57 protein-coding genes and 1 pseudogene (2 of these 58 only partly in view) are annotated in these 57020 nt (G+C 66.1%); 19 read left to right on the top strand and 39 right to left on the bottom strand.

Going from position 1 to position 57020, the window contains the following annotated elements:
• The 9 genes from mce1N to WIMU1_RS25775 all read right to left on the bottom strand — a co-directional run.
• A protein-coding gene (gene mce1N / locus WIMU1_RS11795) for a transport-regulating membrane protein Mce1N (RefSeq protein WP_062797293.1) crosses the window boundary here: on the bottom strand, positions 1–477 show its 5' portion. Its footprint begins 120 nt before the window's first position; only the first 477 of its 597 coding nucleotides appear in the window; its start codon is at positions 475–477; its stop codon lies off the left edge, out of view.
• 12 nt (positions 478–489) lie between these two features.
• Positions 490–876: a hypothetical protein gene (locus WIMU1_RS11790; protein WP_062797291.1), complete on the bottom strand. Its 387-nt coding sequence runs from the start codon at positions 874–876 to the stop codon at positions 490–492.
• Positions 873–1634 (bottom strand): hypothetical protein, encoded by a 762-nt coding sequence (locus tag WIMU1_RS11785; protein ID WP_120802638.1) that lies wholly within the window; start codon positions 1632–1634, stop codon positions 873–875. Before WIMU1_RS11785 ends, WIMU1_RS11790 begins: the two co-directional genes overlap by 4 nt.
• A 133-nt stretch (positions 1635–1767) precedes the next feature.
• Positions 1768–2748, bottom strand: a complete 981-nt coding sequence (gene hemB, locus WIMU1_RS11780) for a porphobilinogen synthase (RefSeq protein ID WP_062797287.1) — start codon at positions 2746–2748, stop codon at positions 1768–1770.
• Between the two features lie 10 nt (positions 2749–2758).
• Complete coding sequence (locus WIMU1_RS11775) at positions 2759–4462, bottom strand: bifunctional uroporphyrinogen-III C-methyltransferase/uroporphyrinogen-III synthase (protein ID WP_062797644.1); 1704 nt, start codon at positions 4460–4462, stop codon at positions 2759–2761.
• Between the two features lie 45 nt (positions 4463–4507).
• Positions 4508–5443, bottom strand: coding sequence for a hydroxymethylbilane synthase (gene hemC / locus WIMU1_RS11770; protein ID WP_023961348.1), 936 nt, complete (start codon positions 5441–5443; stop codon positions 4508–4510).
• 3 nt (positions 5444–5446) lie between these two features.
• Positions 5447–6805, bottom strand: coding sequence for a glutamyl-tRNA reductase (locus WIMU1_RS11765; RefSeq protein ID WP_062797286.1), 1359 nt, complete (start codon positions 6803–6805; stop codon positions 5447–5449).
• A complete protein-coding gene (locus tag WIMU1_RS11760; RefSeq protein WP_245968922.1) occupies positions 6802–7632 on the bottom strand; it encodes a redox-sensing transcriptional repressor Rex in 831 nt (276 codons plus the stop codon). Before WIMU1_RS11760 ends, WIMU1_RS11765 begins: the two co-directional genes overlap by 4 nt.
• 98 nt (positions 7633–7730) lie before the next feature.
• Entirely contained in the window at positions 7731–7988 is a 258-nt protein-coding gene (locus WIMU1_RS25775) for a glutaredoxin family protein (protein WP_084248173.1), read from the bottom strand.
• 168 nt (positions 7989–8156) lie between these two features.
• Between WIMU1_RS25775 and WIMU1_RS11755 the strand changes: the two genes are divergently transcribed.
• Positions 8157–9281, top strand: coding sequence for an HAD family hydrolase (locus WIMU1_RS11755; RefSeq protein WP_120802932.1), 1125 nt, complete (start codon positions 8157–8159; stop codon positions 9279–9281).
• A 98-nt stretch (positions 9282–9379) separates the two neighbouring features.
• Here WIMU1_RS11755 and WIMU1_RS11750 read toward each other — a convergent pair whose 3' ends face one another.
• The 9 genes from WIMU1_RS11750 to WIMU1_RS11710 form a co-directional block, all read right to left on the bottom strand.
• The gene (locus WIMU1_RS11750) at positions 9380–10525 is read right to left on the bottom strand and encodes a lysophospholipid acyltransferase family protein (RefSeq protein ID WP_062797641.1); all 1146 of its coding nucleotides are present in this window, start codon (positions 10523–10525) and stop codon (positions 9380–9382) included.
• A 127-nt stretch (positions 10526–10652) separates the two neighbouring features.
• Positions 10653–11714: an NAD-dependent epimerase/dehydratase family protein gene (locus WIMU1_RS11745; protein WP_023961333.1), complete on the bottom strand. Its 1062-nt coding sequence runs from the start codon at positions 11712–11714 to the stop codon at positions 10653–10655.
• Positions 11715–11857: 143 nt separating this feature from the next.
• Positions 11858–11959 (bottom strand): 30S ribosomal protein bS22, encoded by a 102-nt coding sequence (locus WIMU1_RS25770; RefSeq protein WP_003402602.1) that lies wholly within the window; start codon positions 11957–11959, stop codon positions 11858–11860.
• A gap of 225 nt (positions 11960–12184) precedes the next feature.
• Positions 12185–12400 (bottom strand): helix-turn-helix domain-containing protein, encoded by a 216-nt coding sequence (locus tag WIMU1_RS11735; protein WP_023961329.1) that lies wholly within the window; start codon positions 12398–12400, stop codon positions 12185–12187.
• A 177-nt stretch (positions 12401–12577) separates the two neighbouring features.
• Positions 12578–13414: a pyrroline-5-carboxylate reductase gene (proC, locus tag WIMU1_RS11730; protein WP_023961327.1), complete on the bottom strand. Its 837-nt coding sequence runs from the start codon at positions 13412–13414 to the stop codon at positions 12578–12580.
• Positions 13415–13551: 137 nt separating this feature from the next.
• Positions 13552–14400: a thioesterase family protein gene (locus tag WIMU1_RS11725; RefSeq protein ID WP_174548718.1), complete on the bottom strand. Its 849-nt coding sequence runs from the start codon at positions 14398–14400 to the stop codon at positions 13552–13554.
• A gap of 82 nt (positions 14401–14482) precedes the next feature.
• Positions 14483–15331, bottom strand: coding sequence for a sugar phosphate isomerase/epimerase family protein (locus WIMU1_RS11720; RefSeq protein ID WP_031333064.1), 849 nt, complete (start codon positions 15329–15331; stop codon positions 14483–14485).
• A 50-nt stretch (positions 15332–15381) separates the two neighbouring features.
• Positions 15382–16965, bottom strand: a complete 1584-nt coding sequence (locus WIMU1_RS11715; protein ID WP_062797280.1) for an Rv0497 family membrane protein — start codon at positions 16963–16965, stop codon at positions 15382–15384.
• Between the two features lie 17 nt (positions 16966–16982).
• Positions 16983–17939, bottom strand: a complete 957-nt coding sequence (locus WIMU1_RS11710; protein ID WP_023961317.1) for a Ppx/GppA family phosphatase — start codon at positions 17937–17939, stop codon at positions 16983–16985.
• A 52-nt stretch (positions 17940–17991) separates the two neighbouring features.
• Between WIMU1_RS11710 and WIMU1_RS11705 the strand changes: the two genes are divergently transcribed.
• On the top strand, positions 17992–18858 hold the full coding sequence (locus WIMU1_RS11705; protein ID WP_062797278.1) for a DUF3109 family protein: 867 nt from the start codon (positions 17992–17994) through the stop codon (positions 18856–18858).
• 4 nt (positions 18859–18862) lie between these two features.
• Here WIMU1_RS11705 and WIMU1_RS11700 read toward each other — a convergent pair whose 3' ends face one another.
• From WIMU1_RS11700 to WIMU1_RS11685, 4 genes are all read right to left on the bottom strand, one after another.
• The gene (locus tag WIMU1_RS11700; protein WP_023961315.1) at positions 18863–19552 is read right to left on the bottom strand and encodes a winged helix-turn-helix domain-containing protein; all 690 of its coding nucleotides are present in this window, start codon (positions 19550–19552) and stop codon (positions 18863–18865) included.
• Positions 19549–20868, bottom strand: a complete 1320-nt coding sequence (locus WIMU1_RS11695; protein WP_062797277.1) for a sensor histidine kinase — start codon at positions 20866–20868, stop codon at positions 19549–19551. Before WIMU1_RS11695 ends, WIMU1_RS11700 begins: the two co-directional genes overlap by 4 nt.
• Positions 20869–21046: 178 nt before the next feature.
• Positions 21047–21340, bottom strand: a complete 294-nt coding sequence (locus WIMU1_RS11690) for a GNAT family N-acetyltransferase (RefSeq protein WP_023961312.1) — start codon at positions 21338–21340, stop codon at positions 21047–21049.
• 149 nt (positions 21341–21489) lie between these two features.
• A complete protein-coding gene (locus WIMU1_RS11685) occupies positions 21490–22236 on the bottom strand; it encodes a phosphoglyceromutase (RefSeq protein ID WP_062797275.1) in 747 nt (248 codons plus the stop codon).
• Between the two features lie 109 nt (positions 22237–22345).
• Between WIMU1_RS11685 and WIMU1_RS11680 the strand changes: the two genes are divergently transcribed.
• Both WIMU1_RS11680 and WIMU1_RS11675 read left to right on the top strand, forming a co-directional pair.
• Complete coding sequence (locus WIMU1_RS11680) at positions 22346–23089, top strand: tyrosine-protein phosphatase (protein ID WP_062797273.1); 744 nt, start codon at positions 22346–22348, stop codon at positions 23087–23089.
• A gap of 90 nt (positions 23090–23179) precedes the next feature.
• Positions 23180–24652, top strand: coding sequence for an MFS transporter (locus tag WIMU1_RS11675; protein ID WP_062797272.1), 1473 nt, complete (start codon positions 23180–23182; stop codon positions 24650–24652).
• A gap of 107 nt (positions 24653–24759) precedes the next feature.
• Here the strand turns inward: WIMU1_RS11675 and WIMU1_RS11670 are convergent, their stop codons facing one another.
• The 4 genes and pseudogenes from WIMU1_RS11670 to WIMU1_RS11655 all read right to left on the bottom strand — a co-directional run bounded on the left by WIMU1_RS11670 (position 24760) and on the right by WIMU1_RS11655 (position 29518).
• A complete protein-coding gene (locus WIMU1_RS11670; protein ID WP_062797270.1) occupies positions 24760–26364 on the bottom strand; it encodes an AMP-binding protein in 1605 nt (534 codons plus the stop codon).
• 237 nt (positions 26365–26601) lie between these two features.
• Positions 26602–27204, bottom strand: a pseudogene (locus WIMU1_RS11665) (type III secretion system chaperone family protein); the annotation flags it as partial.
• Positions 27201–28631: a D-inositol-3-phosphate glycosyltransferase gene (mshA, locus tag WIMU1_RS11660; RefSeq protein ID WP_062797268.1), complete on the bottom strand. Its 1431-nt coding sequence runs from the start codon at positions 28629–28631 to the stop codon at positions 27201–27203. The gene mshA and the pseudogene WIMU1_RS11665, both read right to left, overlap by 4 nt.
• Positions 28628–29518: an alpha/beta fold hydrolase gene (locus tag WIMU1_RS11655; protein WP_062797266.1), complete on the bottom strand. Its 891-nt coding sequence runs from the start codon at positions 29516–29518 to the stop codon at positions 28628–28630. The genes mshA and WIMU1_RS11655 overlap by 4 nt, the downstream gene beginning before the upstream one ends.
• A 119-nt stretch (positions 29519–29637) precedes the next feature.
• Here WIMU1_RS11655 and WIMU1_RS11650 point away from each other — a divergent pair, with 119 nt between their 5' ends.
• The 8 genes from WIMU1_RS11650 to WIMU1_RS11615 all read left to right on the top strand — a co-directional run bounded on the left by WIMU1_RS11650 (position 29638) and on the right by WIMU1_RS11615 (position 40528).
• Complete coding sequence (locus tag WIMU1_RS11650) at positions 29638–30612, top strand: pirin family protein (RefSeq protein ID WP_062797264.1); 975 nt, start codon at positions 29638–29640, stop codon at positions 30610–30612.
• Positions 30613–30658: 46 nt separating this feature from the next.
• The gene (locus WIMU1_RS11645) at positions 30659–31897 is read left to right on the top strand and encodes a cytochrome P450 (protein ID WP_062797262.1); all 1239 of its coding nucleotides are present in this window, start codon (positions 30659–30661) and stop codon (positions 31895–31897) included.
• Positions 31894–32511: a TetR/AcrR family transcriptional regulator gene (locus WIMU1_RS11640; protein WP_062797260.1), complete on the top strand. Its 618-nt coding sequence runs from the start codon at positions 31894–31896 to the stop codon at positions 32509–32511. Before WIMU1_RS11645 ends, WIMU1_RS11640 begins: the two co-directional genes overlap by 4 nt.
• 66 nt (positions 32512–32577) lie before the next feature.
• Positions 32578–33594, top strand: coding sequence for a metal ABC transporter solute-binding protein, Zn/Mn family (locus WIMU1_RS11635; RefSeq protein WP_062797639.1), 1017 nt, complete (start codon positions 32578–32580; stop codon positions 33592–33594).
• Positions 33595–33641: 47 nt separating this feature from the next.
• Positions 33642–34517 (top strand): metal ABC transporter ATP-binding protein, encoded by an 876-nt coding sequence (locus WIMU1_RS11630; protein ID WP_062797637.1) that lies wholly within the window; start codon positions 33642–33644, stop codon positions 34515–34517.
• Entirely contained in the window at positions 34514–35413 is a 900-nt protein-coding gene (locus tag WIMU1_RS11625; protein ID WP_023961285.1) for a metal ABC transporter permease, read from the top strand. The genes WIMU1_RS11630 and WIMU1_RS11625 overlap by 4 nt, the downstream gene beginning before the upstream one ends.
• Before the next feature lie 116 nt (positions 35414–35529).
• Positions 35530–38991 carry an ATP-binding protein gene (locus WIMU1_RS11620; protein WP_062797254.1) on the top strand — a complete coding sequence of 1154 codons (3462 nt, stop codon included), beginning with the start codon at positions 35530–35532 and terminating at the stop codon, positions 38989–38991.
• Between the two features lie 139 nt (positions 38992–39130).
• A complete protein-coding gene (locus WIMU1_RS11615) occupies positions 39131–40528 on the top strand; it encodes an FAD-binding oxidoreductase (protein WP_062797252.1) in 1398 nt (465 codons plus the stop codon).
• On the opposite strand, the gene WIMU1_RS11610 is transcribed toward WIMU1_RS11615, so the two are convergent.
• Genes WIMU1_RS11610 through WIMU1_RS11600 form a run of 3 tightly spaced genes read right to left on the bottom strand, consistent with a single transcriptional unit; the run spans position 40517 to position 43075 of the window.
• Positions 40517–40999, bottom strand: coding sequence for a DUF2599 domain-containing protein (locus tag WIMU1_RS11610; RefSeq protein WP_245968920.1), 483 nt, complete (start codon positions 40997–40999; stop codon positions 40517–40519). The genes WIMU1_RS11615 and WIMU1_RS11610 overlap by 12 nt on opposite strands.
• A 14-nt stretch (positions 41000–41013) precedes the next feature.
• On the bottom strand, positions 41014–41472 hold the full coding sequence (locus tag WIMU1_RS11605) for a MaoC family dehydratase (RefSeq protein WP_030172773.1): 459 nt from the start codon (positions 41470–41472) through the stop codon (positions 41014–41016).
• Positions 41473–41512: 40 nt separating this feature from the next.
• Positions 41513–43075 (bottom strand): carboxylesterase/lipase family protein, encoded by a 1563-nt coding sequence (locus WIMU1_RS11600; RefSeq protein ID WP_062797250.1) that lies wholly within the window; start codon positions 43073–43075, stop codon positions 41513–41515.
• A gap of 93 nt (positions 43076–43168) precedes the next feature.
• On the opposite strand from WIMU1_RS11600, the gene WIMU1_RS11595 reads away from it, so the two are divergent.
• On the top strand, positions 43169–43939 hold the full coding sequence (locus tag WIMU1_RS11595) for an alpha/beta fold hydrolase (protein ID WP_062797248.1): 771 nt from the start codon (positions 43169–43171) through the stop codon (positions 43937–43939).
• A gap of 95 nt (positions 43940–44034) precedes the next feature.
• A complete protein-coding gene (locus WIMU1_RS11590) occupies positions 44035–44886 on the top strand; it encodes a hypothetical protein (RefSeq protein WP_062797246.1) in 852 nt (283 codons plus the stop codon).
• A gap of 99 nt (positions 44887–44985) precedes the next feature.
• Here the strand turns inward: WIMU1_RS11590 and rlmB are convergent, their stop codons facing one another.
• The 5 genes from rlmB to WIMU1_RS11565 form a co-directional block, all read right to left on the bottom strand.
• A complete protein-coding gene (rlmB, locus tag WIMU1_RS11585; RefSeq protein ID WP_062797244.1) occupies positions 44986–45945 on the bottom strand; it encodes a 23S rRNA (guanosine(2251)-2'-O)-methyltransferase RlmB in 960 nt (319 codons plus the stop codon).
• Between the two features lie 97 nt (positions 45946–46042).
• Complete coding sequence (gene cysS / locus WIMU1_RS11580; protein WP_062797633.1) at positions 46043–47431, bottom strand: cysteine--tRNA ligase; 1389 nt, start codon at positions 47429–47431, stop codon at positions 46043–46045.
• Positions 47432–47442: 11 nt separating this feature from the next.
• Positions 47443–47907, bottom strand: a complete 465-nt coding sequence (gene ispF, locus WIMU1_RS11575; RefSeq protein ID WP_062797242.1) for a 2-C-methyl-D-erythritol 2,4-cyclodiphosphate synthase — start codon at positions 47905–47907, stop codon at positions 47443–47445.
• Complete coding sequence (gene ispD / locus WIMU1_RS11570) at positions 47904–48572, bottom strand: 2-C-methyl-D-erythritol 4-phosphate cytidylyltransferase (RefSeq protein ID WP_062797241.1); 669 nt, start codon at positions 48570–48572, stop codon at positions 47904–47906. Before ispD ends, ispF begins: the two co-directional genes overlap by 4 nt.
• Positions 48573–48590: 18 nt before the next feature.
• Positions 48591–49079 carry a CarD family transcriptional regulator gene (locus WIMU1_RS11565; RefSeq protein WP_030172741.1) on the bottom strand — a complete coding sequence of 163 codons (489 nt, stop codon included), beginning with the start codon at positions 49077–49079 and terminating at the stop codon, positions 48591–48593.
• Between the two features lie 358 nt (positions 49080–49437).
• Here WIMU1_RS11565 and WIMU1_RS11560 point away from each other — a divergent pair, with 358 nt between their 5' ends.
• Together WIMU1_RS11560 and radA are read left to right on the top strand one after the other, a co-directional pair.
• Positions 49438–50067 carry a copper chaperone PCu(A)C domain-containing protein gene (locus tag WIMU1_RS11560; protein ID WP_133248678.1) on the top strand — a complete coding sequence of 210 codons (630 nt, stop codon included), beginning with the start codon at positions 49438–49440 and terminating at the stop codon, positions 50065–50067.
• Positions 50068–50113: 46 nt separating this feature from the next.
• Complete coding sequence (gene radA / locus WIMU1_RS11555; protein WP_030172737.1) at positions 50114–51511, top strand: DNA repair protein RadA; 1398 nt, start codon at positions 50114–50116, stop codon at positions 51509–51511.
• Here the strand turns inward: radA and WIMU1_RS11550 are convergent.
• On the bottom strand, positions 51508–52077 hold the full coding sequence (locus tag WIMU1_RS11550; protein ID WP_062797238.1) for a PaaI family thioesterase: 570 nt from the start codon (positions 52075–52077) through the stop codon (positions 51508–51510). The two genes, radA and WIMU1_RS11550, sit on opposite strands and share 4 nt — an antisense overlap.
• 47 nt (positions 52078–52124) lie before the next feature.
• On the opposite strand from WIMU1_RS11550, the gene disA reads away from it, so the two are divergent.
• Positions 52125–53207, top strand: a complete 1083-nt coding sequence (gene disA / locus WIMU1_RS11545) for a DNA integrity scanning diadenylate cyclase DisA (protein WP_023961255.1) — start codon at positions 52125–52127, stop codon at positions 53205–53207.
• A 181-nt stretch (positions 53208–53388) separates the two neighbouring features.
• On the opposite strand, the gene WIMU1_RS11540 is transcribed toward disA, so the two are convergent.
• Both WIMU1_RS11540 and WIMU1_RS11535 read right to left on the bottom strand, forming a co-directional pair.
• Positions 53389–54174, bottom strand: a complete 786-nt coding sequence (locus WIMU1_RS11540; protein WP_062797237.1) for a hypothetical protein — start codon at positions 54172–54174, stop codon at positions 53389–53391.
• A gap of 93 nt (positions 54175–54267) precedes the next feature.
• Positions 54268–54912: a carbonic anhydrase gene (locus tag WIMU1_RS11535; RefSeq protein ID WP_062797235.1), complete on the bottom strand. Its 645-nt coding sequence runs from the start codon at positions 54910–54912 to the stop codon at positions 54268–54270.
• On the opposite strand from WIMU1_RS11535, the gene WIMU1_RS11530 reads away from it, so the two are divergent.
• A complete protein-coding gene (locus tag WIMU1_RS11530) occupies positions 54911–55804 on the top strand; it encodes an HhH-GPD family protein (RefSeq protein WP_062797233.1) in 894 nt (297 codons plus the stop codon). The two genes, WIMU1_RS11535 and WIMU1_RS11530, sit on opposite strands and share 2 nt — an antisense overlap.
• Before the next feature lie 12 nt (positions 55805–55816).
• Here WIMU1_RS11530 and WIMU1_RS11525 read toward each other — a convergent pair whose 3' ends face one another.
• Positions 55817–56551 (bottom strand): alpha/beta fold hydrolase, encoded by a 735-nt coding sequence (locus WIMU1_RS11525; RefSeq protein WP_084248212.1) that lies wholly within the window; start codon positions 56549–56551, stop codon positions 55817–55819.
• Between the two features lie 161 nt (positions 56552–56712).
• Between WIMU1_RS11525 and mhuD the strand changes: the two genes are divergently transcribed.
• The gene (gene mhuD, locus WIMU1_RS11520) at positions 56713–57018 is read left to right on the top strand and encodes a mycobilin-forming heme oxygenase MhuD (protein ID WP_062797229.1); all 306 of its coding nucleotides are present in this window, start codon (positions 56713–56715) and stop codon (positions 57016–57018) included.
• Here the strand turns inward: mhuD and WIMU1_RS11515 are convergent.
• Positions 57005–57020, bottom strand: partial view of a putative protein N(5)-glutamine methyltransferase gene (locus WIMU1_RS11515; RefSeq protein ID WP_062797227.1) — the end only. 767 nt of this gene lie beyond the right edge of the window; 16 of the gene's 783 nt are visible here — the last part of the coding sequence; its start codon lies off the right edge, out of view; it ends in the stop codon at positions 57005–57007. The two genes, mhuD and WIMU1_RS11515, sit on opposite strands and share 14 nt — an antisense overlap.

Here is a 57020-nt window from a genome sequence, read left to right as displayed (position 1 = left end):
GGTCAGTTCCGACCGGAAATGGTCGACGTCGCGGGCCCATGCCTGCGCCAGTCTGCCGCTGCGCAACTGGATGCCCACACCCTTGCGTCGCCGCGGCACGGCAGTCAGTTCACCCAGGGCAGGAGCGCTCTCCCACTTCTGATGTTCGGGGCTGTTGTTCTGCGGAAAGATCTCGTCGATCTCGTCGAGCGCGATGGTCTGAGCGCCCTGACGCAGGGTGGTCTCGGTCAGCCGGACCGTGACGTGTGACCGAGCCGCGTACACCTGGATGAGCGAGAACCCGCCGATCACGGCGGCGAAGATCAGGAGCGCGAGCCAGTGCACCTTGCCTTCACCGAAGATCTCGACGATGAGCAGGGCAAGACACAGGAGCGGGCCGATGGAGACCACCCACCAGCTGCCGCCGGGTTCGTAGAACAAGACCTCGCCTTCGACCTCCGGCGTCTCGGCCTCGTGGTCGGGTGTCTCGTCACTCATGGGCGCAGTCCCTCACCGGCGAGCGAACCAGGGCTCGGACGTGGGGCGGTTGGCGGTCAGCGAACCGGACAGTCCGATCAACGCGAAGAGCAGTGCGGGGACCATCGGCAGCGAGTAGAGCATCGAGGCGAAGATCCCGATGGCGACGAGCATCAGCGTCAGGACCGACACCGCCGACCGCCAGCGCGGGTCACCGGCGTACGCCTGCCGGCCGGCCCACACCAGGGCAGCCCCGACAAGGATGAAGAACACCCCGAAGACCACGCTGGTCCCGGTTCGCACCAGGGCGATCTGGAACAGACCCCACACGGCGAGCAGGACGCCGGACGCAAGCCACAACCGATACGCCCACACAACGGTGTTCGGGGGCACGCCCGGGTTCACGGACTCGGTGCTCACTTGCGTTCTCCTGTATCTGATCCGGCGTCGTCAGAACGTCTCGGATCGGTGTTGCCGGGCTCCGAGGGCGGGCTGTTGTCCGGACCGGCGGGGTGCTGGTATCCACCCTGCTGGTACTCCGGCGCCCCGTAGTACTGCTGCTGATATGGCTGCTGCGGGTACTGCTGGTAGGGGTTCGGGTAAGTGGGGTTGGGCGGATACCCACCCGGCGGGCCCTGCGGCCACGGCGCCTGCCCGCCCTTGTGCGACTGGCTCTTTCGCCACGCCGCCATGTCTTTGCAGTACTTGTCCGAGTCCCGATGCATCAGCAGGACACCCGCGCCGAGTGCCGCGACTCCGCCGATGACGGTCGGGATCATCGTCCAATGATCGGCCTCTTCGATGAAGAACGCCGACACGGTCTGCACAACGAGATAGAAACTGACAAAACCGAGCACCAGGCGGGCCCAATTCCGCCCGGACCGGGCGAGCCACGCGAGCACCCCGAACACCGCGGCGAGGGTCAGCCCCACGATGACGTACACCACCCAGATGGCGCCGTCGGGGAGATCACCCTCAGGCATGTCCCGGGACACCTCGTCGGCGGCGTCGAAGGCCACTTGGTACTGCCCACCGAAAACCACGCACTGCGCCAAGATGATCAGCGCCCACAGTTCGGTGGCGATGGCCATCGGGCTGGCCAGAGCCGGCTTGTTCGGTGACTCGGGCGAGGAGCCGCCGTACGGGCCCTGGCTGTAGGACGGTGGAGTCACGGACATGGGCACCAGCCTAGAGGTCGGGCGGGCGGCTGCGCGCGGGCGTCGGACCGGTGTGCTGATGCTGCCGTCAGCGACGACAACAGCGACCCGCACGACGGCGGGAGGGGCCGCCTCGACGCGGGCAGACGCACGGTCACCGGAGTTTGTCGGCGACCTCGTGCGCCCAGTACGTCAGCACGATGTCGGCACCGGCGCGCCGGATGGAGGTGAGTGACTCGAGGATGGCGGCATCGCGGTCGATCCAGCCGCGTTCGGCCGCCGCGGTGATCATCGCGTACTCCCCCGAGATCTGGTAGGCCGCGACCGGGACATCGGCCACGTCGGCCACCCGCCGCAACACATCCAGGTACGACATGGCCGGTTTCACCATGACGATGTCGGCGCCCTCGGACAGGTCGAGTTCGAGTTCGCGCATCGCCTCGCGCAGGTTGGCGGGATCTTGCTGGTAGGACTTGCGGTCGCCACGCAGCGACGAGCCGACGGCCTCCCGGAAAGGGCCGTAGAAGGCCGACGAGTACTTGGCGGTGTAGGCGAGGATCCCGGTGTCGGTGTATCCCGCATCGTCGAGTGCCGAACGGATCACGGCCACCTGACCGTCCATCATCCCGCTCGGCCCCACCAGGTGCGCGCCCGACTGCGCCTGCACCACAGCCATCTCGGCGTAGCGCAGCAGGGTGGCGTCGTTGTCGACTGTGCCGTCATCGGCGAGCACACCGCAGTGCCCGTGGTCGGTGAACTCGTCGAGGCAGGTATCGGCCATCAGGACAGTCGAGTCGCCGAGCTCGGACTTCAGGAGTCGCAGAGCCGAATTGAGCACACCATCCGGATCGGTCCCGACGCTCCCGACGGCATCCTTGTCGCCCTCGGCAGGAACACCGAAGAGCATCAGACCACCCACTCCTGATTCCACTGCCGCGACCGCGGCCTCGCGGAGCGAATCAGGTGTGTGCTGGACGACCCCGGGCATGCTACTGATGGGCCGCGGCTCGTCGATCCCGTCGGCCACGAACATCGGCAACACCAGATGCCTTGGCTCCAAGGAGGTTTCGGCGACCATCCGGCGCATGGCCGGAGTAGTACGAAGACGCCTGGGACGATCGGTCGGTGAGGTCATGTCCTCCAGCCTACGAGCGTGAGCGGCGGGCCTTCTTGCGCGGCGGAGGCAGCGCACCCTCGGCACGCAGGCGAGCGGCGTGCTCGGCGAGCGCGTCCACCAACTCGTGCACCGATGCGTTCTCCGGCCGCACATCGACCCGCAGGCCGAACTCGGTGGCGGTCTCGGCCGTCTTCGGGCCGATGCACGCAACGATGGTGCGGGCGTGCGGTTTACCCGCGATACCCACCAGGTTGCGCACCGTGGAGCTCGAGGTGAAGCAGACCGCGTCGAACCCACCGGTCTTGATCATCTCGCGGGTCTCGGCGGGCGGCGGCGCGGCGCGGACCGTGCGGTACGCGGTGACGTCGTCGATCTCCCAGCCACGGCCACGCAGACCCTCCGAGAGCGTCTCGGTGGCGATGTCGGCACGGGGCAGCAGGATCCGGTTCACCGGATCGAAGACGTCGTCGTACGGCGGGAAGTCTTCGAGCAGTCCCAGCGAGGACTGTTCTCCCGAGGGGAGCAGTTCGGGGTTGATGCCGAAGCCGCGAACCTTCTCCGCAGTCGCCTCGCCCACACAGGCGATCTTCACGCCACTGAAAGCTCGTGCGTCCAAACCGAATTCGGCGAACTTGTCCCACACTGCGCGGACAGCGTTCGTGGAGGTGAACACCACCCACTGGTAGCGGCCGTCGACCAAGCCCTTGACAGCGCGTTCCATCTGGGCGGGACTACGCGGCGGTTCCACCGCGATCGTCGGGACCTCCATCGGGATGGCGCCGTGCGTGACCAGCCGATCGGACATGTCGCCGGCCTGATCCTTGGTACGCGGCACCAGTACGGTCCAGCCGTACAGCGCGCGCGATTCCCACCAGCTCAACTTGCCGCGCTGGGTGACCACCTTGCCGATGGTGACGATCAGCGGTCCGGTGAGGGCGCTTCCGCTCTCGTTGAGCGTGGCCAGCGTCGCCTCGATGGTGCGCTGCTGGCAGGTGGTGCCGTTGACGGTGATGGCGGCAGGGGTCTGCGCGGCCAGGCCGTGCTCGGTGAGTGCGCTGGCGGTCTCGGCGAGATGACCCGACGTCGCGTGGAGCACAAGAGGTCCGGGAGCGGCAGCGAGCGCCGCCCAATCGACCTCTCCGCGGACATCGGCCTCGGTGTGTCCCGAACCCAGCGGCATACCCGCGTAGCTCGGCACAGCGGCCGTCGCGGGCAGTCCCGGGATGACCTCGAACTGCACCTGGGTACGGGCGACGGCATTCACCTCGGCCAGCACCGCATCGGTGGTCAGGGGGTCGCCTGCGACCAGCCGGACGACGTCGTGGCCGTCCTTGGCGGTGGCGACGAGAGTCTTGGCGACCTCGGCGGGATCACCCAGCGCGGGACGCACATTGCCCATCGAGTCGTCTGCCGAATCGGCACCGGACCCGGATGCGGCAGTGCCGTCGGCGTCCTGGGGATCACCCCCCTGCGAATCGCGTTGCTCGCCGCCGCTAATGTCTTGTTTGCCCGAGCGGGTCACACCGGTCGACGAACTCTTCGATGAGGCCTGCTCACCCCAGCCGACGCCGATCTGTTCGACGACCGCGGACGGCACGTCGGGATCGATGAACACCGTGACGGCGTTCTCGATCGCGGTCCGGGCGCGGACGGTCAGCAGTCCGGGATCGCCCGGGCCTGCCCCGACAAAGAGAATGCGACCGGGGGTGGTGGCCTTTTTGTTACGGCTCATGCTCAGCACTCCTGCCCCGTGGGGCTGTAGCTCGGCCCACTGTTTCTAGAGAAGCTGTCTTGCTCCCTGATCCAGTAGTTCTGCGGCGAGTTCTCGGCCCAGTTCGGCTGCCCGTTCCACCGGACCCACCACCGAGGCCTTGACCGCGTCCGATCCGTCTTCGGCCACGACCGTCGCCCTCAGCGACAGCTCGGTGAAAATGCGTCCGTCCTCGTCAATCGACTCGACCACCTCGGCCATCGCACCGACCGGCGCGGTGCATCCGGCCTCGAGGGCCCCCAGCACTGCACGTTCGGCGTCAATCGCCGCACGGGTGGACGGATCGTCCAACTCGGCGAGAATGCTCACCAGTCGGGCATCGTCTGCGCGGCACTCCACGGCCAAGGCGCCCTGTGCGGGCGCCGGCAGCATCTGAACCGGATCCAGCGCTTCGGTGACCTCGTCGGCCCGTCCGATGCGTACCAGTCCTGCTCGAGCCACTACCACCGCGTCGAGTTCGCCGCTCGCGACTTTGCCCAACCGAGAATCAAGGTTGCCTCGTAGGGGGCGGATTTCCAAACCGAGACCCAATGCTCTAAGCTGCGCCGCCCGGCGCGGCGCGGAGGTGCCGACAGTGGCTCCCGGCAGTAGCTCGCCGAGCACCTTGCCACCCGCTGCGACCAGCGCATCTCGCGGATCTTCGCGGGGCGGGGTGGCAGCGATGTGCAGCCCCGGTTCAGGGGCCGTCGGGAGGTCCTTGTAGGAGTGCACAGCGACGTCCACTTCGCCCGCGGTCAACGCCAGCCGGATCGCCGTGGTGAACACCCCGACGCCGATCTGTTGGACCGGTGCGGCCGACAGGTCGCCTGCGGTCTTGATGATCACCAGTTCGGCAGGATGGCCGGCCTTGATCAGTGCGTCGCGGATGTCGCCGGCCTGGGTGGTGGCCAGCAGCGAACCACGGGTGCCGATACGGATCGGACTCGTCTCGTCGGTGCTCAAGTCCTACCGGGCCTTTCCGTCTGTGTCGCCGAGTCCGGCGGTGTCCCCGAGCCCGACCTCCGGTGCCGACACCGATTCGGCCGCACCGGGCTTGAGTTCGAACAGTTCGCGAAGAGCTTCGGCGTAGGTGTCGCCCTGCGGCGTGCTCGCGAGTTGTTTGACCCGCACCGTGGGCGCGTGCAGCAACTTGTCGACCACTCGCCGGACGGTCTTGGCGACCTCGTCGCGCTGCGGGTCGTCCAGACCCGGCAACCGGCTCTCGAGCCGGAGGATCTCCGCCTGGACCACCTCGGCGGCGCGCTGTCGCAGCGCGGTGACCGTGGGGGTGACCTCGGCCTGACGCTGATGCATCAGATAGTCGGCCAGCTCACCCAGGACGATCTCGCGGGCGGCGAACTCGTCGGCATCGGCGGCCTTGGTGGCCTCATCGCCACGCAGACCCTCGATATCGATGATGTGGACACCGGGTAGCCGACCAGCCGCAGGATCGACGTTACGAGGCAATCCCAGGTCGCAGATCACCAATGGTTTGCTGTTCTCGCGACGGGCGAGCGCCGAATGCACCTCACCGACACCGACAACCGCGCCGATGGTGCCGGTACAGGTCACCAGCACGTCGGCGCCGATCAGCGCGTCGGTCATGTCGTCGAAACGCACCGCCCGCGCGGGGACGCCGTGGTTCTTGGTGACGTTGGCCGCCAGGTGTTGCGCCTTCTCGAACGTGCGGTTGACGACCACCAGCTCCGACACCCCTGATCGGGCCAGGTGGGCGGCGGCCAGGCCACCCATCGCGCCGGCTCCCAGGACAACGGCAGAGGTGATGTCGCCGTCGAGAATGCTCCGCGCGCGTTCGAGCGACACCGAGACGACCGATGCACCGGCGCGGTCGAGCCCGGTCTCGCTGTGGACGCGTTTGCCCACCCGCAACGCCTGCTGCGCCAGCTCGTGCAGCACTCGCCCGGCCGAGCGGTTCGCGTCGGCGCTGGCGTAGGACGACCGGATCTGGCCGAGGATCTGCTGCTCGCCCACCACCATCGAGTCCAGGCCGGCGGCGACCGAGAACAGGTGCTCGACAACGGCTTCGGAGTACCGCACGTAGGCGTACTTGGTCATCTCGTTGACCGTCATGCCCGAGTGTTTGCCCATGACCTCACCCACGGCCTCGAGGGCCGGGTGGAAGGCGTCGACCACGGCGTAGACCTCGACGCGGTTGCACGTCGAGACGATCATCGCCTCACTGATCTGCGGACTGGCCAGCAGATCGTCGATGATCTTCGGACGGTCGTCGTCGGTGACGGCGAGTCGCTCGAGGATCGGTACCGGCGCGCTGCGATGCGATACGCCGAACAGGAAAATACTCACACGCCCACCGATCTCTGATCTGATCGTGCTCTCGTCTTCGCCCCACTCCTCGGGGCACGTCCACTACTGCGCTGCTCACGTGGCACCACCGCGGAGTCCGCGTTGTGCCGTCGGGCCGCGTTGAAGGCCATCACCTGCAGCTCCAGCGCGAAGTCCACCGGCCGCACGTATACGTGCTCGGGGACGCTCGGCGCGAGCGCGGTGAAGTTCAGGATCTGGTGCACCCCGGCCTCGACGAATGCGTCGCACGTGGCCTGGGCGTCGGCGTCGGAGGTCGCGAGGACCGCGATCTCCACCCCGTGCTCTTGGCAGATGTCACCGATCTCGTCGAGCGCTCGCACGGCCAACTCACCCTCGGCCGCGGTGATCGTCGTCCCGACCAGCTCTGGATCGGCATCGAACATGGCAACGATCTTGATCCCGCGTCGCTCGAACCCCACCCGGCCCAGCAGTGCCTTGCCCAGGTGGCCGGCGCCGGCCAGCACCACGTTGTGGTTGTGTTCGACCCCGAGGGCCAGCGCGATCCGGGCGATCAGCCGGCCGACGTCGTAGCCGACGCCGCGGACTCCGCCCGACCCGACATGGGACAGGTCTTTGCGCAGGATCGCCGGATTGACCCCCGCTGCGGTGGCCAGCTGACCGGACGACACCACCATCGCGCCGCTCTCGCTCAGCGAACGCAGAACGTGGAGGTAGGTGGCCAGCCGGGCGACCGAGGCGCTGGGGATCTCGGACTGGGCGTTGAACCCCGCCGAACTCTTGGCCATGCGTCCGTCTTTCTTCTGGGCTGCATCGTCCGCGGCTTTGCGGACTCCGGTGCGCTTCACCTGCTCATGGCAGGTTCAACACCAACTCGAGGCATTACGGTACCGCTTGTGAATCGATTCACAAACTCGGCTGCGGTTCTTCTGGCCATGCGTCTGGACTAGTGTCCGGCGGCGCCCTGCAAATCGGCCCTCAACCTGGGGATATCGACATCCCAGTAGCTATGCTCACGATCGTCGAGCAAGATCACCGGCAACCGGTCTCCGAACTCGGCGCGCAGGGATGGATCGGTGGCCGCGACGGCATCGACGTCGACCTCGTCGAACTCCACGTCGAACTCGTCGACAACAGGCCGTAGATCGGCCCTGGCACGGGCGCAGGCGGCACAACCCGCCCGGGACAGCAACGTGATCCTCACCCTGCCAGTGTTGCAGGCATCGGCGACTAGGCTTGGCACCGACCGACAGGAGGCGATGGAGTGAGCACAACTCCGGGCAGTGGGGACGCCGACGGCGAGGACGATGCCGCCACCGGTTCCCGCGCCGAGCACGGCGACGACCACGGGCCTGATGACCGACGGCGCGAGCTGCCCGGGGACGGTCCGGACGACGACTCCTCTGACGACGCCCGCGACGACGACTCCCCCGAAGACGATTTCAGGGACGACGACCTCGACGACGATTCGGGGGACGACGACCTCGACGACCGGCCCGCCGGCGACCACGGGCAGCGACTGCGTCCCACCGCCACGGCGGGCCCGCTCTCCCCGTTGACGAGTCGGGTCGGGCGTTTCCGTCAGTCGGCAGCCGAACTGCGCCAGTCGCTCGCCGGTGAGGCCAGTGCTCGGGCCGCGTCGTCGAAGCTGCGGGAACGCGGACTCGACGAGAGCGAGCCTTCGACCTTCCTGGAATCCGACGAGCCCGGAACGCCGACCGACGTCCCGCCGGACCTCACCGCTGCGGCGTTCTTCGACGTCGACAACACACTTGTCCAAGGCGCGTCGATCGTGCACTTCGCCCGCGGTCTCGCCGCACGCGACTACTTCAGCTACCGCGACGTGATGGAATTCGTTTGGGCGCAGGCGAAATTCCGGATGACCGGCCGGGAGAACTCCGAGGACGTCGCACAGGGGCGGGAGAAAGCGCTGTCCTTCATCGCCGGGCGCGAGACCGACGAGCTCGTGCGGCTCGGCGAGGAGATCTTCGACGAGTTCATCGCCGACAAGATCTGGCCCGGCACCCGCACCCTTGCGCAGATGCACCTCGACGCCGGACAGCAGGTGTGGCTGGTGACCGCGACACCGGTGGAGCTTGCCCAGACCATCGCAGACCGGCTCGGACTGACCGGGGCACTGGGCACGGTGGCCGAGAGCGTCGACGGCGTGTTCACCGGACGGCTGGTCGGCGACATCCTGCACGGGCTCGGCAAGGCGCATGCCGTGCGCACCCTCGCGATCCGCGAGGGTCTGAACCTCAAGCGCTGCACGGCGTACTCCGATTCGCACAACGACGTCCCCATGCTGTCGCTGGTCGGCACCGCCGTGGCCATCAATCCCGATGCCGACCTGCGTGAGGTCGCCCGGGTGCGTGGCTGGGAGATCCGCGACTACCGCACGGCCCGAAAGGCCGCGAAGATCGGCGTGCCGACAGCCGTGCTGCTCGGCGCGGCCGGTGGCGGCGCTGCTGCCGCAGTTCGCCACCTGCGCCGCTGACTCCCCCACTCCCCGGCCCCCCGATGATGTGCCCATATGGCGGAGCCCACCTGGCGTTTTGTTCGCCATAACAGCACATCATCGGGGTGGGGCGGGAGTCAGCCGAAGTAGATGCTCGATCGACGGCTGAGCATGCGGAAGAGGGTCTGCTGGATGTCTTCGCGCACGTTGTCGGTGAGGTCGAACACCACCATCGGATCGTCGGCAGCCTGATCGTCGAAATGACCGGTCTCGATCGGGGTACCGAAGTGGATCTGCCACTTGGACGGCAACGGCACCAGACCGAGCGGACCGAGCAGCGGGAACGTCGGCGTGATCGGGATGTAGGGCAGACCGAGCAGGCGGGCGATCGGCTTCAGGTCGTTGAGCATCGGATAGATCTCTTCGGACCCGACGATCGACACCGGGATGATCGGGACCTTGGCACGCAGCGCCGTGGTGACGAAGCCGCCGCGACCGAAGCGCTGCAACTTGTAGCGGTCCTTGTAGAGCTTGCCGATGCCCTTGAAGCCTTCCGGCCACACCGCGGTCAGCTCGCCGCCGCGCAACAACTTCTGTGCGTCGGCAGTGCAGGCGAGGGTGGACCCCGTGCGGCGCGCTATGTCGCCGATGACCGGGGTGTCGAAGGCGAGGTCCGCGGCGAGCACACGCAGGTGCCGATTCCTCGGGTGGTAGTCGTGCACGGCAACCGACGTCATCAAGGCATCGATGGGGATGGTGCCGGCGTGATTGGCCACCAGCAGTCCCCCACCGTCGAGCGGCAGGTTCTCGATACCGCTCACGTCGACCCGGAACCACTTGTCGAACAAGACCCGCAAGGCGGGGAGCCACACCGACTCGGTGAAGTGGGCGTCGAAACCGAAGTCGTCCACCTCGTAGTCACCGGTCACGCGCTGACGCACGTACCCGGCGGCGCCGGTGATCGTGTCGGCGATCGTCTGCCGGACACCGTCGAGATTCAAGAAGTTCGACGACATCTCGGCGGCCTGCTCGAACCGTCCGGCCTCGAGCTGCGCGCGCACGTCCTCGCTGATCGGGGTGACCGGCGCCTGCACGAACTCATCGGTGTTCGGATGCCCGCGGTGATTCGGGTGTTGTTGTGGCGCAGCAGGTTTGGCTGGATGGCCGTTGGTCTGGGACGGATGCCGACGACGCGGCTGTCCACCGGGGCCCGGCGAACTGGAGTACAGCTGGATCACCTTGGCCGTTCGCGCGTCGGACGTACGATTCCGATTCTGCACGATCACCCACCTCCCTCAAGCATGATGCCCGCCGCCCCTACGTGGTCGTGTCGAACATTTGTCGATTGTCCCCGCCATGGTCGCCCCCGCGCCAGGCATCGGATGAACTTACCTTCTCCAGTCGCCCGGCTCACGTCAGCTGCTTCGCGGCCTGGGCTATCCACTGCTCCAAGCGCCGCCAGGCCGCCGGTGAGATCACCGGCTCCAACGGTTTTCGGGACAAGAAGTCGTCGAACGTCTCCAAGCTGGTGTACTTCGGCTCGAAGCCGAGTTCGGTGCGCATCCGGGTGGTGTCGAGCACCCGGCCGAACGTCAGGTAGTCGGCCTGATCGCCATGGAACGGGGCAACGCGCATGCCGCGGTAGACCCCGGCGACCGTTCCCAACATCCGGCCTGGGACCGGCAGAGCGACGCGGCCCGCCCGTCGCACCGCCTGACTGAGTGTCACCACACCATCGGCGGCGATGTTGAACGTGCCGGCGCGACCGGCGAGAGTCGCGTGCTCGAGCGCCGACAGGGCATCTTCTTCATGGAGGAACTGCAGTCGCGGTTCGTGACCGATCACCACCGGGATCACCGTGGCCGAGAAGTACTTGCTCATGCGGGTGGAGATCTGCGGTCCGAGCATCGCCGACAACCGCAGGATGGTGACGGACATGTCGGGTCGCCGGCGGCCGAGGCCTCGGGCATAACCCTCGACGTCGAGCAGGTCACGGGCATAACCGTGTGTCGGCTCACGCCGGGCATGGGTGTCTTCGGAGAAATGCGCGGGGTCGGCCGAACTGGCGCCGTAGATCATGCCGGACGAGCGGACGACAAAACGCTTGACCGTCGGGCTGCGCTGGCAGGCCGCGCACAGCTGCATCGTGCCGATGACGTTGAACTCTTTGATGGCAGGCGAATGACCGACGGTGTCCATCACCGAGGTCGCGGCGTGCACCACGGTGTCCACACCGGCCTTGTCGATCACCTTCGCGATCGCCGAACGCCGGATGTCCACCCGGACGAACTCGGCGCGACCGAAACGCCGCAACATGTCTTTGGACGGGGCCCGCGAGTCGACGGCGATCACCCGGTCGATGTCGGGATTCTGCGCCAGACGAGTGGTCAGATATCCGCCGAGAAAAGTCGATGCACCGGTCACCAACACAACGCGCGGCGTTGTATCCGCCACATCCCCACCCTCGACCATGTGCCCAGCGTACGGAACTTTGCCCGTCTTCATCCAGTCAGTGGCTCAGTAATTTTCCGGCGGGCACATCAGACGAGAAAGCCTTTATCAGGGCAAAACAAAACCCGCCGATATGTCGGCGGGTTCTGAACGAAAAAGAAAACTCACTTACCGAGTTTCCTGCGCTGCACCCGGGTGCGACGCAGCAACTTGCGGTGCTTCTTCTTCGACATGCGCTTGCGGCGCTTCTTGATCACTGAACCCATGTGGGAACTTCCTCACGATCTGACCGATGGTCCTTCAAGGTTTTGCCGTCCAACGAGGCTGGCTCACATAACGTCGTACGCCAGAACACAGGCGAACGGGTCGACTACCGACCTTACCGCGCCACCGTACTCGTCACGAAATCCACCGCGGCGGTCTTCGATCCAATGGCCGACGCGGACCGGGCCACCGTGGCGGCCCAGCCCGTCGGGAATGCCTCGTGAGGCCTAACCGGCGTCGAAATACGACGTTTCGAGGTAATCGTGGACTGCCTTGGCGTGCACTCGGAAGGAACGGCCCACGCGTACCGCGGGCAACTCTCCGTTGTGCACCAGGCGGTACACGGTCATCTTCGAGACGCGCATCAGTGATGCGACCTCCGCGACGGTCAGGAACTGAGTTCCACCACCGGCGTTGTCACCTGACTTGCTTGCAGATGCCATGAAATTTTCATACCTCCGGGGCACGCGTCGCGGCCGCTCGGCTTCCCCTCCGGCGGACTCCAGACACGCACGTGCTCCCCGAAGCTTAGCGTGGCGGGTGGGGTTAATGCGACGTGAGTAGGTAACTGGGTCGATTTTGTCGCATGAGATCGCCCCGGCGCGGTGCCTGACGACGATTCAGGACGTCTCGATGTTCGCCAGCACAGCGCGGCCGGTCGCCTCGCTCTTGGCCGCATTTGCCCGCATCGCCTCGGACACCGCATGACGCATGCCGTAACGCTCGAGTTCACGCAGGGCCTCGGCGGTGGTGCCCGCCGGTGAGGTCACGGCCGCGCGCAGATCCACCGGCGAGACCCCCGAGTCGGTCAGCAGCACGCCGGCACCGCGCACGGTCTGCGCGGCGAGCTCAGTGGCCATCGACCGCGTCAGCCCCATCGACACACCGGCGTCGATCATCGCCTCGGCGAGCAAGAAGACGTAGGCCGGCCCCGATCCGGACAGCGCGGTGATGGCATCCATCTGCCTCTCCGGAACGACCACCACCTTGCCGACGGTCTCGAGCAGCGTCACCACGGTGGCCACGTGCTCGTCGGTGGCGTACCGACCCGCCGCGATCCCACACATGGCCTCGCCGACCAGCATCGGCGTGTTGGGCATCACCCGCACCACCGGCGCGCCGGCAGGCAGAGCGTTCTCGTACTTCAGCATCGGCAATCCGCCGACGAGGGTGACGGTGAGCCGCTCGGCCTCACCGACATCCTCAACGTCGGCGATGATCGACAGGACGGCGTCGACATCCCCCGGCTTGACCGCGAGGACAACGATGTTGGCGCCCTCGACAGCGTCGGGGATGTCGGTGACGCGCACCCCGTAGTCCTCGGTGATCTCTTTGGCCCGGCGCGTCGACTTCTCCGCCACGACCAGATCCTTGGTCGGCTTGCCGGTCTTGATCAAGCCGGCCAGCAGCGCCTCACCGATCTTGCCGCCGCCGATGATTGCGATTCGCTGAGTCATGCTGCTCACTTTCTCACGCTGATGTGGATGTGTTCTGGCGAGTCCACCGGGGCTGATTGTTTCGCCGCAGGTCGCCTGGGATCGTCGGGGTGTGGACGACCCGCCGGCCGATGGACCGGATCGCTGCCGGGTGGTCGTCAGCCCGCGGCCGGGATCATCGCGAGTTGTCGCGATTGGACGACAACCTGGCCCGTGGAGTCGAGGACCACGTGGTCCTCTTCGAACCAGCCGTGCCCGACCTCGGTGCTCGAGGCCTGGATACGCAGCCATCCGGGCGCGGGCCGACGTCGCAGATACGTCGTCAACTGCATGGTGGGCGCCCAGCCGAACAGATTCAGGTTCATCACCACCGGCGCACTCAGGTCGCCGCAGAGGATCGCGAACAGGGCGTCGGGGTCGGCCTCCTTGGGCCGTGCCCACATCCGGAACACCGGGTCGGCCTTCTCCCCGCGGGTGAACGCGAGCGATCGCTCTTCGATGGCGATGTCGAGCACTGCGGACAGGTGCATGACCTCGCCGACCGGGCTCTTCTCGACCCAGATGACGTCTTCGGTGGGTGAGGCCGGAATCGCGGAGAGTGGGGTGGGGGCCGAGTAGTGGTTGTCCACATCGGGTGTTCCGACCGTCACGGTCGAGTGGACCAGATTGCGGCCGTTCTGATGGATCTCGACGTCGACCAGCGACACCCGGCGACCGCGCTTGCGCACCCAGACGTGCAACGTGATTTCGGCCGGGTCGGGTGCGCCGAGGTAATTGGTGGAGATGGCCATCGCGGCGAGATCGTCGGATGCGGGCTTGTCGGACGGCGCAGTGGCCCGGAAGCCGGCGAGGGCCGCATTGGCGCTGAGCATCTGCAGTGTGCCGCCGTGCACCTTGGGCCCGATGGTGAATACGGGGTCGATCTGAGCCGAGTACTCGACTCGGTCACCGCTGGGAGCGGTGATCTCTTGCAGGATGTTCAGGCGGGCAAGGCTGGGCTCGGACACAGTGCTCGGTACTCCTTCAACGGTTCTACATTCATCCCGGCCGCGGCCATCGGAAGAATCGGTGGCGGCCCGGATGGGTCGGCTACGGCCTCTCGAGATGCGTTCTCGCGAAATCCAGTGAGCGGGAAAGGATCTCACGACGCTCGGCCTTGGTGTTCACCGAACTCGTGGTGACCTCCAGAATGGCCGACCCGGAGAAGTCCCCGGCGGCCAGACTTTTACACACTTGCACACAGGGTTGCGAACCGTCGCCGGGGACCAGGTGTTCGTCCACGGCCGCCCCCGAACCATCGGTCAGGTGCAGGTGACGTAGGCCACCGCCCATCCGGTTGAGCATCTCGATCGCATCCGCGCCCGCGGTCGCCGCATGGGAGAGGTCGAGTGTGTAGTGCGCGAAACCGTCATCGGTGGGGTCGATCGACGTTGCGAAAGCAGAGACCGCAGCGCCCGGTCCCCCACCGCGCCTTCGCATCCGCCCGGCGGCCTCCTCGTACTTGCCGAAGAACCTGTCGGTGCGGACAGGAAACATGTTCTCCACCGCGATGTCGATCCCCGAGTCGTCCTCGAGTGCGTCGATCAGATCGCGGAAACCACCCGCGTACTTTCGCTGCCACCGAAACGGTGGATGCACCACCACGGTCCCGGCGCCGAGATCCTCCGCCGCGGCCACCGACCGCGCCAGCTTGGCGGCGGGGTCGCGACCCCAGACCCGTTGCGAGATCAGCAGACACGGTGCATGCACCGACAACACCGGCAGGTGGTAGCGATCGGACAGGAATGCGACCCTGTCGATGTCCTGGCTGACAGGTTCTGCCCACACCATCAGCTCGATGCCGTCGTACCCCAGATCGTTCGCGTACTGGAAAGCGGCTTCGGTGTTCTGGGGATACACGGACGCGGTCGACAGACCGATCGCGATGTCTTCTCTCATCGACTCTTTCGGAGAACCCTGCGCGGACACGGCGATCTCCTCGGGCACTCTCAGTCTCCGGCGACGAGCAAGAGAACCAACGGGCCGATGGTCACCAGGAGACCGACCCCCAACGCCAAGAGTGTACTGATCAGGTCCTGGCTGCGGCGGACCACATGCACCAGGGTGACCATGCCGAAGATGACCGCGACCGCCAGGACGAGCGCGAAATACACGTTCCAGCGCCACAGTTCGGTGAAGCCCCAGAAGAGGGCGACGCCCACTGCCAATCCGGCGAGGACCTGACCGATCAGGATCAGCCACTGCACGGTCGGCGAGTGTCGCGAATCACCGTCTGCGGTCTCAGCGCTGCCGTCGTCGTGGGTCGATCGAGCGTCCGTCCCGCCGGCCTGTGTGTCGGCAGAGGATCCGGTGAGCCGCGCCTTGACGGCCTCGGTCTCTTCGGCACTCGGGTGCACCTGCGGATGGATCAGCGGTCCGTGTTCTTCCGTGGCCCCGACCTCACGCAGGCCCGACGGCATGCCGGACGCCACCGGGTCGGTGCCCGTGAGGTCGACCTCTCGCGGATCAGGTTGCCGCACATCGCGTTTGGTCAGATCTGGACCTGACCCCTGCGTCTGCTCGTCGTCATCGACATCAAACCGGAGGTAACGACCCGCGGCTGCACCCGACGTTGCCGAGGTGGCGGGCTGCGAAGTTGCCTGCTGCGAAGTGGCAGGTTGCGGGGCGGTCTGTTCCGGCTCGGCCTGCTTCGGTCCGTCCGCTGCGGGCATCGATCGGGTGGACGCGTCTGGCTGGGCCGGATGGTGGCCGGAGTCATCGACCGTCGGGATGAGTTGGGTGACCTGATGGTCGGTGTTGCCACCGGCGTGGTCGTCGGATCGCTCAGGCGCCGACGGCGCAGGTGCCGACTCGTCCGCTTTGCGTCCGAAGCCGAACAGACCGCGTTTGCGTTTGGCCGGCTTGGGGGCGGCAGAGGAGTCGTCGACGTCCTCGAAGTTGCGGTACCGCTGGAAGTCGGCCTCGCGCTCGGCGGCGGTACGAAAGTCGTGCTGACCGTTTTCCCTGTTGTGGTCGGGGTCGTTCTCGTCGACCTGCGAATACGCCTGGACCGATACGATGACGCCGGTGGTCTCCTCATCGGGGTGCCCGTCGGACTGCTTGGCCTCTCCCGACCCGGTCTGCGAGTCCTCGCGCTCGCCAGGGTCGGCCGCCGGCATGGCTGCGGTCTGGTCGCCGCTCGGCGCCGACTCTGTGTCCGACCCCTCCGATGACTCATCGGCCCGCTGCTCATCCGCCGGCGCCTCGACATCACGGGGGCGCGACAGAACAGGACGTTCGGGCTCGCCCGGCGTCGGTGCGGCGGCATCGTCGGTGTCCTGCGCGCGTTTGGACACGTCTGCTGAGTTGAAGTCCCGGGTGGGCGGCGGGGCAGAATCGTTCACCCGAGGGATCTCGCCGGTGAGTTCGGCAACCGACACCGCGCCCTTGCCTCCACGGTGGCGACGGCCGGTCGGCGGGTTGGCTGCAGGTTGAGACCCGGTTGCCGCGTTCTCCGCGTCCTGCTCCTTGGCCCGCGCCAACAACTCGGCAACCGAGATGGGGCGTGAATCGGGATCGGATCCTCTAGCCATGAGTTAGTTCACCATCCTTAGCGTTCACCAGCCGGCAACTCGGTATCGCTGGACTCCAGGTCCAGTCTGCGCAGAATGACACCTTCGCGCAGGGCCCACGGGCATATCTCCAAAGTATCGATCGACAGTGCTCGCATGCTCGCCTCGGCCACCAGTGCGCCTGCCACGAGCTGTCCCGCGCGGTTCACACTCACTCCCTCCAGCTCGGCCCGGTCCGCCGTGGTCATCCTGGAGATGAAGGCGATCAATTGCCGTAGACCATTGCTGGTCAGTGTCCTCTTCACCCGGGGTCCAGCGCTGGAAGGCGCCGCTCCGGTGAGTCGCGCCAGCGAGCGGAACGTCTTGGAACTGCCGACGGCGAGGTCGGGGGTGCCCGCCGCGAGGAGCTCTTTGGCCGCCGGCGCCAGCTCGGCGTCGAGCCAGTCACGCAGCACCGCGACCTTGCGGCGGCCGGGCGGATCGTCCGACAACCACTCGCGGGTCAGCCGGCCGGCGCCCAGTGGCAACGACAACGCGACGTCGGGTTCCTCGTCGACGCCGTTGGACAACTCGAGTGACCCGCCACCGATGTCGAGGGCGACGATTCGGCCTGAGCCCCATCCATACCAGCGGCGCACCGCCAGCGACGTCAGTCGTGCTTCGTCGACGCCGGAGAGCACAACCACGCGCACGCCGGTCTCGTCGGCGACCCGGTTGAGTACGTCATCGCAGTTGGTGGCATCACGGACGGCCGAGGTGGCGAACGCCATCACCTGTTTGCAGCCCGAGGTGTAGGCGATCTTGGTGAACTCGTCGACTGCCTCCACCAGGCTGTCTGCACCGGGATCGGACAGCCGCCCATCGGTGTCGATCTGCTCGGCGAGCCGCAAAGTGGACTTGGTCGAGCTCATCGGGGTCGGGTGACCGCCACGGTGAGCATCGACCACCAACAGGTGGACAGTGTTGCTGCCGACATCGAGGACTCCTAAACGCACGGCTTACAACCTAGTGCGTCTACCGTTGATACTTGTGCAGCCAGCCTCCAAAATGGTGCCCACCCCCGAGGTCCCGTTGGACTTTCCGAGGGAATGGTACGAATTCGCAGACCCAGCCGACCCCGAACGCATCATCAACGCCGACCTCACCTGGTTGTTGTCGCATTGGACATGCGTCTTCGGCACCCCGGCGTGCCAGGGCATCATCGAGGGCCGCGAGAGCGATGGGTGTTGCAGCCACGGCGCCTATCTGTCCGACAAGGGCGACCGCAAGAACCTCGCCAAGGCCGCGGCCATGCTGACGCCCGACGACTGGCAGTTCTACGAAAAGGGTTCGGGCAAAGACCCCTTGGGCAAGCGGGGATACCTCGAAGAGGATGAGCTGGACGACGAGCCCGCCATCAAGACGCGCAAGTACAAGGGCGCCTGCATATTCCTGAACCGACCGGGGTTCGCCGGTGGGCAGGGTTGCGCCCTGCACTCGATGGCACTGCGAAAGGGCATCGAGCCGCTCGAGGTCAAGCCGGAGGTCTGCTGGCAACTCCCGGTTCGCCGGGAGGAGCAGTGGGTGGAACGCCCCGACGGTGAACAGGTGCTCAAGACCACGATCACCGAGTTCGACCGCAGGGGCTGGGGTTCAGGTGGCGCCGACCTGAAGTGGTACTGCTCGGGGTCGCCGGACGCGCACATCGGCGAGAAGCAGGTGTGGCAATCGTATGGACCCGAGCTGATCGCGCTGATCGGCAAACCGGCCTACGACGAATTGGCCACCGTCTGCCGTCGCCGCAGCGCGCTGGGCCTCGTCGCGGTGCACCCGGCCACGGCAAAGGCCACCCAGCGTCAAGAGGGCGACCGCAAGTACGCCCAGCACCCCGAGGCCGAAGACATCGCCGACCCCGGTCTGCCGGACGTCACCTGAGAACTCAGGGCTCGAACTTGTAGCCCAGACCGCGAACCGTCACGAGGTGTTTCGGGTTGCCGGGGTCGGATTCGATCTTCGACCGCAACCGCTTGACGTGGACGTCGAGGGTCTTGGTGTCGCCCACGTAGTCGGCGCCCCACACGCGGTCGATGAGCTGTCCGCGGGTGAGCACCCGTCCGGCGTTGCGGAGCAGATACTCGAGCAGGTCGAACTCCTTGAGCGGCAACGTCACCGACTGGCCACTGGCCGAGACCGTATGGCGTTCGACGTCCATCGAGACCGGGCCGGCCTCGATGAGTCCGCCGTCGAGGTCGTCGGTCTCGGCCGAATCGCCCCCGCGGCGCAGGACCGCCCTGATCCGGGCGATCAGCTCACGGGCCGAATAGGGTTTGGTCACATAGTCATCGGCGCCCAACTCGAGCCCGACAACCTTGTCGATCTCGCTGTCGCGGGCGGTCACCATGATCACCGGCACCGACGACTTGGCGCGGATCGCCTTGCACACCTCGGTACCCGAGGCACCGGGCAGCATGAGGTCCAGGAGGACGATGTCGGGACCGACGCGTTCGAAGACGGGCAACGCGGAGTTGCCGTCGGTGACGATGGTGGCCTCGAATCCCTCCTTACGAAGCAGGAACGCAAGCGGGTCGGCCAAGGACTCCTCGTCCTCGACGATCAGCACATGTGTCAACGGCTCAGTTCTCTCTCTTCGGTGACCACGGTCTGCGTGGTCGGTTCTGCGCTTGTGGCAGTGGACAACTCGGGGGCTCGCGACGTGGTGCGTGTCGCCAGCGGGATGGTGAGGGTGAAGGTGGATCCGGTGCCGGGTTTGCTCCACAGGTCGATGGATCCGCCGTGGTTCACCGCAACGTGTTTGACGATGGCCAGTCCCAGGCCTGTTCCCCCGGTGGCCCGCGACCTCGCCTTGTCGACCCGGAAGAAACGTTCGAACACCCGCTGCTGGTGTTGCGGGGCGATCCCGATGCCGCGGTCGGTGACGGCGATGGCCACCATCTGGCGGTTGTCGATGGTCACCACACGCCTGCTCACCGACACCGCGGTACCGCTGGGCGAGTACGCGATTGCGTTGGCCACAAGATTGTTCAGGGCGGTGAGCAACAGGGTGTGGTCACCGTCGACGTGCAGATCGGAATCCTCGTCGGTGGTGAGTTTGATGCCGGCGGCCTCGGCGTTGATCTGGGCGCGGTCGATGACCTCGTCGATGAGCACGTCCACCTCCACGTCCTCGAGGTCGGGCAGCTTCTCGGCGCCCTGCAACCGCGACAGCGCGATCAACTCCGAGACCATGTTGCCCATGCGCAGGGCCTCGATGCGGACCCGCTCTCCGAAGTGCTCCACCGAGTACGGGTCGTCGGCCGATTCCATCAACGCTTCGGCCAGCAGTCCGATGGCGGCGACGGGCGTCTTGAGTTCGTGCGAGACGTTGGCCACGAAATCGCGGCGGGTCTGCTCGACCCGCATGTGTTCGGAGTCGTCCTGGCCGTAGATGACGGTGTAGCGCTCGTCTCCGTCCGAGATCCGTTCGGTGACGCACGAGACCGACTGGATCTTGCGGCCCGGCCCCCGGCCGGTGGACACGAAGGCACCGATGCCCTGCGGCGGCACGAAGGTGAACCTGCTGGTGTCGCCGCTCTCGAGGGTGTACCTGGCGTAGTCCCACACGTCGTCGTCGAGGAGATGGTCGCGGACCATGCCGAGGGCGTTGGCGCGATCGTTGAAGAACACGACGTCGCGGACGTCGTCGACCACCGCAACACCGGTCTCACCACCGTCGATGATCAGGTCGAGCAGGGTGGCCCGGGTCATCCGGGGAACCCGGGCGGACGACGGATGCAGAAGTGGTGTGACGTCGGACTCGACCGGCGTTGCCGATCGGGCGAGGTCGGAGAACGCGGAGGCGGCGCGCCTGCGGCCCAGATACCATCCGGCCGCCACGCCGATAAGAAGTGCCAGCACGCCCACTGCCGCGATGAAAATTGCGGTCACAAGCAAATCTTACGGGCAGGGCAACAGGACACCACAGCAGAATGCTGGGCAGTGACGGTCGGTAACAAGTCAGCGCGCAAGTGTTCGGACGCTGTTCATCCGATGGTCGCCGAAACAGCCCCGCACGCGCGATCGGCAGGGATCGGACTCATCGAATCGAGGTGACGTCCAGGGTGGATCAGCGGGTGACCTCGGTGGCCATCGGCGCATATTGCGGATGTTGTTCGATGAAATAGCCGACGTACGAGCACAGCGGTACGACTTTCTTCCCGGAGCGCTCGATATCGTCGAGGACGTATTTCACCAGGTGCCCGGCATACCCTTTGCCACTGAATTGATCGAGCACGACGGTGTGGGTCAGCACCACCTGCTCGGGCTCACTGACGTAGTCGAGATATCCGACGTATTGCTCGCCGTCGAAGATCTCGTACCGTTCCTGGGCCTGAGAATGTGTCACGCGGATATTTGCCATGCAATGCTCCCCCGCCTCAGCTGGATTCGCCGGTCAGATGGGCAAGCGCCATCATGAGACCAGGGTAGACCTGATCAACGGGTACGAGAGCGGGATGCGGCAATCACTTGATCGCGAATTTCCGATCGAAAAGAAAGAGCGATTGCTCGCTATTTACTACCCTGCGCCGCCACCGCCGCAGCGCCCTCAGCGGCAGCCTCGGGGTCCAGATATGCGCCGCCTTTGATGACCGGCTGGAGATTGTCGTCGAGGTCATAGCGCAGCGGATTACCCGTCGGGATGTTCAGCCCCGCGATGTCGTCGTCCGAAATCCCGTCGAGGTGCTTCACCAGGGCTCGCAGCGAATTGCCGTGCGCAGCCACCAACACCGTCTTGCCCGCCTTGAGGTCGGCGACGATGGTCTCGTTGTAGTACGGGATCAATCGGTCGACAACATCCTTGAGGCATTCGGTCTGTGGAACTGCCGGCAGGTCCGCATACCGGGGATCTGCGTCCTGGCTGTACTCGCTGCCCTTCTCCAGGACCGGCGGCGGGGTGTCGTAGCTACGGCGCCACAACATGAACTGGTCGTTGCCGAACTTCTCTTTGGTCTCGGCCTTGTTCAGACCCTGCAGAGCGCCGTAGTGCCGCTCGTTCAGACGCCAGTCACGCACCACCGGGATCCAATGGCGGTCGGCCCTGTCCAAGGCGATCTGAGCGGTCGAGATCGCGCGCCGGAGCAGCGAGGTGTACAGGACGTCGGGGAGCAGATCGTGCTCGACGAGCAGTTCGCCGGCGCGTACCGCTTCGGCCTCGCCCTTCTCGGTGAGGGCAACGTCGACCCAACCGGTGAACTGGTTGGACGCATTCCACACGCTTTCACCGTGACGCATCAAGATCAGGGTTCCGTTGCTCATAGAGCAGTAGTTTTCCACAGGCCCACCGACGCGGCATTCGACACCTATCGGTCGATCGAGGCCACACAACAACAACACACCGCGCGGATCGACCCCCTACACTGACGCCATGCTCTCAGGCGCGTGGAATTTCCGTGACGTATCCGGCCTCAAGACCACCGAAGGACGTTGTGTCGCTTCGGGTTTGCTGTTCCGCAGTTCGGAACTGAGCAACCTCGACGACACCGGCGGGCAAGATCTCATCAACCTCGGCGTCACCGATGTCTTCGATCTGCGTGACTACGCGGAGATCGAGAAGAGCGGGTCGGACCGCGTTCCGGACTCGATCGAGGTGCACATCGTTCCCTTCGATCTCCGGCCAGACGGCAAGGCACCACACGAGATGTCGGGCGACGACTACATCGCCAACCGCACCCGCTACATGTACGACGTCTACGCACAGATGCCCGCGCTCCCCGGCGCGATGAGCACGGTGGACCAGGTGATCAAGTTGCTCGGCGACCCCGATCGGCGGGTTTTGGTGCACTGCGCAGCCGGCAAGGACCGCACCGGCTGGGTGGTGGCCGCCGTGCTCACCGCGCTCGCGGTGGATCCCGACGAGATCATGGCCGACTACTTGGAGAGCAACGGCGACATCGACGCCCTTCGCGCGCACCTGCAGCGCATCTACGGCCCACCGGAGGGCGGCGAACCGATCGAGATCTCCGATGACCTCCTCGGGGTGAAGGCCGACTACCTGCAGAGCGCACGCGAGGCCGCCATGGAGAAGTTCGGCACCTTCGACGACTATCTGACGGCCTGCCGGGTGACCCCGGGTGACCTGGATCGCTTACGCGCCCGCATGCTGACGTAGTCACAAACAGGCCCTATCCGGGCTCCGAGTGCAGGTCAGCGCTCGTGTCCGATTTGTTTGGCGAACTCATTTGCATGCATGATGCAAGTAATGAAACGTGAGTCGAACACCAATCCCAACCCGAACCTGCTGATCGCGGTGTTGTGCTTCGGGGGGTTGCTGGCATCGTTCATGCAGACGCTGGTGATTCCGATTGTCGGCAAGCTGCCGGAGTATCTGAATACCAGCGCCGACAACGCCTCGTGGGTGATCACGTCAACGCTTCTCGCGGCTGCGGTGGGTATGCCGATCGCGGGGCGATTGGCAGATATGTTCGGCAAGCGCAGCGTCATCCTGGGATGTATCGCCGCGATGATCATCGGGTCCATCATCTGTGCTCTGACATCGCTGGTGATCCCGATGATCGTCGGTCGTGGACTGCAGGGCCTGGCGATGGGTCTGATCCCCTGCGGCATCAGTTTGCTGCGGGACAAGCTGGAGCCGGCGCGGGTCCCCGGGGCCATAGCGACGATGTCCGCGACCCTCGGTGTCGGCGGTGCCATCGGTTTGCCGGTCGCTGCCTGGATCACGCAGACCTTCGACTGGCACGTGCTGTTCTGGACCTCTGCAGGTCTCGCCACCTTCACGTTCATCCTGGTGTTCACGCTGGTGAGCGAGTCGCATGTGAAGTCGCCGGGCACCTTCGACATCATCGGCGCAGTAGGTCTGACCACCGCGCTGGTGGCGCTCTTGCTCGCGTTGTCGAAGGGTGCGACGTGGGGTTGGACCAGTGTCACGACGCTGGGGCTCACCGCCGCCGGTGTCGTGATCCTGGCTCTCTGGGGCTGGTTCGAACTGCGCACGAAGACGCCACTGGTGGATCTGCGCACGTCTCGGCAGCCGGTCATCGTCTTGACCAACGCCTCGTCCGTGCTCGTGGGCTTCTCGCTCATGGCGATCGGCTTGTCCGCGCCGCAGCTGCTGCAGATTCCCAACATCCCCGGAGTGGTCGACTACGGCATGGGCGAGACGATCCTGGCCACCGGCCTGATCCTGGCGCCGGGTGGACTGATGATGATGTTCCTGTCCCCGGTGTCCGCGCGGCTCAACATCGCCATCGGCCCGAAGTTCACACTGCTCATCGGCGCCTCGGTCATCGCGGCCGGCTACGTGACGTCGGTCTTCCTGATGGCTGAACCATGGCAGATCCTGGTGGCCAACATCATCGTGAGCACGGGTGTCGGGATCGGATACTCGGCGATGCCCGCTCTCATCATGTCCGCGGCTCCGCTGCATCAGATGGCTGCGGCGAACAGCCTCAACTCGCTGATGCGCTCGATCGGCACCGCCATCGCATCAGCCCTGCTCGCAACGATCCTCGCCAGTTCGGTCATCGATCTCGGCGGTGGCCAGAGCGTTCCGTCGGAATCCAGTTTCCGGCTGGTCTTCATCGTCGGCAGTATCGCCGCAATCGGCGCTGCCCTACTGGCGTTGTGCATCCCGAACAAGTACGTCCGGCACGCCGGCGCCGGCGCGGTGGAGGCGAACCGTTCGAGCGAAAAGGTCGCCGCCACAACCGATTGACGCCAGATATCCACCGAATACACAAAAGACGCTCCACCGGCCGGCGGAGCGTCTTTTGTATTGGTAAAGCTCTCTGGCGACGCTGTGAGACGCCGGGACCAGACGGATCAGGCGGGCTTGCGCAGATCCTTGCGGAGGATCTTGCCTGCCGCGCTCTTCGGGATGGCGTCGATGAACTCCACCTCGCGGACCTTCTTGTGCGGCGCGACCTGCGAGGCGACGAACTCGATCACCTGCTCACCGGTGAGATCGGAGCCTTCACGCTTGACCACAAACGCCTTCGGGATCTCCTCGCCGGTGTCGGCCTCGATCACGCCGATGACCGCAACGTCCGCGACATCGTCGTGGGTGAGCAGCAACGCCTCGAGTTCGGCGGGCGGCACCTGGTAGCCCTTGTACTTGATGAGTTCTTTGAGCCGGTCGACGATGTAGACGCAGCCGTTCGCATCGACCCGCGCCATGTCACCGGTGTGCAGGAACCCGTCGTCGTCGATGGTCTCCTTGGTCGCCTTGTCGTTGTTCAGGTAGCCCGCCATGACGTTCGGGCCCGCCACCCACAGCTCACCCGGCTCGCTGAGCCCTTCGGCCGGGATGTCGATCTCGTCGCCGGTGGCCGGATCGACGATCTTGTTGACCGTGTTCGGGATGGGCCAACCGCACGACGACAGCGGCGCCTCCGGGCCGTCGCCGGGTTTGCTGGGCATGGCGTGGCTGACCGGGCTCAGCTCGCTCATGCCGTAGCCCTGGATGACCCGGGTGTTCAGCCGCTTGGCGACAGCATTGCCCAGCACCTCGTCCAGTGGCGCGGCACCCGACATGATGGTGTTGACCGACGACAGGTCGTAGTCGTCGATCAGCGGGTGCTTGGCCAGCGCAACCGCCACGGGCGGCGCGATGAACACATAGCTGCACTTGAAGTTCTGGATGGATTCGAGGAACTGCACCAGATCGAAACGCGGCATCACCACGAGCCTCGCCCGGTTGTACAGCGCAAGGTTGAGCAGCACCGTCATCCCGTAGATGTGGAAGAACGGCAACACCGCGAGGACCGAGTCGTCGTGGGACATGTTCAGCAGCGGCTGGCTCTGCGCCACGTTGGCGACCAGGTTGCGATGGGTCAACATCACACCCTTGGGGTTGCCGGTGGTGCCCGAGCTGTACGGCAGGACCGCAAGATGGGTGGCCGGGTCGAAGCTGACGTCCGGAGCCGCAAGGCCGGCACCCAGCAGATCGAGCGCGTTCGGGTGAGGGCTCTCGGCCTCTCCGGGCCCGTTCAACAAGATCACCGCGCTCTCGGGCAGACCGACCTGCGCTGCTGCCGCCTTGGCCTGGTCACCGAGCTGGGTGATCGTGATGAGCATCTTGGCACCCGAGTCGGTGAGCTGCTTGGCGATCTCGGGCGCGGTGAACAGCGCGTTGACGGTGGTCGCAGTGGCGCCCGCCCGCAGGATGCCGTGGAACACGAACGCGAACGCCGAGGTGTTCGGCGACAGCAGTGCAACCTTGTCGCCCACCTCGATGCCACGCGCCGCCAGGGCTCCGGCGAAGGCGTTGATCCGGCCGATCAGCTCACGGTAGGTGGTGCCCTCGGTGGCGCCGGCGTCGATCAGCGCGGTCCGATCCAGGTCCTCCTCGCTGATCGACCCGAACAACGTCTCGTAGATCGAATCCTCGGAGATCTCCACAGGGGGAAAGGGACTCTTGAAACTCATGATTCTTCGGCCTCCGGCGTTGTTGTTGACGATCAGTCAACAACAGTAGCAATGCCGGTTGTCAGGGTCTGCCGAATCGGACAGTTAGTCGTCCAGACCGACGTCCGACGACGGGGTTGCCGCGTCGAATGCCTGCGGCCGACCGTTGTCGCCCTCTTCGCGACCCTTCTCCACGCCGCCGATCGGCGCGCCACCGGCAGAGGGCGTCCCATCGCCCCCGGAAAGATGTGCACCGCCTTCACCGCGGGCACGCTCACCGTGCGACCGGGGCGCGCCGCCGTTGCCGTTGTGCGACGGCACCGATCGACCAGGTGCCCCGTCTGACCCGTCACCGTCGATGAGGTGCTCGAACGCCTTGAGGTTGTTCAGCGACTCACCGCGCGAGACCCGCCATGCCCATTCACGCCGGATCGAAGTGATGAACCCGATCTCCAAGAGCACGTTGAAGTCGCCGTCGGCCGCTTCGAGGACCTGCCCGAGCAGCCGGTCCAGTTCGGCGTCGGTGATCGACTCCGCCGAATGCCTGCCGACCAGGTAGATGTCGCCCGAGTTGTCGAGCGTGTACGCCACGCCGTAGAGCCGTCGGTTGCGTTTGAGCATCCAGCGGTAGACGCCCTCGTGATTCTCGTCGGGTTTGCGGCAGACAAACGCCTCGATCCGCAATCCGTGTGGGGCCACGGTCAGCAGCACCGTGGTCTTGAGCTTCTTCTCACCCGGTAGGTCCACCACGAAGTAGTCGGCGTCCTTGCCGCCGGAATCCTTACGGCTGAAGGTCATCTCGCGCTGGGTGAGGAATTGGTCGATCGTCGAACCGAGCTCTGAGGTGATCTGTGATGTCATGTTCGTGCCCCATTTCTACGTCCGGCGAACCGGCGTGCCATCCGGGCCAGAGGTCGGGCTTCGGGTTCGGCCACGACTCCGTGCGGAGTGCTTTCTTCTGAGAGGTTGCCCAGCGGCTGGGTTGTACCCGGATCGGGCGCATTCGATACCTGTGCGCGATTTCGCCGGAAGCTGTCGATGGCCCTGCCGTAACTGGCCAGCAGCTGATCCGCGGTGTGATCCCACGAGAAGTTCTGGGCGTGCCGGTGCGCGGCCTCTCCCATTGCCGCGAGGGCGGTTTCGTCCCCCAGCAGACGGTCGAGTTCCCCGGTCCAGCGGTCGATCCCGTGCCCGTCCACCAGGACACCACTGACGCCGTTGTCGACGGCCACCCCCAGCCCGCCGACATCCGCGGCGAGCACTGGTATCCCGGCCGCCTGCGCTTCGATGGCGACCAATCCGAAGCTCTCCGAATAACTGGGCACCGCAACCACATTCGATGCGCGGTACACCTTGGCCAGCGACTCGGGCGATTGCGGCGGGATGAACGTGACGGACGACTCGATGCCGAGGTCACGGCTGAGCTCGATCAGCGACGTGGGGCGTTCCAACCCGGAGCCGGACGGTCCACCGGCCACCAGTACCCGGAGTTTTCGTCCGTTCGAGAGTCCGCGCCGGATCAGCGGCGCCGCAGCCCGGAGCAACACGTCCGGAGCCTTGAGCGGCTGGATCCGGCCGACGAACGTCACCACCACCTCGTCAGGGTCCAGTCCGAGGTCGAGCCTGGCGTCGATGCGCGGCCCAGGCGTGTAACACTCGAGATCAGCGCCGGGGGTGACCACGTCGATCCGCGACGGGTCCGCGTGATGGATCGAGATCAGTTGCTGCGCTTCGGTTTCGGTGTTGACGATCAGACGGTCGGCCTCATCGACGACCTGCTGCTCACCCACCTGCCGCATCGGCGGTTCGGGGGTGTCGCCCTCGGCTAGCGAGGCGTTCTTGACCGCGGCGAGAGTGTGCGCGGTGTGCACGAGAGGTACTGCCCATCGGTCGCGGGCCAGCCAGCCGACCTGTCCGGACAGCCAATAGTGCGAGTGGACGAGGTCGTAGTAGCCCACCGGCCGTCCCGCCTCGGCCCGCAGGACGCCCGCCGTGAACGCACACAACTGTGTGGGCAGGTCCCGCTTGTCCAGCCCCTCGAACGGACCGGCCACCACGTTCCGCACGGTCACCCCCGGGGCCGCCTCCACCACGGGCTCATCAGCCGATGATGTTGCGCGCGTGAAGATCTCGACCTCGACACCACGCTGCGCCAGACGTTTGGCGGTCTGCCACACGTAGACGTTCATCCCGCCGGCGTCTCCGACCCCGGGCTGGGCCAGCGGGGACGTGTGCACCGAGATCAGCGCCACCCGCCGCGGAACCGCGGGACCGCCGGCCGGAGTCACGACCGGACTCCCCTGGCCGGGTCGTAGGACCGGATGGACTCGGCCACGAAGCCCTCCACCTGACGCGCGAAGGTGTCGGGATCGTCGACGAACGGTGCGTGACCACCGCCTTCCCAGAACTCCGCAGTGGCTGCCGGGATGAGAGACGTGGCGTGTTCGGCGCACGAGATGTCGGCCACCGCATCGGCGGTGCCGTGGATGACCAGTGCGGGCACATCGAGAGCCGCGAGGACATCGTCGTGGTCGGCGCCGCGGCCGAACAGTGCGCTGCGCACCGCGGGTGCCGTGGCCAGCGATGTGCCGAGGAAGCGCTGGATGGTGGAACCGTCACCGAGTGGTGTCACGGCGGCGACGAAGTCGGACAGCGCCGCCACCGCCACCTTCGGATCGTCGGACAACGCATCGGGCAATGCGGCGCGCATCGCAGGCCCGATCCGCCCACCGGGCTTACCCCGCCCCATCGAGGTGGTCGCTCCCACCAGGACAACACCCGCAACGGTGTCCGACGCTCGCCCCAGGGTCGCGAGGTGGTCGCACAAGACCAGCCCGCCGTACGACCAGCCGAGCAGGAACACCGGCTGGCCGGACCCGACCTCGGCGGCGAGCACCGCAGCGACATCACCTGCAAACTGCGCCGGTCCGAAGTTCTCAGCGGTCGTCGCACCCGGGGGTACGCCGGACTCGCCGTGCCCGCGCAGATCCATCGCGATGACCCGATGCTCGCGCCCGAGGAGTTCGAGTAGGTGATCGCCCCAGCAGGTGGATGACTGTGCCCAACCGTGGATGAGCAGCAGTGCCGGGCTGTCTGCGTCGGCGGCCCGCCCGGCGACCCGATAGCTGATGCGCGTGCCGTCGGGTGCCTCGACCTGGCCCATGGTGGTGCCCATGAGTCCACACTAATGGTGTGGCTCAGGGGGCACGGACCAGCGACCGTGGTCACGGAATGAATCGGACCGCGGTCCGGTTACACTGGCTGTACGAATCACCTCCATCTAAGGAGCACGTCATGCCCGCCGTCACAGCCGATACCTTGACCCTGCCCCGCATCGCAGGTCCCGTCGCCACGGACACCGAGCGGCCCGTCAGGTCGGTGACCACCGGCCCGCGTGGGTACGAGGGTGAGGGTTTCCCTGTCGTCCGCGCCTTTGCAGGCGTCTCCAAGACCGACCTCGACCCCTTTGTCCACATGGACCAGATGGGCGAGGTCGAATACGAGCCCGGCGAACCACGTGGAACCAGCTGGCACCCGCACCGCGGATTCGAAACCGTGACCTACATGATCGACGGCCGGTTCGCTCACCAGGATTCTCATGGCGGTGGCGGCCTCATCGAAGACGGCGCCACCCAATGGATGACGGCCGGGTCGGGCATCCTGCACATCGAGACACCGCCCGCAGAGCTGGTCGAGAGTGGTGGACTGTTCCACGGGGTCCAGCTGTGGGTGAACCTGCCCAAGAAGGCGAAGTTCGCCACCCCGGCCTACCAGTCCATCGAAGGCAACCAGGCCACCCTGCTGAGTTCACCCGACGGAGGTTCGCTGGTGCGGATCATCGCAGGCGGCATCGACGGTCACACCGGCCCGGGGTCGACACACACACCGATCACGTTGGCTCACGCCACCATCGAGCCGGGTGCGGCCTTGAACCTGCCGTGGAACCGCGACTTCAACGCACTCGTCTACGTCCTGTCCGGGCGCGGCACCGTGGGACCCGTGGGCAATCCCATCCAGCAGGGTCAGCTCGCAGTCCTCGGACCCGGTGACCGGATCTCCATCTCGGCTGCGCAGCAACAGGACTCGAACCGCCCCGCGCTCGAGGTGCTGCTGCTCGGCGGACGCCCGATCCGTGAGCCGGTGTTCCAGTACGGGCCGTTCGTGATGAACTCCCGCGCCGAACTCATCGAGGCGATGGACGACTTCAACGCCGGCAAGTTCGGCCACATCCCGCCGGGTGCGCTCATGCCGCACACCTCGGGAGCCTGACACCACAAGGGTTGACACATTGGCCCAAGTGTCTCACTGTTGAGACATGAGGGCCAATGTGTCATCTCCAGCCGAGTTCACCCTGCGCTCTGGGCAGACATGGCGTGAACCCTGGGCGATGTACACGGCTCTGCGTGACCACGACCCGGTCCATCGCGTCCGTACCGACCGTCCCGACCGCGACTACTGGGTGCTCACCCGACACGCGGACGTCACCCGCGCCGCCGACGACTGGCGCACCTTCACCTCCACCGCAGGTCTCACCGTCACCTACGGCGAACTCGAGAGCCTCGGCCTCGTCGACAATCCGCCCATGGTGATGCAGGACCCGCCTGCGCACACCGACTTCCGCAAGCTGGTGGCCCGCGGGTTCACCCCGAAGCAGGTCACCGACGTCGAGCCCGCGGTGCGGCGTTTTGTCACCGACCGGCTCGATGCCCTCCTCGATGCCGGAGAAGGCGACGTGGTCGCAGACCTGTTCAAACCCCTGCCGTCGATGGTTGTCGCGCACTACCTGGGTGTGCCGGAGTCGGACCGGCGCGCGTTCGACGGCTGGACCGAGGCGATCGTCGGCGCCGACAGCTCAGATCTGGCACGGGCGGGCGAGGCCGCATCGGCGGCGGTCGTGGAGCTGATGGGGTATTTCAGCACGCTGATCGCCTATCGGCGAGAACATCCCGGCGACGACACCGTGTCGCATCTGGTGAGGGCGGGAGTCGGCGAGGACGGCAACACTGAGGGGTTGCTGTCGATCCTCGCCTTCGCCTTCACCATGGTCACCGGGGGTAACGACACCACCACCGGGGTGCTGGGCGGTGCCACCGCACTACTCGGCGAACACCACGGACAACGGCGCGAACTGGCAGACGATCCCGGGCTCATCGTCGGGGCGATCGAAGAGTTCCTCCGTCTCACGTCACCGGTCCAGGGCCTGGCCCGGACCACCACCGTCGACACCGATTTCGAGACGGATGCCGGGCCTGTGACCATTCCGGCGGGCCGCAAGGTCTTGCTTTGTTACGGCGCAGCCAATCGCGATCCGCGGGTTTACGGCGACGATGCGGACCAACTCGACATCCATCGGCGCCCCCGCCAGATACTCACGTTCAGTCGAGGCGGTCACCACTGCCTCGGGGCGGCGGCTGCGCGGATGCAGGTCCGGGTGACGCTCGAAGAGCTGCTGAGGCGCTGCCCCGACTTCGAGGTCGACGCCGATTCGATCACCTACGCCAAGGGCAACTACGTACGCCGTCCGACCAGACTGCTTGTGCGGACCAACCGGTGACGGCCGCCTCCTGGCTGGGCGAGAGCCGATCGGCCATCGCTGCGGGCCGCATACTCGACGTCGCGGCTGAGCTGTTCGCCGAGCACGGGGTGGATGCGGTCAACATGAACCAGATCTCCGCCGCCGCCGGATGCTCGCGGGCCACGCTCTACCGCTACTTCCCGTCGCGCGCCGAACTGCAGATGGCCTTCGTCGAACGCGAGGCCCGCGCACTCTCCCGGCAGCTCGCCGAGCGTTTGACCGACGTCGCCGACCCGGCACGGCGGACCACCGACGCGATCGTCGCTGCCGTCGAGGCAGTGCGCACCGACCCGGTGTTGCACTCCTGGTTTCGCCCCGGCTCGGCAAGCCTGGCGGCCGAACTCGGATCATCGTCCGAGCTGATCAAGAAGATCGTCACGGCGTTTGTCTCCGACGACCCCACAGGCGGCTCCGCAGGCCCGAGCGCCGATGAAGGGTTGCGAGCGCAGTTCATCGTACGAATGATCGTGTCGCTGTTGACAACTCCCGGAGCCGACGCCACCGAGGAGCGCGCGGTCATCGAACGGTTCGTGACGCCGGCCGTGGTGGCGCCAGGCCGATTTCGCCTGGCTGTCGGTAACGGTTATCATTAGCGTCTACCCGATGGAGCCCCGCCTTGATGAGGCGGCCATCGTCTCGACGTGAAAGGTCACCTCCCGATGCGCACCTGGTCCCGACCCCTGGCGGTTGCCGCCGCCGTCTCCCTCACCGCCGCCCTGGCGGCCGGATGCTCCTCGGACGACGGGGGCACCACCGCCGACGGCAAGGTGTCCATCGTGGCTTCCACCGACGTCTGGGGTTCGGTCGCCGCTGCGGTCGCCGGCGACAAGGCCGAGGTGACGTCGCTCTACAACTCCCCCACCGGAGACCCGCACGAGTTCGAACCGAACGCACAGGACACAGCCAAGGTCTCCGAAGCGGGCGTGGTGGTCCTCAACGGCGGGCACTACGACACCTACATGGAGGACGCACCCAAGAGTTCCGGTGCCGTCGTGATCAACGCCTTCGAACTCGCCGAAGGTGGGCACGAAGAAGCCGGGCATGAAGAAGCGGGCCACGAAGAACCGGGCCATGAAGAAGCCGGTCACGAAGAAAGCGGCACCGAGGAGTCCGGCCACGATCACGGAGCGGGCGAGGCCAACGAGCACGTCTTCTACGATCTCGCGGTCGCCGGGCTCGTCGCCGACAAGGTGGCCGAGGCCCTGTCCGAGAAAGACAGCGCCAACGCGCAGACCTACCGCGACAACGTCACCGAGTTCAACAAGCGGCTCGACGAACTGACTGCCCAGGTCGCCGCCATCAAGACCGCGAACCCCGATGCCCCGGTGGCCCAGACCGAACCGCTCGCCTACTACCTGTTGCTCGACGCCGGACTCAAAGATGTCACCCCCGCCGGTCTGCAGGACGCGGTCGAGGCCGGGCAGTCGCCGTCGGCCCGCGACATCGCGGCCACCCAGGATCTGCTTCGGGGACGCCAGGTGCGCGCCCTCATCTACAACACGCAGGCAGTTGACGAGGGCACCAAGGCACTTCTCGACATCGCGAACAGCTCGGGCGTGCCGGTGGTCGACTTCACCGAGACCCTGCCCGCCGGAACCACCGACTACATCGAATGGCAGAAGGCTAATGTTGAGACCCTGACGTCCGCCCTGGCGTCCGATACGACGACTCCCTGATCGACCTCGTGATCGACCAGACCGACACCAAGCAGTTAGCGCAGTTCATGACCCAGCCCGAACCGGCATCACTTCTGGACATCAGCGGTGCCGCCGTCACGATCAGCGGCGCGCGCCTGAAGTTCGGGCAGCGGGTGCTGTGGGACGAGTTCGACCTGACCGTGGCCCCCGGCGAGTTCATCGCGATCCTCGGGCCCAACGGGTCGGGCAAGACCTCTCTGCTCAAGACATTGCTGGGCCAGTACCAGCTGAACGCGGGAACGGTTGCGGTGCAAGGCCGCAGCCTGCGGGCCGGCGACAGCACCATTGGGTACATCCCGCAGCAACAGACCCACGATGAGGGTGTGCCGCTACGTGGCCGGGATCTCGTCGGTCTCGGCGTGGACGGGCAGAGGTGGGGCATCGGGTGGCGAAACCGCAAGCGCCGCAACGCTCTTGTCGACGATGCGATCGCCCAGGTGGATGCCCGCGAGTTCGCCGACGCCCCGTTGGGACTACTCAGCGGTGGCGAACAACAGCGGCTTCGGGTTGCGCAGGCACTGTCGGGCGATCCTTCGGTGCTGCTCTGCGACGAGCCGCTGCTCAGTCTCGACCCAGCCAACCAGAGCCGGGTGGCCGCGCTGATCGACCGCCGTCGCCGCGACCACGGAACCGCTGTCCTGTTCGTCACCCACGAGATCAACCCGATCCTCCCGTACGTCGATCGGGTCGTGTACCTCGTCGACGGCCGGTTCCGCATCGGGACACCGGCGCAGGTGATGACGTCGGAAACCCTCAGCGAGCTGTACCAGACGCGTGTTGATGTCCTGGAGGTGCAGGGCCGGCTGATCGTCGTCGGCGCCGACGAATCCGCCTGCCACGGTGACCATGTGTCCGCCGACCTCGACCACCTGTCCACCCGCGATGTCGAGGTGAAGGAATGAAGGCCCAGTGGTCGGACTTCTTCGACTTCGACGCCACGATGAACCTGCTCTCCTACGACTTCGTCCAGCAGGCGTTGGTGGCGACCGCGCTGCTCGGCATCCTCGGCGGCGTCCTCGGCCCGATGGTCGTGAGCCGTCAGATGTCGTTTGCCGTCCACGGCACCAGTGAGTTGTCGTTCACCGGAGCCGCTGCTGCTCTGCTGTTCGGCTTCAGCGTCAACCTCGGCGGTGTGATCGGGGCGATCGTCGCGGCCGTCATCTTCGGTTTGCTGGGTAACCGTGTGCGCGAACGTGATTCGGTGATCGGCGTCGTGATGGCGTTCGGTCTCGGACTGGCGGTGCTGTTCATCGCGCTCAACCCGGGACGTATCGGAACCGGATTCAACCTGCTAGCCGGGCAGGCCATCAATGCGGGCACCCAAGGCGCCGAGGCCGTGGTCATCACCACTGTCGTCGTGGTCGCGGCGATGGCTGTCATCTATCGGCCGCTGCTGTTCGCCAGCACCGACCCCCGCGTGGCCGAGGCCCGTGGTGTGCCGATGCGGCTGCTCTCGGTGGTGTTCGCGGTGCTGCTCGGCGCAGCGGTGGCCCAGAGTGTGCAGATCATCGGCGCCCTTCTGGTGATGTCGCTGCTGATCACCCCGGCCGCAGCCGCCATGCGCGTGTCGTCGAACCCCACGGTGGTGCTCGGGTTGTCCATCTTGTTCGCCGAGATCGCCGCGGTCGGCGGTATCGTCTTGTCGCTGGCGCCGGGTCTGCCCGTCTCCGCCTTCGTCACCACCATCTCGTTTGTCATCTACCTGGTGTGCCGTGTGGTCGGCTCCAAACGGTCCGCCGGCTCCGGGCGCCGACGGGTTCCCACCTCCAGCAAACCGCTGCTCGGCACCAGTTTCTGAGACTTTTTGTCCCGCTGCCTCGAACCTGCTCAGCAAGGACACGCCAGATCGACCGATCGCCTAAGCTCTCATTTCGGGTGACGCTGTAGCACGCGGCCCGGACCGGAAGGCAGGCGATGCGGTATCAGTTGCTCGGACCGCTGTCCGTGGTTCGTCGCGCCGACCACTCGCAGGTCGTAGAGCTCGGGTCACCCAAGCAGCGGATGGTGCTGGCGCTGTTGCTCCTCAATCGCGGCACCGTCGTCTCCATCGACCGGCTGTCCGACGCGATCTGGGGAGAAGACGCACCGCCGAGCGCCACGTCCAGCCTGCAGGCCTACATCTCGAATCTGCGCCGGGCGCTGCGCAACGACGCGGTCGGCACCTCCCCCATCCGGCGGCAGTCGAACGGGTACATCTTCGAGATCTACGATTCCGAACTCGACATCGACGAGTTCCTGGACCTCGCCAATTCGGCCCGCCAGGCCTCCGACCGCGAGGACTGGGCGCCGGCCCTCGAGACGTCCGATCGTGCTCTCGGCATGTGGCGCGGACGGCTGCTCGACGGTTTCGGTGACGAGAGCTGGGTTCAGACCGAGGCGGCCGGACTCGAAGAACTCCGCAGCGGGTGCCGGGAGAACCGGATCACCGCGCTCCTGGCGCTGGGGCGCGTTCCCCAGGCACTCGCCGATGTGGTGGCACTGCAGACCGAGCAGCCCTATCGCGATCGCAGTTGCTGGCTGCACATGATGGCGCTGCACCGGGCGGGCCGCTCGGCCGAAGCCCTCGATGTGTTCACCGAACACGCGCGCAGACTCGACGACGATCTCGGACTCGAACCGAGCTCCGAACTGCGCGAGTTGCAAGGCGCGATCCTGCGCCACGACCCGGAGTTGGCCGCGTGGCCCCGTAAACCCAGCTGGTCCGGGGCCAGCGAGATCCGTTCACCCGAACCCGAGGCGGTCCCGGATCAGCCGGCCCCGGCCTCGACTGCCGCATCGAACGGCAAACTCGTGGGCCGCACGCGCGAGATCGACCACATCGGCCGGCTGCTCGGTGAGGTGGTCGCGGGGAACACGCGCTGGCTCATCCTGATCGGCCCGCCGGGCATCGGAAAGACACGACTCGCCCACGAGGCCGCCCAGCGGATGCAGGCCCTGGGTGGTCGCGCTGTGTGGGCCCGCAATCCCGAGGAGGGCGCCCCCGCCTGGTGGCCCGCCCGTCAGCTCGTCGAGGCGCTGGGCTGCGACCCCGCCGAGATCCTGACCACCCAGGACGGCGTGGACGCCGACACGGCCCGCTTCACCACGTACGACCGGGTACAGCGCGTCATCGAACAGAGTTCGGCGACAACACCTCTGGCGGTCGTGATCGACGATGCCCAATGGGCCGACGCGATGTCGGTGGGCGCGCTCGCCTCCATGGCGACCGCTGTACACGGGCACCCGGTGGGCTTCATCATCACTCTGCGCGAGGGCGAGCACGGGACCGCGCTCGGCCGGCTCCTCAGCGCGGTCGCCCGCGGAGGTGGCAATCGTCAGATCGTCGTGTCGGCACTGGCCGATGACGATGCCGCGACACTGGCCAATGAGATCGCCGACGAAGCCCTGTCCGAGACGGAGGTCTCCCGCCTGATCAGACGCACGGGCGGCAATCCGCTGTTCGTCTCCGAATACGCGCGCCTGTCCAAGGACGAACGCGACGCCGGTGAACTGCCGCAAGCAGTCCGTTCCGTCCTCGGCCTGAGGTTGGCCGGCCTCGATCCTGCTGTGTTACAGGTGCTCCGGATGGCCGCAGTCATCGGGGACGCGATCGACGTGGCGCTGCTCTCGGCCACCACCCGTCTCGACATCGACTCGCTCGCCGACCATCTCGACGAGGCCGCCGATGCCCGCATCATCGCCGCGGCCCCGGGCACCGACGGTTATGCGTTCGCCCACGGATTGCTTCGCGAGGAAGTGCTGGCCCAGATGCCGACGCTGCGTCGTAAACGCGCGCACGCCAAGGTCGGTGAGGTACTCGAAGGTGTATCGGGCTCGGACGTGTTGGGCAGGCGTGCACAACATCTCATGGCCGCGCTGCCTCTGGTGGAGGCCCGCGACGCGGTTGCGGCATGCATCGCGGCGGCCACCGCTGCCGCCGAGCGATGGAACTCCGAGTCCGCGGCCAACTGGTGGCATCAGGCACTGGTGGCCTACGACCTGTTGCCCGCAGCCGATCAGGACGACGCAGAGCGGGACGGCCTCACCGTGTCCTATCTCGAGGCACTGTCACGCTCGGGCCGTGGCCAGACCGTACTCGACACGGTCGAAACGGAACTCGCCATGGCCATCCGAACCGAGAAGACCGCGACCATCGGAAAACTGGCCGGTTCGCTGCTGCGTTCGGGCGGCGGGTGGCCGTGGGTTACCCCGGGCAAGGACCCCGCGCCGTTGCTGGCCCTGCTGTTTCGCGCCGAACAGATCGTCGCGGACGAATCTGCCGCGCGTGCACAGGTTCTCGGAGCTCTGTGTGTCGGGCACAGCTATCACCCCGACCCCACGCTGGCGCCCGAATTGATCGTCCGCGCAGAACATTTCGCGGCCATCGCAGACGATCCCGAGATCACGGCCGAGGTGATGATGGCCCGGTTGATCACTTTCTCCGGCGTCGCCACCCATGCCGCTGAAGCCATCGCCACGATCGGTGACCTGCTGACCTTCGCGCACAGTCAGGCCCGATTCGACACCGTGATCGCACACTCGATCGCGACCATGGCCGCGTTCACCCTTGGCGACGTCCACGCGGTCCGGGGCCATCTGCTCCAGGCGATCAACGGCAGCGAGGAGCTGAACCTGCCGATCTTGCGCGCGCAGCTCCGCTGGATGGAGGTGGTGGTGGCGGTCTGGGACGGCGACTTCGAACGGGCCACCCGGCACCGGGCCATCGCCAAACGTGTCCACGAGCAGACCGAGCTGTACGTGACCGGACAGTCCAACATGTCCTTGATGGGCTTGCGACGCGAGCAGGGCCATCTGTCCGAGGACGAGGCGTCGATGGCCCGCGACCTGATCGAGGGTGTGGCGGCCAGCGCCGAGGACACCGACATGATCGGCGTCATCGCGGCCGGATTGGCCACCGTCCCCGGTGCTCCGGTCGACCGGAACCTGGCCGAGAAGCTCATCCGGCAGCGGCAGGACACCCGCGGCGCACACGTGTGGCACACGCTCGGTCACGCGACGGCTCTCGCCCACCTGGTGGCACAGTTCGAGCTGACCGTCTTCGCCGCAGACTTCATCGCCGAACTCGAACCCTTCACCGGGTGCATCGGCGTGATCGGTCAGCTCGGTTCCGTCGGTCCGGTGGACCTCGCGATCGCCAGGCTTCACATGTTGCTGGGCGACACCGCCGCCGCAACCGAGGCAGTGGCGGTCGCGGCCGAGGTCGCCGAGCGCAACGGCGGGCAACCGACCGTCCTTCGTTGCCGGCTCCTCCAGTGGCAACTGCGTCCACCGGCCGAACGACATCTCGACGAACTCGATGACATCGGTGCCCGGGCGGCCGAGTTCTGCATGGCGGGCCTCCTCGAGGACGTGCGCACAGTGCGTGAGCAGGCCTGACGCCGACCCGCGCCGGGACCCCGAACGGATCCGGTCCACTTCTTGACGTTTCCTTGGACTCGCCACCAAGCAGATGCCAAGTGATGTGACGCAACCTGTTGCCATCGACTTCCCCGATGACGAGAGGCGTCCGCACACGATGACCACGACCACCGAGAGCACCCACGCCGACCCGGCCACCGAACTGCGCGCCGCCGTGTCCGGTGTGGTCGCCGGTCCTGCCGATCCCGACTACGCGCGCGCGACGCCCTGGAACGTCTCGGTGCCGTCAGAGCCGTGCGCAGTTGTGTTCGCCACCTCGGCCGCCGATGTCGCGGCCACGTTGCGCGTGGCCGAGCGTCGCCGGCTGACGGTTGCCGTGCAGGCAACCGGGCACGGCGCCCTGCCGATCGATTCGGGCACAATCCTGGTGCACACCGCCGAGTTGAACGGCTGCGTGGTGGATCCGCAAACACGTACGGCCAGGGTCGGCGCCGGCGTGCGGTGGCAGCAGGTCATCGATGTGGCCGCAGCGCACGGCCTCGCCGCCCTGGCCGGCTCAGCGCCCCACGTGGGGGTGATCGGTTTCTTGACCGGCGGCGGCATCGGCCCACTGGTGCGCAGTGTGGGCCTGTCGTCCGATCATGTCCGATCGTTCGAATTGGTCACCGGGCGCGGCGAGGTCCTGCAGGTCACCCCCGACAACCATGCCGAGCTGTTCTGGGGGCTGCGCGGCGGGAAAGGCACGCTGGGAATCGTCACCTCGGTCGAGATCGAGCTGCTGCCCATATCGGAGATCTACGGAGGCGCCGTGTACTTCGATGGTTCCGACGCTGCCGACGTGCTGCGGGTCTGGCGCGACTGGAGTGCGGCTCTTCCCGAGGATACGAACACCTCGATCGCCCTGCTGCAGTTGCCGCCGCTGCCAGGCGTTCCGCCGCAGCTGGCCGGCAGGTTGACGCTGGCGGTCCGCTACGCATCGCTCGCAGAGCCGACCGCCGCCGAAGCCCTGTTCGCGCCGATCCGCACCGCCGCGAGACCAGTGATCGACGCGGTGGCGCCCATGCCCTACGCGGCGATGGGGGCGATCCACGCCGATCCCGTCGACCCCATGCCGACGCATGAGCGCAGCACACTGCTCGGCGAGCTGAGCGACGATGCGATCGACGCCCTCATCGCTCTCACCGGCCCCGAATCGGGTTCGCCGCAGGTGGTCGTCGAACTCCGGTTGCTCGGGGGTGCGATGTCGCGGCCGGCAGCCCAACGCAGCGCTTTCTGCCATCGCGGCGCGTCATTCAACCTGATGGTGGTCGGTGCACTGGTGCCGCCGATCGCCGAGCACGTGCCCGCCCATGCGAGCGCTGTACTGGACGCCGTGGCGCCGTGGTCGGTGGGTGAGCTGCCCAACTTCGCTCCGGGTACTGGACCGGCCCGATTGGCGCGGTGCTACGACGAAGACACCCTGGTGTGGCTCGGAGCCCTTGCAGAGCAACATGATCCACACGGACTGCTGCGTGTCGGTCAGGTGGTTCGCTCGGTGACGACGTCAGGGAATTGATTCCTCGGCGCCGCCGGGATTGCAGCGGGTCGAGATCATCTCCGACTCGGTGACCACGGGGCGCCACGGTTCCAGGTTCCAGCTCGTCTTGTCGGGGTCGACTATCCGGGCGAACCGCCAGTGGCAGGCGTACTGATCGCGCATTCCCGGGGTGTCGGCCGTGGGGTCGAGCTCGACCACCTCGGCCCAGCTGGCATCGAGATCGCCGGTGCCCTGCGTGTTGCGTCCTGACTCGGTGGGAAACACCTGCAGGCTCGGGCCCTGCTCGGTCTGCGTCCAGGCGACGTGGTCGATGAACGGTGGCAGATACACAGGGGTGGACGGCGTGATCGCGGTCGCGCTCTCGGCCGGTGTTGTCAAAGCCGTTGTTGTCGTCGACTCACTGACGACCGGTTCGGTGGTCACCGCCGGGTCGGGATCAGACCCGCCGCATCCGCTGACCACGATCATCGCCGCCGCGAGCGTGCCCAACCACGCAGCACGCCTCAAAACACAACCCGGACAACCATCTCCGCGACCACCGCAGGTTTGGCTGTGCCCTCCACGGCAAGCGTGTGACCGAACACGATCTGAATCGCACCGTCGCCGAGGTCGGTCGCCTCGGCGAGGGTGGTGGTGAGCCGGACCTTCGACCCCACCAGGACCGGAGACGGGAAGCGAACCTTGTTGCTGCCGTAGTTCAGGGCCATCTTCACACCCTCGAACCCGTAGATCTGCGCGCCCAGCATCGGAAGGAGAGACAGGCTCAGGAACCCGTGGGCGATGGTGCCGCCGTACGGGCTCTCCGCTTTTGCGCGTTCGACGTCCACGTGGATCCACTGGTGATCACCGGTCGCCTCGGCGAACTGGTCAACCCGCTCCTGGGTCACCGTGATCCATTCGCTGCTGCCCAACTCGCTCCCGACAGCAGTCAAAACCTCGGTCGCGGAGCCAAATACACGCATTCGCATCTCCCAGCTTCAGATGTTCACCGACGTGCGGCCGTCACACGTTCTCAAGGGTTTCCTCGGCGGCTTCGGCGCCGGGGACCTTCGAAGCGTAGTCGCCGAACCCGTGCCATGCCTCGCGCCGTGCTCGCATCGGGTCCACCTCCACGTAGGAGTGCTTGTCGAAGATCCTGGTGGCGCGCACCTTCGGTGTGTAACGGGGCCAACTGGGCAGCGGCTCGCCGGTTTTGGCGAACGCCAGCCACTGATCCTGTACCTCCCCGGTGACACGGAGGGCGTCTCGCCGATCACCGAGCTGGGTCAGCAGCCGGCCTGCCTTACCGCGGTAGATGCCGAACACGGCAAGCAGTTCGGACGCGTGGGTGGCCCCCAGACCCATCCACCTCATCACCTTCGGTGAATAGTCATATCGGTACGCGTAGGTGGGGGCGTGCTCGGAATGCGCTTGTGTCACAGCCACACTGCCCACCCAGAAGATGTAGTCGCCGCCGAACTGCACCATCGATCGAGGGCTGGGGTAACCGTTGTAGGCAGCCGTGATGCGGTCCTGCGCGTCGGGTTCGGTGTTGGCGAACATCTCCGTGATGACCTCTTCGGTGGACAGCATGCCCTGCGGCAGCCGCTTGAAGAGTGTTCCCTCGTTCTTGTTGGTGCCGATGATCATCGGCACCTGGTGGGCCGAACCGTCGGCAAAGGCCTCCACAGGCGCCACGGGCAGGTAGTCGCCGTCGACGACCGGCCCGAACGGCAGCAGACCAGGGCTGTCCTTGGTGACCCACCTCGCCAGTCGGTGCCCGGCGCGGCCGATCTCGGCCAACGACGCCGAGGCCAGGGCTTCGGCCACGTCCGAGATGCCGGTGTCGGCGGTTAGCAGTTCGCCCATCTTGTCCGCGAAACGCTGGGCGTAGTGCTGGTGCAAGGTCAGCATCGGCGCAGAACTCTCGGCGATGGCGCGGTGGAACAGGCCGCCTGCCGCAGGTGTGGCCATCAGGGTGGTGACGGCGTTGCCGCCGGCGCTCTCCCCGAAGATCGTGACGTTGTCGGGGTCGCCTCCGAAGTCGGCGATGTTGTCCTTCACCCACTGCAGCGCAGCCACCTGATCACGCAATCCGAGATTGGTCTCGAAGGGGCGGTCAGGGGTCGAGTACCTGGAGAAGTCCCCGTAGCCCAGTGGACCGAGCCGGTAGTTCATCGACACGAAGATCACGTCGCCACGCCGGACGAGGTCGTGGCCGTAGTAGAGCGGGGTGGCGGTGGATCCGAGGATGTATGCGCCGCCGTGGATGAACACCATCACCGCCCGCGGCTTGTTCGACGTGCGTGCCGGCGCCACGACGTTGACCGTCAGGCAGTCTTCGCTGACAGGTTGCTTGCGCCCGCGCTCGACCAGCGCATATTTCGGATTCTGCGGCGCAGCGTTCCGGAAGCTGTCGGCCTTGAGCACACCTTCCCATCCGATCGCCGGCTGAGGTGCCCGCAGTCGCAGGTCACCGACCGGGGGTGCGGCAAACGGAATGCCGCGCCAGCGGACGATGTCGCCGTCGCGGACACCCTCGACGACCCCGTCGGACAGGGTCACCCTCGTACTAGTACTCACCATGTTTTCGACCCTATCGGTCCAATAGCGGTCACTCGCCCGCTATCGCGCTCATTCGCAACACGACACGGCCGGTGATCTGAAAAACTCGAACGCATGACCACCGAGTACACCGGATACGTCAAAATAAACCACCCGTCTGCCGACACGCCGGTGTGGCATCAGGTGGCCGGCGAGGGCGACGCGGTGGTCCTGCTGCACGGTGCGTTCTCCTCGGCGGCGGACTGGGGCGGACAGTTCCAGCCCTTGGTCGACGCCGGGTACACGGTCTACGCCCCCGAGCGCCATGGTCACGGACACAGCGCCGACGTCACCGATGAGTTCCACTACGAGGACATGGCCGAAGAGACCATCGCCTATCTCGATGGGGTCGTCGGCGGACCGGCGCACCTGGTCGGCTGGAGCGACGGCGCCGTCATCGCATTTCTTGTTGCCCTCAAACGTCCCGATCTGGTGAACCGGATGATTGTCCTGGGGCAATATCTGAACTCGTCCGGGCGGACCAGCGGCGGATTACTCGACTCTCTCGACGACATCGATTCAGAAATCGTGCAATTCCTGCGGTCCGACTACGCGGAGACCTCGCCCGACGGCGATGAGCATTTTCCGGTTGTATTCGAGAAAACCACCACGATGATCGCGAACGAACCCGAGATGGCGCTTTCCGACTTGAGTGGAATCACCGCACCGACTCTGGTGATGCAAGGCGATCACGACGAGGTGACACTCGAACACAGCGCGGAAATCGTGAAGGTACTACCCAACGCACGTCTTGCGGTTCTGCCTGGCACACATCTGATCCCGATCGAGACCCCCGGTGTTGTCAATCCGGTCATCATCAATTTCCTTCGCGGCGATCCGGCTTGACCATTTCGTGCGGTGACCCGAGCTGCCTACCGTTACGATCGTCAAGCATCACACCAAACTTCCTGTGCTCCAATGCGAGATAAGGCCATGTAGCCGTGACAGATAATTCCGATCAGAACAAGACGGTCACGCCGGTCGTCACCCAATCGAAGTTCGGACGCGTTCTGTCGGCCTTCCTGAATTCGCCTTTCGCCGGCATGACCCCATGGATCGTGATGGGTTTCATCAATGGTCCAGGCCGATTCGAGGAGGCAGCGGCAGTCGCATTCGGCCTCTCACTACTCATTGTCATCGGCGGCCACAAGCGCGGTAGCAAGATCAAGTTCCTCGAGATCTTCGACCTCGTCTACTTCTCTTCGATGGTGCTGCTCGCCCAGTTCGCGGCAGCCAGCGTGGTCGATTGGCTCGAGATGTGGGGCGGGGAGATGACCAACATCGCGCTGGTCTCCTTCGCTTTGGGGTCGATCCTCATTCGCCAGCCCTTCACCATGCAGTACGCGAAAGAGTCTGAGCCGGAAGAGATGTGGGACAACCCGGTGTTCATCCACATCAACTACATGATCACCTGGTCCTGGGTCATCGGATTCGGGGTGGGAGCGGTCGCCGGGTTCTACGGCGACGCCGTCCTGGACGACAACAACAACTTCTGGACCGGCTGGATCATCGGCTTGGCCGGTACCATCTTTGCGATCTCGTTCACCGAGTTCTACCCCGAGTACGCCGTTGCCAAAGCGATGGCGAAGGGCGGAGAGGACGTGGTGCCGCAGTCACTGGCGCGGCTGTGGGATTGGGTGCCGATCTTCGTCATCGTCACCGGTGTGGCCGGTCTGGTCACCGACTCCACCAGCACCGTGCTCGGCATCGTCATCATCGTCGTGGGCATCGTCATCAAGGTCGCGATGAACGCTTTGGTGCCAGACAAGAAGAAAACGCAGAGCCCGGCCTAGGGCTCGAGCCCGAAACATCAATAGCTCTCAACACAGTGGCGTAGTCGACCGACAGGCCGGCTACGCCATTGTTGTAACGGACCTACGAACGGTGTCTGATCAAGAACGGCGCTGACGTGCGAACTCCGCGAGCACCACTCCGGCGGCGACCGACGCGTTGAGGCTCTCGACGTCGCCGGCCATCGGGATGGACAGGATCGAGTCGCACGACTCGCGAACCAGCCGCGACAGACCCTTGCCCTCGGACCCGACAACGATCACGGTGGGACCCGAACCGTCGTAGTCGTCGAGGGTGACGTCGCCGTCGGCGTCGAGACCGACCAGCTGCACACCCGACTGAGCCCACTCCTTGAGTGTTCTGGTGAGGTTGGTGGCCTGCGCGACGGGTAGCCGTGCGGCAGCGCCCGCACTGGTGCGCCATGCGACGGCGGTGACCGAGGCGCTGCGGCGAGCCGGGATCACCACGCCATGTCCGCCGAACGCGGCGACCGAACGGATCACGGCGCCGAGGTTTCGCGGGTCGGTGATGTTGTCGAGGGCCACCAGCAAGGGAGGCTGGCCGCTGTCGATGGCCAGCTGCATCAGATCTTCGGGATGGGCGTAGCGGTACGGCGGTACCTGCAGGGCGATGCCCTGGTGCATGCCGTTCGAGCTCATCCGGTCGAGTTCGGGCCGTTGCACCTCGAGGATCGAAATGCCCTTGTTGCCCGCGATCTGGACGGCTTCGGTGACGCGCTCATCGGCATCGCCCCCCAGCACCACGTACAAGGCAGTCGCCGGGACGCCGGCGCGCAGGCATTCGACCACCGGGTTACGTCCGAGAACGTATTCGGGCCCATCGACGTCAGACTTGCGCTGCGGACGCCGCCCGCCGGGCGCTGAGGCCTTCGCCGCAGCCTTCGCACGCTTGTGAGCGGTGTGATAGGTGCGGTCGACAGCTTTCGGTGTGGCGCCCTTCGCTTCGAGACCGCGCCGACGCTGACCGCCGGATCCGACGGTCTGCCCCTTCTTGGTGCCACCCTTGCGGATGGCGCCCTTGCGTTTGGAATTGCCGGCCATCAGTTACCAGCCCCTTCGGTAGGTCGGGCCGATCGACCCGTGGGTCGGGCCGTTGCCTCGTGGTTCACCGGTCGGACTCCATGTTCTGTGTCGTTTTCTACTTGTCCGTCAACGACCACTGCGGTCCATCCGGTGTATCTGTCACGTCGATCCCGGCCTTGGCCAGCCGGTCGCGCACCTCGTCGGCCACGGCCCAGTTCTTCTCCGCCCGAGCGGCGGTGCGGCGGTCGAGTTCTGCCCGGACGAGAACGTCGAGCGCCGCGGTGAGCGAAGTGTCGTCGCGGCTGTCCGCCCAGTTCTCTGCCAACGGGTCGACGCCCAGCACGTCGAGCATGGCTCGCACCGCCGATGCCGACTCCAGCGCGGTCTTGTGGTCACCGCTCTCGAGGGCTGTGTTGCCCGCCTTGACCGTTCCGTGGACCTGCGCGAGTGCCGCCGGCACTCCGAGGTCGTCGTTCAGAGCGGCTGCGAACTCAGCGGTCACCTCGCCGACGGGAACATCGCCGATGCGCGAACCCGTCCGGTGCACAAAGGATTCGAGCCTCTTGTACGCCTCGGCGGCATCTTCGAGGGCACGTGGTGAGTATTCGAGCATCGACCGGTAGTGCGCGCTGCCGAGGTAGTAACGCAATTCCACAGCCCGGACCTGCTGGAGCATCGCCGGGATGGCGACCACGTTGCCGAGAGACTTCGACATCTTCTCACCACCCATGGTGACCCAGCCGTTGTGCAACCAGTAGCGGGCGAACGGATCTCCCGCCCCATGACTCTGGGCCACTTCGTTCTCGTGGTGCGGGAACACCAGATCCATACCACCGCAATGGATGTCGAACTCCGGACCGAGAAGGGTGGTGGCCATCGCCGAGCATTCGAGGTGCCATCCCGGGCGCCCGCGGCCCCACGGCGTCGGCCATGAGGGTTCGCCCGGCTTCACGCTCTTCCACAGGGTGAAGTCGCGTGGATCGCGTTTTCCGGTCCCGGCGCTCTCGCCCTGATGGACGTCGTCGAGGCGATGACCGGACAGCGAGCCGTACTCGGGAAGACTCTGGACGTCGAAGTAGACGTTGCCATCGGAGGCGTAGGCGTGACCGCGGTCGATGAGGCGTTCCATGTACTCGACCATCTGGGTGATGAACCCCGTCGCCCGCGGTTCGGCAGACGGCGGCAGCACACCGAGCTGGTCGTAGGCCCAGCTGAACTCGCGCTCGTGAGTGGCCGCCCATTCCCACCACGGCCTGCCCGCATCGGCGGCCTTGGTCAGGATCTTGTCCTCGATGTCGGTCACGTTGCGCACGAACGCGACGTCGTAGCCTTCGTGGGTGAGCCAGCGGCGCAGGACGTCGAACGCGATGCCGCTGCGCACGTGCCCGATGTGAGGAATGCCCTGCACGGTGGCGCCACACAGATAAACCGACGCATGGCCGGGACGCAGTGGCGTGAAGTCACGTACATCTCGGGCGGCGGTGTCGTAGAGGCGCAGGGTCACGATCGGCAATCCTACTGGTCAAGCAGCAGGGCTGTGGCCACGGCGGCGATGCCCTCACCGCGACCGGTCAGTCCGAGGCCATCGGTGGTGGTGGCAGACACCGACACCGGCCCGCCGACGAGTTCGGTGAGCACCTGCTGGGCCTCCGCGCGGCGGGGCCCGATCTTCGGCCTGTTACCGATCACCTGCACTGCCGCGTTCCCGACGCGCCATCCCTCCGATTCGATGAGTTCGCGGACGTGGCCGAGCATGCGGGCGCCGCTGACGCCGTCCCACTCCGGACGTCCGGTTCCGAACACCGAACCCAGATCGCCGAGTCCGGCGGCCGAGAGAAGGGCGTCGCACAGGGCGTGCGCGGCGACATCCCCGTCGGAGTGGCCGGCGCAGCCATCCGCGTCGGGAAAGAGCAGCCCGGCCATCCAGCACGGCCGGCCCTGCTCGATGGGGTGGACGTCGGTACCGATGCCCACCCTCACGTTCGAGCCTCCTCGGCCAGCAACCAGGAGGCGAGGCGGAGGTCCCACGGGGTGGTGATCTTGAAAGCCAATGGATCTCCCGCGATGGTGTGGACCGCGACGCCATGGGATTCGACAAGCCCGGCGTCGTCGGTGAAGTCGGCGTCAGCGCTGGCGTATGCCGAGGTCAAGACATCAAAATCGAAGCCTTGAGGAGTTTGGACCGCCCGCAGACTCGTGCGGTCGACGGTTCCGGTGACCACACCGGCAGGATCAACGGACTTGATGGTGTCCGTGACGGGAGTCCCCGGGACCACGGCGTGGGCCCCGGCGAGCACGGCCTCGACGACGGAGACGAACAACGTCGGCGGGGTGAGGCAGCGGGCCGCATCGTGGACCAAGACCACGTCTGCGGCGGGGGCGGCGGCAAGAGCCGCTCGCACCGAGTCGCCTCGTTGTGCGCCACCTGCCACCACGGTCACTTCGGGGAAGTCCGCCCGGACCTGGTCTACGAGACCGGCCGGGACGGACAACACGACATGCTCGACGACCCCGCTGGCCTGCACACCACGCACAGCGCGATGCAGCATGGAGTGGCCTGCGAGGTCGACGAATGCCTTGGGCAATCCGGCACCGAGCCGCTCTCCGCGACCGGCAGCCGGGATCAGCGCGACAGTAGATGCCAAGACGACCAGATGCCCGGTCTACGAAGCGGCGGCGAGAACCTCGTCGAGAATGATGGAGGCCTTCTCGTCGTTGGTGTTCTGCGCGAGCGAGAGTTCATCGACGAGGACGCGGCGCGCACGGGTGAGCATTCGCTTCTCACCAGCGGACAGACCACGGTCCTGCTCACGACGCCAGAGGTCGCGCACGATCTCGGCAACCTTGATGATGTCGCCCGAGATCAGCTTTTCCTGGTTTGCCTTGAAGCGGCGAGCCCAGTTGGTCGGCTCCTCGGTGTGCGGTGCGCGAAGCACATCGAACACCTTTCCGAGGCCTTCTTCTCCGACCACATCGCGTACACCCACATATTCGAGCTTTGTGGAAGGAATCTGGACCGTCATGTCGCCGTCCGCAACCTTGAGGACGAGGTATTCGACAGCCTCACCCTTGATGGTCCGGATCACGATGTCTTCGACCAAGGCAGCACCGTGATGGGGGTAGACAACGGTGTCACCAACTTTGAAATTCAATGTTTCATGCCCCTTTCCATTCCCCGAGTCTACCACGGTGCCTTCCGCGTCATCGGACAACGATGCAGGTCAGCGGCGTAGGCATGGTCCGCCAAGCCTTGACGATGCCTGAAAAGTGTGCTGGGACACTGCCCGAACTCCCTCATCGACGGCCCGCGGGGCACCTCGATCTCGAACGCTCTCCACGGCGATTTCGGCACCCCATCGCGATTTCTCGCGACCGGCCCACTACGCTCCGTAGTGCACGCACTGCGCAGTCGACCTGAGCAGGTTCTCGGGCCACCTGAGCCGACTGACGAGCGGGCGCAGCATCAGGACCTACCTCGGAGGAAAACCGGTGTCAGTGGAGAGAGTTTCGGTGGAACGAGAGTTTGGGCCGGCCCGTAATGTCCGGCGACGCCGGGTGGCTTCGGCCATCGCCGTCGGGGCGATCGCGACCGGTCTGGCACTCGGCACCACCGCGTGCGGTGCGGGCCAGACCTCGCAGACCGCCAACCAGGCCTCCGCCGTCAACGGCAACTCGGCCACCGTCGGCCCGCTCGCCTTGCGCGACGTCGCGGTTGTCTTCCCCGAGTCCGGAGATGTGGCCTTCGCCAACGGCGGCCCGCTCGAGATGTCGTTCCTGATCTCCAACACCAGCCCGGATGTCGCCGACAAGCTCGAGAGCATCGAGTTCGCCAACGGCGACGGCAAGGTCACCATCGACGGACCCACCGAGATCCCGGCCACCAAATCGCTGCGGGCCGGCACGCCGGGACTGCTGCTCACCACCAGCGCAGAACCAGAAGACCCCAGCGAAAAGCGCATCACCGTCACCATCACGGGCGCCGCGAAGACCATCACACCGGGCCTCACGGTCCCGCTGACGTTCGATTTCCAGCAGGCCGGCGAGACCACCCTCAACGTGCCGGTCGACGCCGGGCCACTGCTGCCCCGCCAGGACAAGGCCCGCGGCGTGGTCGAAGAAGACCACGGCGGAGGCCACTAGTCCGCTCCGGCGGTTCGGTGTCGGTCACCGTGGCTAGAGTTGCGCGGTGGCCAAACCCAAATCGACATATCGATGTAGCGCCTGCGGATACCAGGTCGCCAAATGGGTGGGTCGCTGCCCGGAATGCGGTGAATGGGGCTCTGTCGACGCGGTCGCCATGGCCACCGGCGGTGGAGCGGGCATAGGCGGCGGTAAGTCCGCCACGGTCGCGACCATCCCGAGCGCACCCGCCCGGCCGATGAGTCAAATCGACGTCAGCCACACCGCAGCCTTTCCCACCGGCATCGGAGAACTCGACCGCGTCCTCGGCACCGGCGTGGTCCCCGGTTCGGTCATGCTGCTCGCCGGCGAACCCGGCGTGGGCAAATCCACTCTCCTGCTCGAAACCGTCAAACGTTGGGCGCTGCAAGGCAAACGCGCGCTGTACGTGACCGGCGAGGAGTCCGCGGGCCAGGTGCGCCTGCGCGCCGAACGCACGGGGGCGGTACACGACGAGATCTTCCTCGCCGCGGAGTCCGACCTCGGCGCGGTGCTCGGTCACGCGGAGGCGGTCATGCCGTCGCTGATGATCGTCGACTCGGTGCAGACGATGGTGGCACAGAACGTCGACGGGGTGAACGGTGGTGTCACCCAGATCCGGGCAGTGACAACGGCTTTGACCTCACTGGCAAAGAACTCGGGCATCGCGGTGATCCTGGTCGGGCACGTCACCAAGGACGGCACCGTAGCCGGCCCCCGCTCGCTCGAGCACCTCGTGGACGTGGTCCTCTCGTTCGAGGGCGACAAGCATTCGACCCTGCGGATGGTCCGTGGCATCAAGAATCGGTTCGGCGCGGCCGATGAGGTCGGCTGCTTCGAACAGCGTGAAGACGGCATCCACGAGGTCACCGACCCGTCGGGACTGTTCCTGCATCACCGCGACATCGGCGTGGCCGGAACCGCGATCACCGTCGCCATGGACGGCAAACGGCCGCTGGTCGGCGAAGTGCAGGCACTGGTCTCGAAATCGAGTCTGGCCAACCCGCGGCGTGCGGTTGTCGGGCTCGATTCGGCAAGGGTCGCAATGATTTTGGCGGTCTGTTCGGCTCGCGCCCATCTGCCCACCCACGACCAGGACGTCTACGTGGCCACCGTCGGCGGGATGAAGCTCAGCGAACCTGCGGCCGACCTCTCGGTCGCGTTGGCGCTCAGCTCCATCCTGGCCGACCGGTCGTTGCCCGGGTCCATGGTCGCCATCGGCGAGATCGGCCTCGCGGGCGAGGTGCGCCGGGTGGCCGGTGTCGGCAAACGGGTGGCCGAGGCCAAGCGACTCGGCTTCAAACACGCCATCGTCCCGGCCGGTTCGCTCGATCTGCCGTCGGGCATGAAGATCACCCAGGTGGCCGATCTGCAGACCGCCATGCGAACGGCACTGAAAGGTCCGGCCAGCCCCTACCGGTTCTAGACGCTGCTGCTTCCCCGGTCGTGACGGGCGATGCGCTCGCCGTAGAACTCGGCCGCACCACTCGCCTCGAAACTGTCCTTGAAATGCTCCAGGGGCTTGATCTGCACGAAGATCGCGTGCGCGACGCCCACGGGCTCGGTGTCGTCGCCCAGGTAGGCAACGGCACGCGAATACAGCTTGCGCCGAACGGTGCCGACCGTCTCGGCCTCGAGCCGTAGTTCACTGCCCACCGGGATGGGTTTGGCGAAGTCGATCTCCAGGTGCGCGGTCACAGCAATCGCGCCCACCATCCAGTGCGTCAGACCCATCACCTCGTCGAACGCGGTCGAGAGGATGCCCCCGTGGATGACGCCGGGGCCGCCCTCGAATCGGGGCTCCACCTGCATCCGGGCGGTGACGTCGGTGCCCTCGCCCGCGATCGCCTTCATGTGCAGACCGGCCTCGGAGCGATCACCGCAGCCGAAGCACATCGGGTTGTGCGCCCGCACCACTTCACCGGGCGCCGGGGCCTTGGCCGAACGGCTTGCCGGGACCAGCTCATCGGGCAGCACGAAAGTTGTTTTCACAGACAGCTAATCTAGTCTCCATCTCATGGACAACAGAAAGGCGCCTCATGGCTGAGGTTCCGGCCTCGGACCTGCTCCGCACCACGATTGCTCGGCTGGCGCCGGGCACTCCGCTGCGAGATGGCCTAGAACGCATCCTGCGTGGCCGCACAGGCGCTTTGATCGTCATCGGGCACGATCCCGAGGTCGAACGGATCTGTGCCGGTGGCTTCCATCTGGACGTCGCGTTCGCTCCCACCCGATTGCGCGAGCTGTCGAAGATGGACGGCGCGGTGGTGCTGTCCACCGATGGCGCCAGAATCGTGCGTGCCAACGTGCAATTGGTGCCCGACCCGTCCATCCCGACCGAAGAGTCGGGCACCCGGCATCGTTCTGCCGAACGCACCGCCATCCAGACCGGCTACCCGGTGATCTCGGTCAGCGCCTCGATGTCCATCGTCAGTGCCTACGTGGCCGGAATCCGGTATGTCGTCGAGGGATCGGACGCGATCCTCTCGCGCGCCAATCTCGCTGTCGCCACTCTCGAGCGATACAAGACTCGACTCGATGAGGTCAGTACCGCGCTTTCACGATCAGAGATCGAAGATTACGTAACGCTGCGCGATGCGATGACCGTTGTGCAGCGGCTCGAGATGGTGCGCCGGGTCTCCGAGGAGATCGAACACTACGTTCTCGAACTCGGTGTCAACGGCCGTCAGCTGCGGCTGCAGCTCGAAGAGTTGGTGGGCGACAACGACTCTCAACGCGAGCTGGTGGTTCGCGACTACTTCGCCAGTCCCGAGCCCGCCAGCACAATGGAGGTCGAGCAAGCCCTCACCGCCATCGAAAACCTCACGGACACCGATCTTTTGGACCTCACCGCCCTGGCCCGGGCTTTCGGCTACCCGAATACGATCGACGCCCAGGACACCGCGATGAGCCCGCGGGGTTACCGATTGCTGGCCCGGATCCCGCGTCTGCAGTTCGCTCACATCGACCGGCTCGTCCGCAGCTACGGCACGCTGCAAGCGCTACTGGCAGCCACCGCCGCCGACCTGCAGGCGGTCGAGGGCATCGGCAGCATCTGGGCCAGGCACATCCGCGAGGGACTGTCCCGGCTGGCCGAGTCCAGCATCGAACGGTTCGATTAAATTTGCTCGCTCGCTCGCGTGGTCTGGGCGGCCTGGTCGCGTCGTTTTCCCTCCTCTTCGCATCGCTGGCGCTCGCTCATCGTCAGTCCAAACAACGCGGGCCGCCCGACCGCTATTGGTGAGGAGAAGGGAAGAACAACCGACCGAGGCCACACCGACAAGCGAGCGAAGCGAGCAGATACTACTGCGCGTTCGGTCGATTCACGTTGAACGTGATCGGGGCACTCGGCTTCTCACCGATCTTGGCGACGGCCTGGTAGGCACCCGGAGCAACGGGTTGGCGCGGCGTCTCGCAACCGGGACTGCTGGTGGTACCGGACCAGTCGATGGTGTCCTTGACCTGCTGCCCCGGCTTGAGGAGCTGGTTGTTGACGCCTTCGACCGGCGCGCAGTCGCCGGACGACCAGATGCGGCGGTCGCCTGCGAGGTTCAGCACGGTCACGTTCTGCATGCCCTTGCCGACGTCGCGGGTGCAATCGGAGAGCCCTGCGTTGGTGATGGCGATGGTGAAGATCGGCTGCTCGCCCTCGACGTATGCCGGCTTGTCGGTGTAGAGCACCACGGAGATGTTCTGGTCGGGGCACAGTCCGCTGGCGGGGACAGGTTGCGGCGTCTCTCCGACCGGGGTGCCGCCCGGGATACCGGGAGCACCTGAGGCACCGGGCTGATCGGGGTTCGCACCGGCGACGTCTCCTCCGCCGGTACCACCCGAACCGCCACCGGGAACCGCGGACTGCGATGCCGACGGATCCTTGTAGGCCGACGGATCCTTGTAGGCCGACGGCAGCGCGTAGCTCGACGAGGCATTCAGCTCGGTGCTGTTGGCCGTGTTCTTACCGTTGTCGTCACCGGTCACCCAGAAGACGAGTCCGATGATCACGGCAAGCACCACCACCAGGACGCCGACCGCGAGTGCGCGTCGGCGCCAGTAAATTTCCGGCGGCAGGGGGCCCTGAGGATCTAGCACACCCCGACGCTAGTGGCACCGCGGTGGCCACCGGCTCACCTCGCGCGGCGTGTCGCATTTAACCTCTGTGCGAGACATCTCAAAGGCGGTGGCTCACGACGCCAGGCTTGGCATCTCCGGATCCTCGCCGATCTCGCCGAGCGTCCCGTTCAGACGAACCACACCTTCGGCCAGTTCGTATGTGAGTCCGACGATTCCCAGTTCGCCGCGCTCGATCTTGTCGGAGATGATCCGGCTGCGCTGAACCATCAGGCGGCCGGTTTCCTTGACATGCCTGGCTTCGAACTCGTCGACGCGGGTGAGACCTTCGCTTCGTCCGGCCAGGATGCTCGGCGTGACGCGTTCGACGACGTCGCGGATGAATCCTCCGGGAATCTGCAGGTCGTCGAGTGCGTCCAGTGTCGCCCGGACGGCACCACAGCTGTCGTGCCCGAGGACGGCGATCAGCGGCACGTCGAGGACCTCCACGGCGTACTCGATCGAGCCCAGCACCGCCGAGTCGATGACGTGCCCGGCCGTCCGGATCACGAACATCTCGCCGAGCCCCTGATCGAAGATGATCTCCGCTGCCACCCGCGAGTCGGCGCACCCGAAGAGCACCGCCCGCGGATGCTGCCCGGCAGCGAGCCGGGCGCGGTCCTCGATACCCTGACTGGGATGAAGCGACTTGCCTGCCACGAAGCGTTCATTGCCTTCACGCAGCGATTTCCATGCCTGAGCGGGGGTTGTTTGAGCCATGGCTGACATTCTGCACTCCCCCTCTCCGGTCCCGCCCACCAACTTGCTCAGTTGGTTCGACGAGGCCGAACGCGACCTACCCTGGCGACGTCGCGGCGTCACGGCCTGGCACATCCTGATCAGCGAGATCATGCTCCAGCAGACGCCGGTGTCACGGGTGGCGCCGATTTGGGAACAGTGGATCGAACGGTGGCCGGTCCCGTCGGCGATGGCCGCGAGCCCAGTGGGTGAAGTGGTGCGGGCCTGGGGCAAGCTCGGCTATCCCCGCCGCGCGATGCGGCTGCACGCGTGCTCGGCTGTACTCGCCGCCGAGCACGGCGACGTGGTCCCCAGTGATGTCGACGTCTTGCTCACGCTGCCCGGCATCGGCGATTACACGGCCCGCGCCATTGCGTGCTTTGCCTACGGTCAGTCGGTGCCCGTGGTCGACACGAATGTCCGGCGGGTCGTCGCCCGGGCCGTCCACGGCCGTGCCGAACCCGGCAACCCCGCACGCGCCGACCTCGTTGATGTCGCGGGCCTGTTACCCGCCGACTCACGCGCGCCCCGCTTCTCCGCGGCCCTGATGGAGTTGGGTGCGCTGGTCTGCGTCGCCAAGAACCCTCGCTGCCCGCTCTGCCCTCTCACCGGTTGCCGGTGGGTCGCGGCCGGACGACCCGCGCATGATGGGCCTGCCCGCAAGGTGCAGAAGTTCGCCGGAACCGACCGTCAGGTGCGCGGACTGCTGTTGGATGTGTTGCGGGACAGCGACATCCCTGTCGAGCGGGCGCGACTCGATCTGGTGTGGACCACTGACACGGCACAGCGCGATCGTGCGCTCGACTCGCTGCTCGTCGACGGATTGGCGGAGATCACCGACGATGGGCGGTTCGCACTGGCCGGCGAAGGATGATCGCCGGACCGATCACGTCAGTCCGGACAGGAATGCCTCCACTGCGCCGCGGTACTCGTCGGGCGCGGAGTCATGGATCAAGTGGTCGGATCCGCTGACCCGCAAAAGGATTGCGTTCTCGTGTGCTTGCGACATCGTGTGCATCTGGCCTGGCGGGGTGACACTGTTCTCGGCCTCGAGCAGCAGGCTCGGTACCGCCACCGCATCCCACTGCTGCCAGAAGTCACGACGACCCCACTCTTCGGCGATCTGCGCCCACACGTCGAGACGACCGTGTAGCGCGCCGTCGTCAAATGCCTCGTAGAAGTAGCGGCCGGCTACCTCTCCGAACATCTGCTGCGCGTGCGCAAGTGTCTCGAACCGGTCCGGCCACGACTCGAACCATGGGCGCCACCCCGCGGTGGTGCGACCCCGAAAGTCCGGTGCCATGTCCTCGATCACCAGAGCAGACACCAGCTCGGGGTAGTCCGCAGCGGCACACCATGCGTGTAGGCCGCCCATGGAATGCCCCACCAGAACGGCCGGACCCATGTCGATCCACGTCAGTACTTCGGCCAGGTCGCCGACAAACCGCTCGGTGCACAGATTTTCGGGCGACGGCTCTTCGATGCTCTTCGCTCCGCGATGCCACGCCGCGTCGTAAGCGAACACTCGTCCGTACCTGCGAAGCCACGGGATCTGGCGTTGCCATGTGCGGCCGCGACCCATCAACCCGTGCAACAGCACGATCGGCGGACGCCCGGGCATCCCGCCGTAGTCGATGAAACCCGCGTCCGCACTCACGGGGTAGAACCTTATCGGCTACGTCGGGGCATGACTCCGGCCAGAGTCACCGCCGGCCGGAGCAGGCACGGATAGCAGCCGCAGGGAACAGTTGAGGAGCACACTCCGCCGGTAGGGTGATCGCCATGGCTGTTGTGAAGATCAATGCGATTTCCGTTCCCGAAGGCGCCGGACCCGAGCTGGAGAAGCGCTTTGCCCATCGCGCCCACAGTGTCGATGGCTCGAAGGGTTTCCTCGGTTTCCAGTTGCTGCGACCGGTCAAGGGCGATGACCGCTACTTCGTGGTGACCCAGTGGGAGTCCGAAGAGGACTTTCAGGCCTGGGCGGCGGGGCCCGCACGGGAAGCACACGCCGGCGAGCGTGCCAAGCCCGTCGCCTCGGGTGCAGACCTGCTCGAGTTCGAGGTGGTCCTGGACGTCACCCCGTCCTGACC

It is taken from the genome of Williamsia muralis NBRC 105860 (genome assembly GCF_001598915.1).
Classification (GTDB): Bacteria; Actinomycetota; Actinomycetes; order Mycobacteriales; family Mycobacteriaceae; genus Williamsia; species Williamsia muralis.
This window is presented reverse-complemented; position numbering and strand designations above follow the sequence as displayed.

Bases quoted from the DNA above. Each gene is read 5' to 3' on its own strand.
- WIMU1_RS11620 (WP_062797254.1), top strand. From the start codon at position 35,530: ATGCGGTATCAGTTGCTCGGACCGCTGTCCGTGGTTCGTCGCGCCGAC.
- WIMU1_RS11745 (WP_023961333.1), bottom strand. From the start codon at position 11,714: ATGGTCGAGGGTGGGGATGTGGCGGATACAACGCCGCGCGTTGTGTTG.
- WIMU1_RS11625 (WP_023961285.1), top strand. From the start codon at position 34,514: ATGAAGGCCCAGTGGTCGGACTTCTTCGACTTCGACGCCACGATGAAC.
- disA (WP_023961255.1), top strand. From the start codon at position 52,125: ATGGCTGAGGTTCCGGCCTCGGACCTGCTCCGCACCACGATTGCTCGG.
- WIMU1_RS11530 (WP_062797233.1), top strand. From the start codon at position 54,911: ATGGCTGACATTCTGCACTCCCCCTCTCCGGTCCCGCCCACCAACTTG.
- rlmB (WP_062797244.1), bottom strand. From the start codon at position 45,945: ATGGCCGGCAATTCCAAACGCAAGGGCGCCATCCGCAAGGGTGGCACC.
- mhuD (WP_062797229.1), top strand. From the start codon at position 56,713: ATGGCTGTTGTGAAGATCAATGCGATTTCCGTTCCCGAAGGCGCCGGA.
- WIMU1_RS11605 (WP_030172773.1), bottom strand. From the start codon at position 41,472: ATGCGTGTATTTGGCTCCGCGACCGAGGTTTTGACTGCTGTCGGGAGC.
- WIMU1_RS11785 (WP_120802638.1), bottom strand. From the start codon at position 1,634: ATGTCCGTGACTCCACCGTCCTACAGCCAGGGCCCGTACGGCGGCTCC.
- WIMU1_RS11675 (WP_062797272.1), top strand. From the start codon at position 23,180: ATGAAACGTGAGTCGAACACCAATCCCAACCCGAACCTGCTGATCGCG.
- WIMU1_RS11705 (WP_062797278.1), top strand. From the start codon at position 17,992: ATGGTGCCCACCCCCGAGGTCCCGTTGGACTTTCCGAGGGAATGGTAC.
- WIMU1_RS11615 (WP_062797252.1), top strand. From the start codon at position 39,131: ATGACCACGACCACCGAGAGCACCCACGCCGACCCGGCCACCGAACTG.
- WIMU1_RS11600 (WP_062797250.1), bottom strand. From the start codon at position 43,075: ATGGTGAGTACTAGTACGAGGGTGACCCTGTCCGACGGGGTCGTCGAG.
- WIMU1_RS11650 (WP_062797264.1), top strand. From the start codon at position 29,638: ATGCCCGCCGTCACAGCCGATACCTTGACCCTGCCCCGCATCGCAGGT.
- hemB (WP_062797287.1), bottom strand. From the start codon at position 2,748: ATGACCTCACCGACCGATCGTCCCAGGCGTCTTCGTACTACTCCGGCC.
- WIMU1_RS11720 (WP_031333064.1), bottom strand. From the start codon at position 15,331: ATGAGAGAAGACATCGCGATCGGTCTGTCGACCGCGTCCGTGTATCCC.
- WIMU1_RS11680 (WP_062797273.1), top strand. From the start codon at position 22,346: ATGCTCTCAGGCGCGTGGAATTTCCGTGACGTATCCGGCCTCAAGACC.
- WIMU1_RS11535 (WP_062797235.1), bottom strand. From the start codon at position 54,912: ATGGCTCAAACAACCCCCGCTCAGGCATGGAAATCGCTGCGTGAAGGC.
- proC (WP_023961327.1), bottom strand. From the start codon at position 13,414: ATGACTCAGCGAATCGCAATCATCGGCGGCGGCAAGATCGGTGAGGCG.
- WIMU1_RS11635 (WP_062797639.1), top strand. From the start codon at position 32,578: ATGCGCACCTGGTCCCGACCCCTGGCGGTTGCCGCCGCCGTCTCCCTC.
- WIMU1_RS11715 (WP_062797280.1), bottom strand. From the start codon at position 16,965: ATGGCTAGAGGATCCGATCCCGATTCACGCCCCATCTCGGTTGCCGAG.
- WIMU1_RS25770 (WP_003402602.1), bottom strand. From the start codon at position 11,959: ATGGGTTCAGTGATCAAGAAGCGCCGCAAGCGCATGTCGAAGAAGAAG.
- WIMU1_RS11690 (WP_023961312.1), bottom strand. From the start codon at position 21,340: ATGGCAAATATCCGCGTGACACATTCTCAGGCCCAGGAACGGTACGAG.
- WIMU1_RS11645 (WP_062797262.1), top strand. From the start codon at position 30,659: ATGAGGGCCAATGTGTCATCTCCAGCCGAGTTCACCCTGCGCTCTGGG.
- WIMU1_RS11525 (WP_084248212.1), bottom strand. From the start codon at position 56,551: ATGCCCGGGCGTCCGCCGATCGTGCTGTTGCACGGGTTGATGGGTCGC.
- WIMU1_RS11595 (WP_062797248.1), top strand. From the start codon at position 43,169: ATGACCACCGAGTACACCGGATACGTCAAAATAAACCACCCGTCTGCC.
- WIMU1_RS11670 (WP_062797270.1), bottom strand. From the start codon at position 26,364: ATGAGTTTCAAGAGTCCCTTTCCCCCTGTGGAGATCTCCGAGGATTCG.
- WIMU1_RS11735 (WP_023961329.1), bottom strand. From the start codon at position 12,400: ATGGCATCTGCAAGCAAGTCAGGTGACAACGCCGGTGGTGGAACTCAG.
- WIMU1_RS11630 (WP_062797637.1), top strand. From the start codon at position 33,642: ATGACCCAGCCCGAACCGGCATCACTTCTGGACATCAGCGGTGCCGCC.
- WIMU1_RS11685 (WP_062797275.1), bottom strand. From the start codon at position 22,236: ATGAGCAACGGAACCCTGATCTTGATGCGTCACGGTGAAAGCGTGTGG.
- WIMU1_RS11775 (WP_062797644.1), bottom strand. From the start codon at position 4,462: ATGAGCCGTAACAAAAAGGCCACCACCCCCGGTCGCATTCTCTTTGTC.
- WIMU1_RS11655 (WP_062797266.1), bottom strand. From the start codon at position 29,518: ATGGGCACCACCATGGGCCAGGTCGAGGCACCCGACGGCACGCGCATC.